The following is a 57,671-nucleotide window of genomic DNA, read 5'->3' as shown; positions in this document are numbered from 1 at the left end:
TCAGGGTTTCTTCGACGGCCCCGTTGACCACCTGATGGCTATCCCCCTGCTTGCTGAGTACGTAGCAAGCAAGGTCGATACCGATAACGTCACCGTGGTTTCACCCGACACCGGCCGTGTACGCGTTGCTGAGCAGTGGGCTGAACTCCTTGGCGGCGCCCCGCTGGCTTTCGTCCACAAGACTCGCGATGTCAACGTGCCCAATCAGGCTGTTTCAAAGACCGTTGTGGGTGACATCGAGGGGCGTACCTGCGTGCTCATCGACGACATGATTGATACCGGTGGCACTATCGCCGGTGCAGTACGTGTGCTTAAGGAGAACGGTGCTAAGGACGTCATCATTGCAGCTACCCATGCTGTTTTCTCTGATCCTGCAGCTGAGCGCCTGGCAAACTGCGGTGCCAGCGAAGTTGTTGTTACCAACACCCTGCCACTGAAGCCCGAGCAGACTTTTGACAACCTGACTGTACTATCGATTGCACCTCTATTGGCTCGTGCGATCAAGGAAGTCTTCGACGAAGGTTCGGTAACAAGCCTGTTCGACGGACGCGCTAACTAACATCATCAATATCACTGGAAGATAGCTTCGTGCCTGGTGGCGCGAAGCTATTTTTCGCTGTAGCGTAGTGGGATAGGGAAATAAAACTTACAGCGTTAACTTTAGAGGAGATTGGGTTGGGCTCAATGATCACAAGACTGAGATATCTCTTTCCAGGAAAAAAATTCTACCTACTGATACTCGCATTATTACTTCTATTTTTTATCTCGCTTCTTGATTTAGTGGGTGTAGCAGTAATTTTGCCTGTAATCCAAGTGGCGACGGGTGGGGATTATACGTCGGGTTACCTAGGGCAAATGTATCGTATATTTGGAAACCCTAGTAAAGAGAAATTTATTCTCTATTTATCTTTCATCCTTGTAGTTTCTTTTGTATTAAAGGGAATCTTTTCATTAGCTATTAAATGGTGGACAACTGGATTTATCGCAAAGCAGCAGGCTGCAAGCTCTGTGTCAATGTTAGGGGCTTATATTCATGAACCTTACACTGCTCACAGGCAGCGTTCAACCGCTGAAATTCTTCAAATAACCGGTTCAGCAAACTCTCAAGTATATACTGGGTACGCTGGTAGTATTATCAACATTGCCGGGGAAGGTCTTTCTATCCTTGTGCTAATGGTTCTTTTGTCTGTTGTAATGCCTGTCGAAACGTTAATCGCATTTGTATATTTTGGCTTGACGTCATTTCTCATACAAACTTTCTTGAAAAAAAGAAATATGAACGCTGGGTATGTTGTGTGGACGAAGGAGCTTAGGGCATCAGAGGCCACTTTATCAGCTGCGGATGGTTTTCGGGAGAATATTATTCACGGTGTAGCTGAACGCGGCTTATATACTTATCAAAAAGCTCGAACTGATGTGGTTGCTGCAGCCAGGCTAAAAGGTTTTTATTATGAGCTTCCCAAATATTTACTTGAAATAGTTTTTATTGGTGGCATTGCGCTAATTATGGCGTTTATGGTTTTTTCAGGAGGATTAGCACAAGCGGCTTATATGGCTGTTTTTGCGGCTGCATGCGTCAGAATTCTTCCAAACTTCGTTCGTGTGATTGCTACTCTTGGCACGCTTCGCGCTTCAATTCCCTATGTAGAAAAGTATGAGGAAGCCATTAAAGAGCTTGAAGTTGGTGAGTTTAAGTTTCTCGAAAGTGAACCAAATATCGGTATCTTTAGCCAGGTTGAATCCTCAATACAGCCTACAAATGTACAGGTGGAGAATTTGAGCTATCGTTACCCCGATGGAAAGAATGATGTTTTAAGCAATCTAAACTTTTCGGTTCCTGTAGGAAGCTCTATTGCTTTTGTGGGTGGGTCCGGTTCTGGAAAAACTACCCTCATTGATCTTATTCTTGGTCTTCTTACTCCTAGTGCGGGGCAAGTCCTTGATAACGGTAAAAATATTAGTGAAGATTTAGAAACTTGGCATAGCAAAATTGGATATGTGCCCCAGGACGTTTTCCTGTCAGGGAAAACTGTACGTGAGGAAATTGCGTACGGTCTAAAAGATTCAGAAATTGATGATAACCGGGTGAAGGAATGTATTAAGCTCGCAGAACTTGAGGACGTCGTGGAGTCTTTGGAGGAAGGCGTTCAAACTAAGTTAGGAGAAAATGGGACCAGACTCTCTGGCGGCCAGCGTCAGCGTATTGGCCTGGCTCGAGCTTTCTACCGAAATCCCAGTATCCTGATTCTTGATGAAGCAACTTCTGCTCTTGATAATGAAACTGAATATAAAATTACCAAGGCAATACATAGGCTTACCGAGGGAAGAACTGTTTTTATTGTCGCCCATAGACTTTCTACAGTTCGCAATGTTGACAAATTGCTATTCATGTCAGAAGGGCGTATTGTATCTCAAGGCACATTTTCCGAAGTGCGTGAAAATAATTCAGATTTTGCCCGTTTGGTGGAGCTTGGGCAATTGCCTGAATAGCTATTAAAAGTATCAATAAAATAATTTTCACTGACTTCAGGAAGGTGTGAAGTATGAATTCAATTTCAGTTGTTATTCCGTTCTATGGGAATCCTGATGATTCTTACTTTTTGGTGCAATCTTTAAAGCAATGTTCGAAAGGCATGGATTTAGAAATAATTGTTTCTGATGATGACTCTCCCATGCCATTCCCTGAAACTGATGGTATTAAAGTTGTTCGTCGAATAAATAACGGGGGGTTTGGTGCTAATGTAAATACCGGTGTTGCCGCAGCAACAGGTGACTGGGTGCTTATCCTTAACAGCGATCTAACCCTCCCCCCTAACTTTCTTGCCGATATGCTCTCTGCAGCAGAAGAAGAAGCTAGCAGAGCGGGTCAAGGAGTTATGCTTAGCCCACAAATTACTGGACACAATAGCGAACCACAGTGGGTTGGCCGAGCCTTCCCTAAAACGCGTCACCATGCTTGGGAATGGTTCACCCCAGCGGCTCGCCTACGACCTACCAGGTTTTGGCATGCACTGGTCGGTCATGATCTAGACTGTGTTACAGGAAACCGGGCAGAACCTGACTGGCTCATGGGGGCCTGTATGATGCTCCGCCGCGAAGATTTCAACACAGTTGGAGGGATGGATGAGCGATTCTTCATGAATAGCGAAGAAACAGACCTGCAACGCCGACTGGCTGCCCACGGCATTAAACGAATCTTCCGCGGCGATATAGTAGTAGGACACGTGGGAGGCGGCTCATCTGGAGCCTCTGCCCAACGCCGCCAATGGGTTCTCGACTCTCGTTTTATCTATAACTCAAAATGGAATGAAGGTAAGCATCTGGCTACTGCCTTGAGAGCCGTATCTATTGCAAACTTTCTCTTTAACTCCCTCCGGGCAACCCGAAATTGCGCTGTTACCCCTTACGCCACACTTCGCGAAGAACTGACCTATATCCAGAAAGCAGAGAATAAACGATAAATGGTAGAGAAACTTCTTATCATCACCCCTGCTTTCCACGGGTATTGCTACTCCATTGCAGATAGCTTCACTCAGCTAGGCTACGACGTGACGGTACATCGCTACGACGCCTTTGATACGGTCAAAGACAAGCTACGCAATAAAGCCTTTTACGAACTGCCCTCAAAAGTTGGTTTCGACGGGCAAAAGGCCGCCGAAAAAGCGGCTACAGTTAAAGCCCTCCAGGTTCTTCGCGAGGTGAATCCTGACAAACTCATCGTTATTAAAGCAGATACCCTAGGCGATAACTTCTGGCAGGCTGTTACTGACCGTAAAATCCCTTATATTCTATGGCTATACGATGATCTAAAGCGCCATCGTTACACCAAAAACTTCTTGCGTGATTTACCTCTTGTAGTTAGTTATGCTCGTGCAGAAGCTGAGGAACTTGCGTCAGATGGCATCAATGCGCATTTTGTTGCCAACGGCTATGATCCATCTCTAGCCGATTTCCCCCAAAAACGGAACAACGAGATTGTATTCGTAGGATCACGCTATAAAAATCGGGAAGAAATGATAGTCAAACTATCAAATTCTGGTATCCCAGTACGAGCCTACGGCCGTGAATGGTCCCATCATCTTTTCGACCGTTTACGTACTTGGGAGTTGAAACGTCCAGATATTCCCTCCGAACGAGACATCACTTTGGCACAGGCTTACGAAGTTCAAGCATCTGCTGCTGCAGCACTTAACATTCACGGTTTACAGGCTGGTTTAGCTATGCGAACCTTTGAGGTGCCTGGTATGAACGGGTTACAACTGATTGACAGGCCTGACGTTGAGGAGTTCTATGACGTTGGCTCTGAAGTGCTTGTCTACCAGAGTACAGAAGAGCTTATTGAACTATGCCAGCGTATTATCGGGGACCCTAGATGGAGCGATTCTATACGCGCTGCCGGCCTTAAACGAAGCCAGGCTGAACATACCTTTTTCCATCGCGCACAGAAAATGGATACCCTATGGGTTTAATCTATCCGGCAGATCTCGAGGCCTGGAGCAGATGGCAGGCAAATGCTCATTTACTCCGGCGAGCTAAAGACGCACTCAAGGACGTTCCCGCACGAGTTCGTGGCGGTAGGGCAACTACCAGTGAGCCTGTTCCTGTTACAGGCTATCTTCATGTTGCTGGTAGCAGCCCCCGCATCCTTATCGCTTTAGATTCTACGTCTCCGACTTCCCTGGGATCCTTGGTGAAGCCTGCCTATTGGTTAGAACCTAGTTCGTACGTTGTATGGGCTCCTGAAGATGTTACCGAGCACCTTCCTGAAGGTAACTGGCAAGTTAGCGCGTTAACAGAAACAGAACTCGATGATGTGGTAGAAGGGGTACAGCAGGTGCTTGCCCTGGGGCACTATATGGCCTGGGGCGCTGCAGCCTATCGGCTGACTCGGCGTATTGGAGCAGGTTTTATTACTGTCCAGCACGGTCTCCATACACCATACGCCCCGCCACTGGCTCCTGATACCCACCTTCTTGCTTTTAGCCAAACTGATGCTGAATTCTGGATTTCAGGGCGTACAGATATTACTTATGATGTGGTTGGTTCACAGCTTTTCTGGGAAGCAGCGCAGCTACCTGCTATGCAGACTTCAGATGAGGCTGTTCAACCTATTTTCTTAGGCCAAATGCACGGAGCTGAACTACCCCGTTATTCCTACGCCCAAGCAGGGTACACATTCTGTAAGGAGACAGGGGCTCGTTACCGACCTCACCCTAACGAAAAGGACAAACTGTCTGTACTTACCCATGCTCTATGGGACAAAATGGGTATAGAGATTGACCGAGGTCGCGAGCCCCTCAATACGCTGACCAACCCTGTAGTATCAATTTTTTCTACAGGAGTACTTGAAGCGGCAATTAGGGGAATCCCTGCTTGGGTTTATCACCCCAACCCGCCTGCGTGGGTTAGAGAGTTTTGGGATAGGTATGGCCTTAGCCAGTGGGGAGAAACCCCCACTCCAGCACCGGCTGTGCCATCAACACCTCCAGCACAGGCAATCGCACAATACCTAGAGGAGAAACTTAAATAGATGCGCGTTCTATGCGTGATACCCGTTCGCGGCGGGTCCAAGGGAATTCCCCGAAAGAACCTTAAGCCCATCGCAGGTAAGCCCCTCGTTGCTTGGACCATCGAGCAGGCCCTTGCCGCAAAGGCCGAGCTGGAAGGCGAACACCTGGTCGATGTGCTGGTCTCAACCGACGACGCGGAGCTAGCTGATATTGCCCGCCAGTACGGGGCAGAGGTGCCCTTCATGCGCCCGGCTCACCTGGCAGAAGATACCACCGCCACCGAACCGGTGATTGAGCACGCTATCGAGTTCTATACAGCGGAGGGCAAACGTCCGGACGCCGTCATGCTCCTGCAGGCGACCTCACCCGTCCGCCTGCCCGGCACCCTGGCCCGCGCTATCCGCCAGTTCGCTGCCTCAGCTTCGGATTCCATGGTGGGCGTTATCCCCATCGGCCCCTTTATCTGGGCCGCCACAGAGCCACCAACTGCCCAATACGAGGTCATGGCCCGTCCTCGCCGTCAGGAGCTCACCCGAGAGACTTTCCGCTACCGCGAAAACGGCTCCATGTACATCACCAAGACCGAGCTCTACGAAACCCTGCACAACCGACTGGGCGGCAACATCGAGCTCTTCATGCTCGATGAAGTTGAGGGCGTAGATATTGACGCTCCCATCGACTTTTCCGTCGCAGAACATCAACTGCTCACCACACTCGCATCAGAAGAAAACGAAGGCTAAAACACTATGATTATCGAACGTAATATCACCCCCTACATCGTTTTCTCTGAGGACCCGGTACTGACCGCCCTACAGAAGATTTCTGCTAACGGGCAGCGCATTATTTTTCTGGTCAACGAATCTGGTGTGCTCAAGGGCTCCTTGTCAGACGGCGACTTCCGCCGCTGGCTGATTGCCAACCCCGCTGCCTCCCTTGAAACTAGCGCCCTTGAGGTGGCTAACCTGGGCGTCAAGACTGCCCCCATCGGTTCGGAACCGGCAGAGCTACAGGGCGAATTCGCCAAGGGCATCAGCCTTCTTCCCCTGGTGGACGAGCGCGGCCACCTGGTTGCTATCGCCATGGACGAGCAGAACGTGCTGCGCATTGGCCGCACCGAAATCACCGAAGACTCACCCTCCTTCATCATTGCCGAAATCGGTAACAACCACCAGGGCGACGTTGACCTGGCCAAGCGCCTGGTTGACCTGGCTGTTGATACCGGGGCTGATGCGGTTAAGTTCCAGCTCCGTGACATGGATGCCCTCTACCGGCAGAAGGGCTCAAAGTCAGCCGGCGAAGACCTGGGTGTTCAGTACACCCTCGACCTGCTCTCCCGCTTCTCCTTTACCGTGGATCAGATGTACGAGGTCTTTGACCATGTCAAACAGCACGACATGGATATCATGTGCACCCCCTGGGACGGCCCCTCGGTACAGGCCCTGGTCGACTACGGTATTCAGGGTCTCAAGGTTGCCTCAGCTGACCTGACCAACCACGACCTTCTACGGGATATGGCCTCCCGTGGCCTGCCCATGCTGGTATCCACCGGTATGAGCCGTGAAGAAGAAATCCGGGAGTCGGTCAATCTGCTACGCTCCCTGGGTGCTTCCTACGCCCTGCTGCAGTGCCAGTCCACTTACCCAGCTCCCTTCAAAGACGTCAACCTGGCCTACATGGACCGCCTGGCTGAAATCGGCCAGTGCCTGGTGGGCTACTCAGGCCACGAACGCGGCTACCACGTACCCATCGCAGCCGTTGCCCGCGGTGCCAAGATTATTGAAAAGCACTTCACCGTCGATAAGACCCTCGAAGGCAACGACCACACCGTCTCTCTGCTGCCTGACGAGTTCAAGGCTATGGTGCAGCAGATTCGTGAGGTAGAGGAATCTATCGGTACCTCAGCCCCCCGCGAGGTCTCCACCGGTGAGCTCATGAACCGCGTCAACCTTGCTAAGTCTCTGGTTGCTACCCGCACCATCGCTAAGGGTGAGGTCGTGACAGAGGCGGACGTCGAGGTCAAGTCACCCGGCCGCGGTCTGCAGCCCAACTACCTGCCCCAGCTCCTGGGCCGCACTATGCAGCGTGAGGTCGAAGCTGGCACCTTCTTCTTCGAGGGCGACCTGAAGGACGACCTCGTGACCCGCCGCGACTTCAAGTTTGACCGACCCTGGGGCCTGCCTGTCCGCTACCACGACTACAAGCCCCTGATTGAGGACGCTGAGCCTGACTTCCTGGAGTTCCACTTCTCCTACAAGGACCTTGAAGTCGATATCGATGAGGTCTTTGACCGTAAGCTCGACATGTCCTTCACCACCCACTTGCCCGACCTCTTCGCCGGTGACTTCTTGGTAGACCTGGCCTCCCGCGACCAGGAAACCTGGGAACGCTCGATTGCAGAAGTCCAGCGCACCATCGACATCACCCGCGATTTGACCCGCTACTTCACCGTGGACGACGACCCGGTCATGGTCGTCACCATGGGTGGATTCACCAAGGACGGCCACATCGCCCCGTCCGCCCGTGCCGACAAGTACGAGCGTATCGGCGAGGCACTTGCCAAGCTTGATACTTCGGGCGTGCGTATCGCGGCCCAGACCCTGCCTCCTTACCCCTGGCTCATGGGTGGTCAGCAGTACCACAACCTCTTCCTTGACCCCAAGGACACCGCTGACTTCTCCGACACCTACAACACCGCCCTCTGCTTGGACATCTCCCACACCATGCTGGCGGCCAACTTCCTCAAGATTCCTCTCTCCGAGGCCGTTGAGCTGCTGGCACCCCGCTCCATCCACCTGCACCTGGTGGACGGCATCGGCGTGGACGGCGAAGGCGTCCAGGTCGGCGAAGGTGACGTAGACTGGGCAGCTCTCGGCAAGCAGCTGCGGGAACTGACCCCCAAGTCCTCCTTTATTCCCGAAATCTGGCAGGGCCACGTCAACAACGGCGAAGGCTTCTTCACCGCACTCGATAGGCTCGAAAAGTGGCTGTAAACTCGACTAATCCCACTGTCCTGCTGTGTATGCCGGTGCCTGACTTTGCAGGTGTGGCCCGGCATCTAGTAGATATCGCCCGCAACGGTATCCCCGGGTACAACCTGGTCTTTTTCTGTCCGGAGGGTGAGCTCTCAGAGTACCTAGAAAATATGGGTGTAGACGTACGAACCGGTGAGTTTGGGCCTGACTTTGGTTTTAAGAAATCATTCGTTGCTCTAGACCGTATTATTGGGGAGATTCAGCCAGCGATAGTTCATACTCATCTCGCGTATGCAGATGTTGTTGCCGTTGCCGTAGTGAATGCTCGTAAAGCGCGACATCTCGCACACCGTACGGTGTGCGCGCCCAAGCTTATTAGCACGGAACATGGAATTGCTGTTGATGACCTTGTGTACCACGAAACTGTGCGTCAGCAGAAACTGATGGAACTAGTGCACCGCATACGTCTATGGTTTACCGATGGCAAGATTGCTGTTTCGCGCTTTAACTCTGTGCAAATGAGCAAGAAATGGGGCGCTAAAAATGTAACTGTAATTCCTAATGGCGTTGACTTAGATATTGTCGCGCAAAAGGTTGAGCAGAAACGAGTGCCAGGGGAGCCTGGCATCTTGCGAGTTGTTTCAATGGCTCGTTTGGCTCCTGAGAAAAAAATTGATGTACTCATCGATGCCTTTGCGCTGGTACTTGAAAAGGATTCCACCGCACAGCTTGAAATCGCTGGTAAGGGCGAATGCCTAGAAGATCTTAAAGAACAGGTTAAGCGACTAGGTATTGATTCGAATGTGTTCTTTTCAGGCTTTAATGACCCTTTTGAAGTCATGGGGCGCAACGACGTGCTGGTGCAGCTCTCTATTGCAGAGAATAACTCTTACACCTTGTTAGAGGCGAAGGCTGGTGGGCTCAAAGTACTTGCGACTGCTATGGGTGGAAACCCAGAGCAGCTAGCTCCTGCCGAGATGGTTCCGGCTTTAACCCCCGAAAATCGCCAGCAGATTGTCGAAGCAGCAGCTGATAAAATTCTTGCTTACCGTGAAAACCTGAGTATAAGGGATACTTCCTTCAGATGGGATTCTACTTCCCAGATGACGAAAAACATTAGCCAAAAATATGGGGAGGTATTAGTGAATGGTTAGTGTAACTCACCAACCAGCTGATTCTCTAGAAAAAAAAATCGATAAAATTCAGAAAGGCTTTTCCAGAGAAGCAAAAATTGTAGCTCATGGAGCAGGGTCGATTGTAGTCTTGGAGTTTATCCTAGGCTTATTAATGGTAGCCGCTGGTGTTCCAATACCAGGTTTGGGGTTTGCTGTAAATATTGCAGTAGCCATATTACTAATTTTTATTAGGTTGTATAAACCCTCAGAATATATTTGCCCTAATCTCGGCTTATTTGCAGCATCATTTATTCTAGCACTTACATATGTTTCGATAATGTCCGCAACTGTCGGTATTTCTACAACTGATGACGTTCTTCGTCGAGCATTTCGTATAGCTATTATTTTTGGGATAGTACTTCTTATTGCTGATAAGAGAATAAATTTTAAATCTTTGATGCTGGGCTTAGGTATAGGCATGGTAATAAATGCAATTGCCTTTTATCTGGGTATTGCTCCTGCTGCGTATGGTGATGCATTAACGGGATGGATGGGAGATAAAAATGTAGCTGGAATGTACTATGGAGTAATTCCTATTATTCTCTTTGGTCTTTTTGAAAAACAGTGGCATCGTCTCTTGATAGTCGCCTTAACTTTGCCCCTCCTCTTTGAAACAGGATCCAGAACCAGTATGGGAGGTTTTATTTTAGGTGTACTATGGATATTATTCGCTAGAAAAGCAAGTCTAGTAGTAAAGATTTTTCTTGGATTTGCTTTTGCCTGGCTTTTTGAATGGATGCAAAGTAACTTTGCAGACAGCTCTGTATTCGGCGACCGCACCGGGACGGACTGGTACCGAGAACAAATTGATATCGCATCTTGGGCAAAAACAGAAGCCGCTCCTTGGCATGGTCTAGGTTTTGGCCAAGCAACAGTTATTCTTCCAAACGGTGAAGGTATGTACTTTCACAACTCTTATTGGACCCTATTAGTAGAGGGCGGATGGCCATGGGCTATAGCGATTCTCGGGGTTACATTCTATGCTGTCTTTGTCTGGAAACAAGCAGGCCAAAGAAATAGGACCGAAAGAAATTTAACTGCAGAAGCTGCAACTGTTTTCCTTGCTGTATGTAGCTGGCGCTTGGGAGAGGTTATGCTAACTATTCCCTGGGCTTTTGCTGTCGGTTGTGCCCTATCATTAACGGCTTTACCGAAGAAAAATATATTATCGTATAATACGACAAAGTATGGTTATGAGACATAAGTTTGAGCAATCTTTAAAAATAAAAGATATCATTCAAGATAAATCTAGATTTACTGCTCTTGATGGGTTGCGTGGGATAGCAGTTCTCGCAGTTGTTATCTTACATTTTGGTTATCCATATAGCACATATTACCCATCGGATCCCTTAGCACCCTATAGTTTTGTTCTTGGAGAACTTGGTGTCCAACTATTCTTTGTTATCAGCGGTTTTGTAATATTGCTTTCAGCATCAACGGGTGGAGGGGCAAAAAATTTCGTTGTTTCTCGATTTACTCGACTGTACCCTACATACTGGTTGGCTCTAATTTTTTCGAGCATACTTATCTTTACTGTTGGTATAGAAACGCGCACTATTACAATTCCACAAGTTCTGGTTAATCTTACAATGTTTCAGCGTTTTTTCTTGGTTGATAATGTTGATCAGGTGTATTGGACTTTGGCTGTTGAAATGCAATTTTATCTTCTTATGCTAGCTTTTATCCTTGCATCTCATGGACGTTTAAGAAAAGATTACCTACTTAACTTCGGCGTTGCGTGGTGTTCGCTCGGAATTTTTCTTATGGCTATGTATCCAGGAGATTCTGCAGCAGGATTTGCCAAGATAATAGTATGGCTTGTTCTTGCACAGCATGCTCCCTTTTTCTGTTTTGGGATGGCGATGTTCATTTTCTTTCATGATAGAAAATTCAACATTTATATTCCATTTTTTGGAATCGTCGCTATTATAAATACATATTTGGCTCATGGCGTGAATCACGCTGTGGGTGTATTTTTGATTTTGACAGTCTTTTCAATAGTTGTTATTTTTAAAAAAATTAAAGTTTTAGATAGCGGCCCATTCCAATTTCTTGGAAAAATATCGTATTCAATCTATCTTTTTCATACAATTACAGGTTTTGTTATAATACATTTGACCCAGGAGTTTCTTGGTCTCTGGGGAAGCCGTTTTTTTGCATTTGTAGTGGTTGTTTTTATTAGTTGGATTTCATATCAGCTGGTTGAAATTAGATTTAGTAAATATTTGAAAAATAAACTAATTTCGAATTAGTGTTAAATTTGGAAGGAATGAGTGTGGGAGAAATTTATATTGCTGCGAATAATGGGGATATAGGTGGGGGAGAAGTAATGCTTCTCAACGTTGCCCGCGCTCTTCGTAACTTGGGTAAATCTGTAACTGTCGTTGGCCCATCATCTCCTAATGAACTCGTTGAAGCAGCTAAGGACGAGGGGTTTTCGATCGTTGTTTTGCCTGCTCATAGTCGTAAAGCGTATATAGCCCAGCTTCGATTATGGCGCCATCGGAATAAACGTGAATTGTTATGGTGTAATGGTTTAGTTCCCGCGTTTGCTACGGCTATGCTAGGTCCTCGTATCGTACACTTCCATCAGCTTCCTCAGAGGTCGCAGAAAATCGCAGCAAAAATAGCCTCCCGTGGAGCTCTTAGAACTTTAGTGCCAAGTGATTTCATGGCACAAAATATGCCAGGAACTACAACTTTATATAATTGGGCTCCTGAAGTCCCGGTAGTAGAGGCCTCAAAGAGTAAAGGTTCTAAAAATATAACTGTTGGATTTCTTGGGCGTGTTTCTCAGATAAAAGGCACAGATTTACTCGCTCAGGCTATTTATCAACTTAACCGAAGTCAAAGCGACTTCAGATTTGAGCTCGTTATCGGAGGCGAGGCCCGTTTCGTCAACGATGGAGTTCAAGATAGAGTGAACAGTGCTTTGGAACTTTTAGGAGATAGCCTTATTACTCTTGGGTGGGTTGAACCGGCAGAGTTCTTTTCACAAGTTGATTGCGTTGCTATGCCATCACAGTGGGATGAGCCCTTCGGGCTAGTTGCAGTAGAAGCGATGAGCGCAAAAGTTCCACTTCTCGTTACTCGTTCAGGTGCACTTCCGTCGATTGTGGGAGAAAACTATCCTTGGATAGTTGAGAGAGACAGTGTTGAGAGTATTGCACATGGGCTCCTAAATTTAGCACAGAATATTAATTCTTCCACTGATTATCTTCAAGGAATTATTACTGATAATTACTGGCGTTGGTATGAGAAATTTTCACCGGAATCGGGTAAAAATGGAGTTAAGAAATTAATAGAGCAGCTGGTCTAACTATGTTATCCCACCGTCAAATAGAAAAATCGCGAGTTTATTGGCTCGATTCCTTGCGGGGACTAGCTATTATTGCTGTTGTAATAGGTCATATTAATATCGGTCTGATGCAGGGGGGGCTAACTAAAGAGAATCCAGAATTTTTTAGGTTTCTTCATACATTACTTTATTTAGTGCATATGCCCCTTTTTGCTTTTCTCTTTGGCCTTAATATTCCATCTGCATGGGAAAAACGACAAAGCTGGGGATATGTATGGCGCCGTATTTTACTATTCTTTTACCTATATCTAGTCTGGACTGGAATCCAGGGAACTTTTGAAGTACTTGGTGCCAGATTTTCTAATGGTGACACTAAATGGTCTGATGTTGTAAATATTGTTTACCCTCTGGCCCATCTTTGGTATCTTCCTTGGATGATAATTGTTTATATATTGCTTATATTTTTTAAACCTTGGGGTTCGCCCTCACAGGCAATATTTATAGTTGGTATATTTTCAATTCTTAGCTGGATATCATGGGGGAATGACTCTCCTGAATTTTATCGTAGAGGAATCTCTATAGCTATTTTCGCTACTCTAGGTGCTATCATCGGAACAAGGAGAATAAGAAATTTAGGGACCTCAAATACAAATATATTGTTACCATTAGCGCTAGTTACTTCAGTATTATTTGTAGTTTTGATTATTAGATCAAACCATCTTACTATTCCTACATTGGAAGACTTCGATATCACTTTGAGCAGTAAAGTTCTTGGTATTTTAGCAAGCTGTATCGGAGTTACGGCTTTATTCCTTTGGGCAGCTCTTCTGGGGAAACATATTCGTATGGTTTTTCTTGAAGTAATAGGTATTTACTCTCTTCAAATTTATCTTATGCATCTTTTATTTACACCAACTCTGAGAATTATCTTAGTGAAGGTAGGAGTCTTTGATCCCTGGATTATTATGATGATAAGTCTTATAGGTGGTGTAGGGGTTCCTTTTATCTGTGCCACCGTATTCTATCGCCAAACTAGCTGGATGTTTGAGCTGCCTGGCAGAAAAAATTACCAAGCAAAACATAGTATCAAGTATAGTAATCATTGATTTAAGAAAGGTTTATTATGAGGTCATATCAATACAAAGCTGCTGTCATTATTCCAACAAGAGGGGGCTCGGCTAAACTTCATTACCCGCTCGACTCTCTCTCTCAGCAAACTGAGAAAAACTTTCAAGTTATTGTAGTAGTCGATGGGGACATTGATGGCTCTGCTGATATTGTTCAGAAATATATTGATTCTGACAAATTAAATATCGAACTTATTGTCTTTGCCGAAAATCAGGGCAGAGTATCAGCGCTTAATGCTGGATATAATTCAGCTGATGCTGAGATTATTATCCGCTGTGACGATGATATTCAAGTTAAGTCCGATTACATTGCTCAGCATATCTCTTACCACGCGGGGGATAGAGAGGTTGGTGTAATGGGGCTTGTGCATAATAAATTCCCTAATACCCCTCATGCTCGCGCCTACGGCTATTACCGAGATAAAAAATTTCGTGAAGAGGCGTATACTGCATCAGCTGATCAAATCTGGCACTATTGGGCAGCCAACTGTTCTATGTCAGCTGCTACTTTTGCGAAAATTGGTGGATACGATCAACGTTATCGTAGGTATGGCTGGGAAGATGTTGACATGGGCTACATGCTGCATAAAGCAGGGATAGAACTTGTTCTCTCACCTGATCTAGAGGTCAACCATTTCATTGCAGCAACAACAACTGCTGGCCGAGCGCGCCGTGCTCTGCATTCTGGTGCTTCACGTCAAATATTTGTAGAAAAACATGGTCAAGGAGTAATTCCTGAACCTAATCCACAAGGAATATGGGGCATTTGTGTCCGCTTCCTAGCTTCTATAAGCACTGAGAAAACAACGCAATGGTTCGGTTCTGCAATTGATTCTGTAGCTGATAAACTACCTCAAAATATTGCAGAAAAATTTATGGCTCTCATAATCGAGAGTGCCAGTTTAGCAGGGATTAAATATCCTAACCGTGCAAAGGTCATTTTTTAATTCGGGGATATCTGATGAATCTATTCAATCGAATACTTGGAAATTCTAAAAAGCAAGAAAAAATACCGGAGATCGCTATTGCGCATGATTATCTTACTCAACGAGGTGGTGCGGAACGTGTAGTGCTTGCCTTGCATCATGCTTTTCCAGAGGCAACGATTTATACTACTCTTTATGATCCGGAGAAGACCTATCCAGATTTTAAAAACTGTAAGGTAATCACGTCGCCACTTAACCGAATTTCGCTCTTTAGAAAAGACCACCGTCTTGCCCTACCATTTCTTCCCCTTTTCTCAAGCTTTTTACATCCTAAAGCGGATATCGTTATAGCTTCTTCCACGGGGTGGGCCCATGGTTTTAATCTACCGAAAAAAACTTTAGTCTATTGTCATTCCCCAGCTCGCTGGATTTATCTTACTGACCAGTATTTAGGAGATTCTGCTAACCCTTTGATCTCAATAGCTCTTAGAACTTTGCGACCTTTTCTGCTTTTTTGGGACCAGCGGGCTGCCGCAAAACAGCCTAATTATGTTGCAAATTCAACAACGATTAAGGACAGAATCCATAATGTTTATGGGAAAACAGTAGATATTGTTTATCCCCCATTTTCGGTCAAAGAAGATGGTGAGCATGCTAAAATAAAAGGTTTAGAAGAATTTATGGATCAGGGGTATTATTTGATTGTATCCCGATTATTGCCATATAAAAATATACAGCATGCGGTTAAAGCGTTTTCTGGGAGTAATAAGCAACTTCTAATCATTGGGGCAGGGCCAATGAAAGAAGATCTTAAAGCCATAAGCGACTCAAATATTGCTTTTGCATCTCATATAAGCGATGCGCAGATGAGGTATGCGTATGCTAATTCTATAGCTTTATTGGCTATTTCTCACGAGGACTTTGGCATTACCCCTCTTGAAGGGGGAGCCTTTGGCAAGCCAACTATTGCTCTAAAGGCCGGAGGATTTCTTGACACTATTGTTGAAGGAGTGAACGGAACTTTTATTGAGGAGCCGACAGCGGAGCTGATCCGTCAGGCAGTAGATAGGTTTACGCCCGAAGATTTTGATCCATTCGCTATTAAAGAGTACGTTCAAAAATTTTCAGAAGAGCGATTTATAGCTGAAATCAAGGGTAAAATTGAATCTCTATAGGACTATTAATTTTTATTAGTCTCTTGGCTATGTAATCGTAAATTGGAGATTAATCATTTATTTTCTCGATAAGTCCTTGATCTATGAGGGTTATGAGAAACGATGAGATACTTTCCTCGATTATTTTTCTGCTTACATCGTATATTTCTGAAATTTCTGTGACTAGAGCCGTAAGGGATAGTGGGGTTTCAAGCAACTCCCAGATTATTAGGCCAACTCCATCTAAGGTATAGATTTGTGATTTTTCTACGTTAGCAACGTAAACAATTTCATTCTCGATCTCTACTGAACTCATGTCAGAGCTGTATAAGAAAGCAGTCGATGTGCTTCGTTGGTACATTTACTTCCCTTTTTTTCTCAGTGTTTTTGTCAATTCTTTGAAGCGGGTAAAAAATTTTTGTCGCACTTCTTGTCGAGTTGGCTGATGCCCAAGTTCCATGGCTAAATGATCTTGGTTTACTAGGAAAATATCAAAAATTGTTTTAATTTTTTGTTGTAAAGATGGTGCGTTTTTAATCCTGGCATACCATCGTGTGATGTTCGATGTTTCTTGTGAAGCTGTTTTCCAAAAAAGATAGTCGGGATGCTTTGAATATTTGTCAATTGTTCCTGTAGCGGCGGCAAATGCTAAATCAGCTTCAATTTCTGCGACTCTTTTTTCTATTTCTTTCTTTTCCTCCCAGGAGAGCATCTCGTTAAGATACTCTACATCTGGTTTATGTTTACTTGTAGATCTAGCAGCATGAACGTAAACAATAATTCGGGAATCAGTAAGCGAGGTAGTTAAACACTCTACATTTGCTATTGTTTTTATTCTGCGTTTTTCCCAAAGCCGGTTAAAAGCTTGTGTCGCATCCAAGCCGATGCCGGGAAAAGCTCTATGGATATCTGCTAGGCCCCAAGTAGGATGATATATAGTCATGGCATGATGATAGTCTGATCCAGTTTCAAAGGTAGTAAGAATCTGCCATCCAGCGCTTACTGTGGATTCTACAAATTTCTCAACATGTTCTGGGCGTACCAATAAGTCAACATCTGAACTTGCTCTTGTCTTTGGGTATGTGTCAGGTCCATAGATATATCCTTTGATATGTAGGATATCGCTAGAAGATACTGTCGCAAGATACTGCAGATGGGCATGACTTAGGCGAATGCGTACATTTAACGGCAAATCGTTATATTGGTGATTTTGTTTTGACGCGTGATGATGTGTTTCTGAGGGTTCTGTCATTGAAAGCTCACTTGTATGTCGAATATGTGTTCTTTAAAAATATTATAAAAGATGGGGAGGAACTATAAGCCCCTCCCCATTTATCAGGTTACCTATACCGGCAGACTATTTGTTAGCCTTTTTACGTTTTTTCTTTGGATTGCCTTTTGACTTTTCCTCGTCAGAGCCGTAGTAGCTACTGTAGGCGTTGTTAGAGGCATAGGCGAATCCGTAGTAGGTATTGCCAAGGCCGGTACGAGGAGCCCGGTTAATGACGATGCCTAGCAGATTAGCGCTAACTTTTCGCAGATTATCAGCTGCTTCAGCAAGGTTTTCTTTACGGGTTTTACCGATGCTACCGACTAGTACTACGCCATCGACAGCAGTCGATAGAAGGGCAGCGTCTGTTACCGGCAGAACAGGGGGGACGTCTACAATGACCGTAAATTCACTTGAAAGTTCCGCGATTAGCTGGCGCATTTTATCAGAACCAAGGAGCTCGGAAGGATTAGGGGGGATACGGCCAGCAGGCAAGATAAAGAGCTGGGTGTCTTCAAACTGGCGAACTGCATCGGCTAGTTCAACTTGACCTGCAAGTACCTGTGTCAGGCCAACCTTTGAATCAATTTTGAATTTCTTTGCAATGGTGGGACGACGCAAATCGGCATCAATAATGATGACGGGAGAACCAGCGTCAGCGAGGGCTCTAGCAATTGAGGTTGAGACTGTTGATTTACCTTCGCCGGGTTCTGCGGAAGTTACAATTAGCGACTTAGGCGGATTATCCACATTAACGAAACGCAAATTAGTGCGCATCTGGCGGATGGCTTCTTGTGAGATATGATCACTATTGGCGTGAAGAATATTCTCTTCAGTAAGCTCGTCCGAAACGGGCAATACACCTAAGACGCCCGCATCTGTTGCTTTGGTTGCATCCTCTCGAGTGCGTAGTTTGGTATCAACGGTACGGCGAAGAAGAATAGCAGCCAGTACTAGAACAAGGCCGGCTGCTGCGCCTATGCCAACCAACTTAATTGTGTCGGGGCTTACCGGGGTGTTGCTGGTGGTCCCGTCTTCAAGGGGAATAACTCGCACGGCGCTACTCCCGTCAAGGTTGTTGGCTACTTTTGCAACAGCTTCTAGGGAGCTGTTGGCCAACGCCTGAGCCGCTTGGGGCGTGTTACCAGTCGCTGAAACACGGATTAGTGCTGAGTTTGCGTCTACAGTTGCAGTCAAGTTGCTCTGCACCTGACTGCGGGTAAGATTCAGCTCAGGATTTGCCGCAACAATTTCATCAGCGACAGGACCACTGTTAACAAAGGCGAGGTAGGCTGATGCCTTCTCCTTTGCCGCAGCTGAGCCTGAGATAACGTCGCCGATGCCGGTGCCGTCACCAACTGTTACATAACCGGTTGCTGTGGAAGCATAGACTTTAGGCTGTAAAAGGGAGTAGCCAAAGCCTAATAATGCACCGATTAAAAGCCCTGCTAAGAGAATTTTGAAGTTTACGCGCAACATGCGCACGACATCAAGTATGGTCATAGGTCACCTAAGGTGTGAGTGAAGGTTGGATAATCTTTGTCAGAGTCTACCACTGGGGTAGGGGCACTTATATGGTTATGTCTACATTGCTGATGCTGGAGTCAAGCTATCAGATTTAGCAGGTAGGTGCCGTATCCACTTTTAACAAGAGGCTGTGCAAGTTCCTCAAGTCGGGCATCATCTATCCAACCCATTCGCCAACTGATTTCTTCTGGGGAGCCAATTGAAAGTCCTTGTCGAGCTTGGACTGTGCGAATAAAACTCGTGGCATCTGCCAAAGAATCAAAAGTTCCGGTATCTAGCCAAGCGGTTCCGCGAGGAAGAACTTCTACCCGGAGCTTTCCCTGCTCAAGATAGACACGGTTAAGGTCAGTAATTTCAAGCTCTCCACGCGCTGAAGGCTTAATGCTCTTTGCATATTCGACTACATTGTTATCGTAGAAATAAAGACCGGGGATTGCGTAATCGCTCTTAGGGACTGCCGGCTTTTCTTCGATAGAGAGAGCTTTGAAATTATCATCGAACTCTACTACGCCGTAGGCCGTGGGATCTGCAACTCGGTAGCCAAAAACTGCGGCTCCATCTACATCATTATATTTACGGAGCTGGTTTCCGAGGCCCGGTCCATAAAAAATATTATCGCCTAATACTAGGGCTGCTGAATCGTTCCCGATATGGTCCTCACCCAAGATAAAGGCTTGAGCTAGCCCGTCGGGGGACGGCTGTATCTGGTAGCTGAAGTTGACTCCGAACTGTGATCCGTCACCAAGAAGGCGCTGGAACTGTTCCTGGTCCTGGGGGGTGGTAATGATTAGAATATCCTGAATCCCCGAGAGCATAAGCGTGGAGATAGGGTAATAAATCATCGGTTTATCGTAAACCGGAGTGAGCTGTTTGCTGATACCGAGCGTGATGGGGTGGAGGCGTGAGCCGGTACCACCTGCGAGTAAAATTCCCTTCATACTCCCATTCTGGCATGAACACCACATTTTTAGGAGCTACCAGAAACCCAAAATAAGGTGATTTGCCACTACTGTTAGAGTTATGGGAAATATTCTTGTTACCGGCGGCGCCGGCTTCATCGGCTCGAACTTTGTCCACTACCTGGTAGATAACACCGACCACAAGGTCGTAGTGCTCGATAAGATGACCTACGCCGCTAATGAAATGTCACTCGCAGGGCTTCCTTCTGATCGTTTTGAACTGGTCAAGAGCGATATCGCTGACACGGACGTCGTCGACCCCCTGGTCGCGCAGGCCGATGCGGTTGTCCACTATGCAGCTGAGTCACACAACGATAACTCACTGAACGACCCTAGCCCCTTTATCCACACCAACCTTATCGGCACCTTCACCCTGCTTGAAGCTGTGCGTAAGCACAAGACCCGCTACCACCACATCTCAACCGATGAGGTCTTTGGTGACCTTGAACTAGACGACCCCGCTAAGTTCACCGAAACTACCCCCTACAACCCGTCCTCCCCCTATTCCTCTACCAAGGCAGGCTCTGACCTGCTAGTCCGCGCCTGGGTACGGTCTTTCGGTATTGAAGCAACTATTTCGAACTGCTCCAACAACTACGGGCCCTACCAGCACATCGAGAAGTTCATTCCCCGCCAGATCACCAATATTCTGGCCGGTATCAAGCCCAAGCTTTACGGCGAGGGGCTGAACGTACGCGACTGGATTCACGCATCCGACCACTCTTCAGCCGTCCACACCATCCTTGAAAAGGGCAAGATTGGTGAAACCTACCTCATCGGCGCTAACGGCGAAGAAAACAACATCACCGTTTTGCGTACCATCCTGCGCCTCATGGGCCAGCCCGAGGACGCTTTTGAGCACGTTGTTGACCGTCCCGGCCACGACCTGCGCTACGCCATCGACGGCACCCGCCTGCGTGAAGAGCTTGGTTGGGAGCCCCAGTTCACCAACTTTGAAGCGGGCCTAGCAGACACTATTGCCTGGTACACCGATAACCGTGCCTGGTGGGAGCCCCTCAAAGCTGAGGTCGAAGCTAAGTACGCAAAGGCAGGCCAGTAATGCCTAAAGAGTTAGCCGTTCACACCACGGATATTCCGGGTCTGCTCGTCATCGATATTCCGCAGCACGGCGATAACCGCGGCTGGTTCAAAGAAAACTGGCAGCGCGAGAAAATGGTTGCCGCTGGTCTACCGGACTTCGGCCCCGTACAGAACAACATTTCCTTTAACGCAACAGCAGGTACCACCCGCGGCATTCACGCGGAACCTTGGGACAAGTATGTCTCGGTAGCTACCGGCCGCATTTTTGGCGCATGGGTTGATCTGCGGGCCGGAGAATCATTCGGTAAGACCGTCACTGTAGAGCTTGGCCCCGATACCGCTGTTTTTGTTCCCCGCGGAGTAGGCAACTCTTTCCAGACTCTGGAAGACAATACTGCCTACACTTACCTGGTAAATGACCACTGGTCAGCAGATGCCCAGGGGGAGTACTCTTTCCTTAACCTTGCAGACGAGACCGTGGCAATTGACTGGCCGATTTCTCTGGACCAGGCAGAGCTCTCTGAGAAGGACAAGAACCACCCCCGGCTTGCTGAGGTAGAGCCCCTTGCTCCTGCTCCCTTGCTCGTCGTAGGTGCTAACGGGCAGCTGGGGCGGGAGCTGGTCAAGCAGCTTGAAGCATCCGGTACCCCCTATATTGCTGCGACTCGTGCGGAACTTGATCTGGCGCGTCCTGATAGCTGGGCTTCCTCCTACCGATGGCGCTCGCTCCGCGGCATTATTAACGCCGCGGCGTATACTGCTGTCGATCAGGCTGAGACTCCTGAAGGACGCGTGGACGCTTGGGCCGCTAACGCAACCGGCGTTGCGGCTTTGGCTAGGGTGGCGGACGAAGCCGGTATCCCGCTGGTACACGTTTCTACCGATTATGTTTTCGATGGTTCTTTGCCCTTAGGCGAAGAATATGCAGAGGACGCCCCGCTGGCCCCCCTCGGAGTTTATGGCCAGTCAAAGGCTGCCGGTGAGATGGCTGTGCGTTCAGTACGACGCCACTACATTGTGCGAACCTCTTGGGTTATGGGCGATGGTAAGAACTTTATTGAAATTATGAAGTCTCTGGCTGAACGCGGAGTGAACCCCACAGTGGTGAACGACCAGTACGGCCGCCCCACTTTCACCGAGGACCTTGCTGGAGCGATTCTGCACCTGGTGGAGAACAGATGCGAGTTTGGTACTTACCATGTTTCCAACTCCGGCGAAGTCGTGACTTGGGCTGACCTTGCTAAAGCGGTATTTGAAGCTACAGGGCATTCTGCAGACCGGGTAACTCCTGTAACAACCACTGAATACTTTGCAAAGGCCGAGGTTTTCTCACCACGCCCTACTAACTCAGCCATGGACCTATCGAAGATTGTTAAGGCAGGGTTCACCCCTCGTAGCCACCAAGAAGCTCTCGCCGCCTATTTCGCGTAGTGCGCATTATCAAGTAGGGACGCTGTGGTGCATAACTACCGTGCACCTCAGCGCCCTTGCTTGTTTAAACCTTCAAACTCAGCCATAATTGAGGGGTTGCGCTGAGCACAGCGTACAAGCCAAGGCAGTGGAATACTGGTGGGAAACCCCGGTAGGTCCGGAACTGACGGTGGCTGGTTAGAAAGCGATTTCTGGCGCCAGTTCACTACACCACTTGGCGCATCGACAACTAACCATAGAAAGGATGGCCCTCATGTCAGAGACCATCAAGATTTCCGCAACCGTCCGCACCGACTTCGGTAAGGGCTATGCCCGCCGCATCCGTATGGCCGGCGACATCCCCGCCGTCATCTACGGCCACGGCGAAGAGCCCAAGCACGTTGTACTGCCCGGCCACGCAACCACCCTGGCAGCCCGCGTACCCAACGCTATCCTCGACCTCGACATCGAAGGTGACTCACACCTGGCCATGATTAAGGACATCCAGCGCCACCCCATCCGCCCCGAACTGCAGCACATCGACCTGCTGACTGTTAAGCGCGGCGAGCGTGTTGAGATCGAGGTTCCCGTACACGTTGAAGGCGAGCCCGCCGTTGGCGCCGTTGCAAACCAGGAAGAAACCGCTCTGCTCGTTGAGGCAGACGCCCTGAAGGCACCCGAAGCTCTCGTTGTTAACATCGAAGGCCGTGAAGCAGGCGCCCACGTTCACGCTTCTGACGTTGAACTGCCCGCCGGTGTAACCCTCGTTGCAGACGCAGAACTGCTGGTTGTTAACATCTCAGAGCCCGAGGAACTCGACGTACCCGAGGTCGGCGAAGAAGGCGAAAACGCTCCCGAGGGCGCAGAAGCTGACGCTCAGGTAGACGAAGCTAAGTAAGCTCTATAGCTATCTCACCTCTTTTGTAAGGCCCGTACCGTAGTTAACGACGGTGCGGGCCTTCTCTTAACTCGATACACTCTTTGTATGCTTACCGCATTCTTGCGCCCTAGGAGAAGCGAAAATATGTCAGATGCATGGCTGATCGTAGGTCTGGGTAATCCCGGCCCCGAGTACGCAGCAACCCGTCACAACATTGGGCAGATGGTGCTCGATGAGCTCGCAAGCGCTGTGGGCGGTAATTTCAAGAAGCACAGTAAGGCCCGTGCCCAGGTTCTCGAAGGACGTCTCGGCGTAGGGGGTGCGAAAGTTGTGTTAGCTAAGCCCCTGACCTACATGAACGTATCGGGCGGTCCTGTATCTGCGCTGGCCCAGTTCTACGGTATTGCCCCTGAAAAGGTCATTGTGGTGCACGATGAGCTCGACATTCCCTTTGATTCCATCAAACTGAAAATTGGTGGGGGAGAGGGCGGCCATAACGGCCTGCGCGATATCACCAAGGCTCTGGGAACTAAGAACTACTACCGGGTTCGCACCGGTATCGGCCGCCCTCCTGGCCAGATGCAGACCGCTGATTTTGTGCTGAAGCCTTTTACAACCGCGGAGAAGAAGGATCTCCCTTTCCTTATTTCCAATGCAGCTGATGCTACGGAGACTCTGATTAAAGAAGGTCTACTTGCAGCCCAGCAGCGTTTTCATAGCAATTAGAAACAGATTATCGACACGAGATCGCAGATAAATGATGGAAGAGACAAAAAAGGCTGGGGAGCTAACCCTTGGAAGTCGGCTGAGCACAAACGATAACGCGTTAAATTTTGTTCGCCTTGTACTGGCTACTCTGGTTATTTTCGGGCATGCATTTCCGCTGGGTGATTTTGAGCCAGTAGTTATTGGCCCCTTTGCGTTGGGAGCGTGGCATGGTACGGCTGTTGAGTGCTTCTTTGTTGCCTCTGGCTACCTTATCCTTGCTTCAGGTATGAGAATGAGGGCTAAACCTTTCTTGTGGAGACGTTTCCTTAGAATCTATCCTGGATATTTTGCAGCACTACTAGCTACAGCTTTTATCTTTTCTCCTCTTGGAAAATTGTTCGGGGCTGAATGGAAACTGTCTGAAGCGCTGTATTTCTTCTTTAAATCATTAACTCTTAAATCGGGTGATTTGCCTGTTAATGCGGACGTTCCCTTCACGACCACTTGGAATGGATCATTGTGGACTCTGTTCTATGAAGCCCTAGCCTATGTGGGAGTATGTCTCTTCACGATGGTTCCCTGGATCCGTAACCATCTGAAATTATCAGTGATAGCAATAGCTACTCTGATGGTTTTGATTTACTTATTTGTTCCTTCCTCTGCCTACACTTTATTTCCGGGATCGCTAGAAGTTATTCTCGCGAATGGTGTGAGACTCTGGACTTTTTTTGCGCTAGGTATGCTGTTCTACGTCTTTGCGGATAAGATTCCCGCAAATTTACCTCTAGCTGCAGTTTCATGTTTGGTTGCGCTTTCCTTAGTATCGACTTCCCTTAATATTTGGGGCAATATCGTTATTTTTGTTGCAATGCCTTACGCCGTTCTTGGATTAGGTGCGGCACTACCAACTCGGATTGGCTCTAGAAACGATATCTCGTATGGGATATACGTTTACGCATTCCCTGTTCAACAGCTACTTGTACTAGCTGGTATTACACAGTATGGGTGGTTTTTTACAGCACTTTCTTGCTTTGCTCTTACCGTGCCACTCGCTTTCTTATCGTGGCATTTGATTGAGAAACCAGCCATGCGGTTTAAGCGATTAGTTCCAACGCGGGTAGAGAGCTATACACAAAAAATCGCATAAGCTGTTGCGCGATGCATCTGCTGCTCACCTGAACGTCCAAGCACACCCTAACTACCAATTCCGCCCGGCAGGGAATAGGCTAGAAAAACATGCCGTTATACCAGGCGTACCCAACGGAAAGGCAAAGACAGTGGCCAGCAGCTACCGCACCCCAGCCGGGGCAGAGCTCACCAACGAACTCGTCACCGACCTACGCAAGGACTACCCCATCCTCAGCCGCCAGGTCAACGGCCACCCCCTGGCCTACCTCGACACCGGAGCCACCAGCCAAAACCCCCTGCAGGTCCTCGACGCCGAACGTAACTACTACCTCGGCGCGAACTCAGCCGTCCACCGCGGCGCCCACACCCTCGCCGTCGACGCCACCGACGCCTTCGAAGATGCCCGCCGCACCGTCGCCTCCTTCATCGGCGCCGCCGAAAACGAGCTGGTCTGGACCTCCAACGCCACCGAAGCCCTCAACCTGCTCACCTACTCCTTCGGCAACGCGTCCGCCGGAATCGGTGGGGACGCCGCCGCCCGCTTTGCGCTAGGGGAAGGCGACGAAATTGTAACCACCGAGCAGGAACACCACGCCAACGTCATTCCCTGGCAGATTCTGGCAGCCCGAACCGGTGCCACCCTACGCTACATCCCCGTCACCGATGAGGGCCTCATCGACTACGAAGCTGCCGAGTCCATCGTCACCGACCGCACCCGCGTCCTCGCCTTTACCCACGTCTCAAACGTGGCAGGCTCTATCACTGACATCGACTTCATGGTCTCACTTGCCAAGAAGGTCGGGGCCCTCACCGTGCTGGACGCCTGCCAGTCGGTACCCCACATGCCCGTTGACGTGAAAAAACTCGGCGTGGACTTCGCAGCTTTCTCTGCTCACAAGATGCTCGCTCCCACCGGTATCGGAGCCCTCTATGGCCGAAACGAGCTGCTTGAAGCTATGCCCCCCTTCCTCACCGGCGGCTCCATGATCACCAAGGTCACCATGACCGAAGCCGAATGGATGCCCGCCCCCATCAAATTTGAGGCAGGAACCCAGCGCGTCTCCCAGGCCGTAGCCTGGGCCGAAGCCGTACGCTACCTCCAGCACCTTGGCATGGAGCAGGTGCATGCCTGGGAATCCAAGCTCGGCCAGCTCCTTGCCGACGGCGTGAGCTCAATCCCCGGCGTCCGCCTCATCGGCCCGGCAGCAGGCCAGCCCCGAGCCGGGCTCACCTCGGTACACGTCGAAGGCGTGCACCCCCACGACGTCGGCCAGCTTCTCGACGAAAAAGGTATCGCCGTGCGCGTAGGCCACCACTGCGCCCAGCCCCTACACCGGGCTCTTGGCATCACAGCCTCAACCCGCGCCAGCGCCTACATCTACAACACCACCGACGACGTAGAACGCTTCATCGAAGAACTCGCTAAGGTGCGCCGCTACTTCGGCTACACCGACTAAAGATAAGCGCAACTAGCCACCACACCGTGAAAGAAGGACACCGACTATGAGCGGCCTTGAACAGCTCTACCAGCAGATCATTCTCGAACACTCCAAACAGCGCTCCGGTGAGGGCCTCATCGACCCCGCCGAGGGAACCCGAGCCGCAACCAACCACCAGTACAACCCCACCTGCGGCGACGAAATCAACCTGCGCGTTACCCTCAAAGACGGTGAGAACACCATCGACACTATCTCCTGGGAAGGCGACGGCTGCTCCATCTCCATGGCGGCTGCCTCCGTACTCTCAGAGATGGCCCCCGGCATGAGCACCCAGGAATTCCAGCAGCTTGTCGACGACTTCCGCGAGATGCTCCGCTCCCGCGGCCAAATCGAACCCGACGAAGAAGTCCTGGGCGACGCCGCCGCCTTCGCCGGTGTCTCCAAGTTCGTAGCCCGCGTGAAATGCGCCATGCTCTCCTGGGTTGCAGCCGAAGAAGCCACCAAGGAAGCAGCAGCGGCAGCCTAACTCCGCATGTGAGCCTAACTCAGCTCAAAGCCCCAGCTCAGCGCACAGAACCCACCCCAAAGCGTCCGCCCCTGTCGGGCTGTAGCGGGGTGGGTTTTGTTACCCCAACCACGCCCTGACCTGGGCTGTCCCCCAAAGTGCCCCCGGTATCGTCCTTACCTTGCTCCCCACCTTAACGTAGGGTTAAGTGGAGAAACACACCTGTACTAGCGCGTTCGCACCGCGCCCACACGCACACTCTGGGGGACCCATGAACATTGGCTATGCCGCCGGCGCCTTCGACCTTTTCCACGTCGGCCACCTCAACATCCTGCGCCAGGCCAAGAAAAACTGCGACTACCTTATCGCCGGGGTAGTCTCCGACGAGATGCTCGAACTTACCAAGGGCCGCAAGCCCATCGTGCCGCTGGCTGAGCGCATGGAAATTGTCTCCCACATCGACTTCGTGGACGAAGTCCGCGCCGAAACCGTGGTCGACAAACTTGAGACCTGGGAACAGGTACGCTTCAACACCTTTTTCAAGGGCGACGACTGGAAGGGCACCCCGCGCGGCATCGATCTGGAAAACCGCTTCGCTGAGGTTGGCGTTCAGGTGGTTTACTTCCCCTATACCGCCCACACCTCCAGCACCAAGCTGCGGGCGGCCCTCGAAGCGCTGAATACCCCGGTAGCAGCAGCGGCCTAAACCGAGTATCACACGATGCAAGGACGCCCCGCCCTCCTTCCCCATGAGAGGGGGAGCGGAGAGCGGGGCGTCCTTAGTATCTAAAAGCTCTTAGTAGTTAGCTTTGATGTACTCTTCAGCGCTGGTGCCCAAGGCTGAGAAAACGCGGCCAATCTGGGGCTCAGCGGCAGCAGCAATCTTCTTACCCACCAGGGGAATGGAGCACTTGACCTCACCGTCGACCTTAACCTCGGTGGTCTCACCGGCGGGGGTCAGAGTCTGGGTTGCGTTACCGGTAACGGGGATACCCTTGACGGTTACCTCAGAAACTACGGTGCGGGAGCCGTCTGCTGCGGGAGCTGAGACGCGGTCAACCTGAGAAACACTCACACCGTTGGATACGCCGGGGAGCTTCTTTGCCATATCGGGAATACGGTCAGCAGGGATAGCACGCACGGTGGTGGCGGTGAAGGCACCGGCGGGGTCGCCATCAACAGAGAAGGACTCGAAGGAGATACGGACCTTTTCGCTGGCAAAGCGAGCGAAGTTCTCATCGGCAAAGGCGCGGATGACGTTGTCGATAGAAGCGTTGATAGTGGTTGAACTCTGAACAGCCATGGGCTCTCTCTTTCAGGGGCGGTGATAAAGGTGTCGTGCCCTATTCTACGGGGTGTGCTTGAGGGCGCGAAAGCGCGGAGCAGCCTTGCTTACTGAGAGCGGAATCCGGCAATAATCTGGGCGGTTCGGCGGATGAAACCGCTGTTATAGGCTGCGCCCAGGGCCTCTAGCTCGGCTGAGAGGTTATCTGAGGCCTGGTCACTACCGGGCACCCGGTAGGTGCCCCGGAATGAACCGGGGTCGGCAAAGGCTGCGTCCAGCTTGTTTCTCAGGTCTTCGGGGCTGGTAACAATGATAGCCTCACCGTGGGTTTCCATAACCCGGGAGAACTCGACCTGGTGGTTATCAACGACTTCATCGAGCTCAGCCACACGCGGCACAGCCAGGGGAATAGCCCCGACCTCACGGGCATCGAGAATTGAGCCCGGGCCGCCCTGAACCAGCACCACCTTGGCAGCCCGGTAAAGATCAAGCAGGTCGGCGCGGGGCATACGTTCGACGGCGTCCGCATGCTGGGGAGGCGCGGTGAAACCGTGCTGCACCAGTGCCGTGACCTCTGGGTGATCTGCCAGGTAGGAATCAACCCACTGAATCAGCCGGTCAAAGTGGTGATGGTCGGTGCCCAGAGACACCACTAGATCGTAAGCCTTAGCCTGGGCGGCGTCGGGGTGCGGGTTTTCTGTCACGACAGCCTCCTAGAGAATATGGCCGATATTGACGGCTTCGGGGAAGGTTTTCTTCTGCTCATCCCACTGCACCACAAAGAGGTCGCTCATGGGGTAGCACATGCGGCCGGTGAGGGTGGGCATGGTGATGCGGTCGTAGGCCTCGATAAAAACGGTCTTGATGCCCAACAGCTTAGCGATGATAAAGAAGGGCACCGCGACCGCGGCTCCGGTGGAGACCACCGCATCGGGCCGCTCCTTACGGAGCACCCGCCAGGCTACCCCGATATTACGAATAGCGTTGGGAATGTTGCGGGTGGTGGGGAAGTGCACCCAGTAGGTGCGCTCGCCCTCTAGAGCAGCTTTGACTTCGGGCAGCTCGAAGGTGGCCCAGGCACGGTCGTGTTCTTTCCAGAATTTATCGAGGGCAATGAGCTGGGCCAGGTGGCCGCCAGCGCTTGCGGTGAGGAGTACTTTCATGGCTGCTTATTTCTGGGTGGGTGCGTCGAAGTAGACGGGGATGACCTTGGTGGAGCTGGCCGGGGTGAGCTCGTCGAAGAGTCGCTGGGCGCTCTTGACGGTGCTCTTTGAGGTAAAGGGCAGCAGCAGCACGCGGGTATGGTCGGCGGCCAACAGGACCTTTGAGGTCGAGGCAGACGCGGGGGCATCGATGATGACGGGGGAGTTCTGCTTGATGTGGTCCTTGAGGTTCTCCAGGCCCAGGGCGTTGAAAGTAGCGGCGTCGGCGATGCTGTAGTTGCTATCGGTGAGGACACCGGTGAGCAGGGAAGTCAGCGAGGCTGCTGCGCGGGGGGTGGGGGAGAAGATGGTGATGCCGCGCAGATCGGCGTTCTTGAGGCGCCCGTCTGCTACGCCGATACGGCGTAACAGCTGGGTTGCTGATTCGGTTTCGGCACCGCGGGCAATGATGGAGACGGGAGCCCCTGAGATTTCTGAGAGGCGCTCTGAGTAGCCCAGGGCGCGGTTGGTGCGGTCTACAACGTAGGCTGCGAAGATACCGATGAGCAGACCCATGGCGCCACCGATGAAGATGGTCTGGGCCAGGCTAAAGTTTGAGGGGGCGTCGGGCACCTGGGCCTCTGAAATGATGGTGCCGCTGTCGGTAGAAGTTGCTTCTAGGGTCAGAATTGCCTGGTCAACGAGGGCCTTATCCATACCGTTAGAGACAGCGTCGATGTTCTCTCGGGTCTCTTCTCGGCTGGCACGCAGGGTATCTGATCGATGGGCCAGGTAGGCGCGGGCAACGGTGTTGGCGATATCTGCTGCCTCGTTGGGGTCCTTGGCATTGACGATGATATCGAGGATAGTGCTATTGGAGTGCCCCGCTGCGGTGACCTGGTCTTTAAGGTCGGCTACGTCCATACCCAGCTCGTCGGCTGCGGCCTGCAGAACCACCCGGGAGGAGGCGATGGCTTCTTCGGTGTCCATGTCGATGGAGTTGAGGGCAGCACGCAGGCCACTGGCACCGGCACTGGGCTGGGTTACGTTGATGACGGCCTTGGACTCATAAGAGTGGGGCAGGGCTAGGCCGGCGACTGCACCCAGGGCAGCGAAGATGAGGGCGCTGATGAGTACAACGATTTTGTGGCGCAGGATGCGGCGGACGGCGGCCCCCAGCGAAATGGGGGTAGCCTGCTGGTCGTTGGCTCTGGCTCGTGAGGAGCGTTCCATGTGTGTTCCTTCCCTAGGAGTGTATGGGCCTAGCGGCGAAGTTTGCGAGTGATTGATGCGACGAGAGTTTCAAGACCGACTGCTCGGCGGAAACGGTAGATCAGGGCTAAGTAGAGGGGGACAAGGAGTAGCGCATAGGCAGCTAAGGCTAGCAGACTTTGCCCCCATAGCAGGATGGTCAGCGCTGCCCCCACACCCGGTGTAAGGGCTGCAAGAGCCATAATTGGCAGGACCTCGGTGAGACGGGGGCGGATGCCCAGCTTGCCGTAGACCTGGGCTGTAGCGAGACCACAGTCAGTGAGGACGGCAGCCGCCCACGCGGTTGCTGCCCCGGCCAGCCCCCAGAGAGGGATGAGCGCCAGGTTCAGCACAAGCGCCACCAGTAAAGCCGAAAGCTTGTTGTAGAGCTGCCAGCGGGCGCGTCCGCTCATCAGGAGAACCGACTGCACACCGCCTGCCGCCATCTGCACCAGCATCGCCGCCCCAATAATAAAGAAGAGCGGGGCACCTGCCGTAAAGCCCTCACCGAAGAAACCCAAGAGAACCGGGCCAAAGGCGGCAAGCGTAATGAAGAAGGGCCAGCCGACAGCAATCAGAATACGGGTAGCCGAGACAAAAATCTGGCGGGCCCGGGGCTGGTCACCGGTAGCGATAGCCGCTGAGATATCGGGGCCGGTAACCACCCGGGCGGTGTGCTCAACCATAGCGCCCACCCGAACATAGCGATTGACGGCACCGTAAATACCGCTAGCAGCGGGCCCCAAGAAGAGACCGATGAGCAGCACATCAACCCACTCCAGCACTGCTTCGACCATAGCCGATACGCCGCGAGCCGAGCTAAAAGCCCAGAAAGAACGGGCCGACTCGGGGGCTGCCACAGCGCTAGTGGGCACCTGCTCAACCGCAAGGTGGCGAGCCGGGTAGCTGGGCACGTCCTCCTGCTGGGGCATATATTTCCGCACCCAGAGCATTGCCACCACAAAAACCACCAGAAGGGGCACAGCCCAGGCAAGTGCCAGGTAGGCAATAGCTCCCGAGAAGGCCACCGCCAGTAACACTGCACCGATACGTAGGGTCGGCAGCAGGGCAGACTGCAAGAAGGTGAACTCAACCGTGTGCCCCAGCCCGCGCAGGGCACCAAAGCACAGGGTCATCCAGGCCGCCACCACCACAAAGGGGGCTGACACGAGAACTGCGGTGCGCGCGTCCGCCCCCAGATTCGGGGTCACAGACGGTAGCGCGCAGAGCAGGGCGGCTACAGCCAGCACCAGGGCAATGACGGTGGCCGGCCCGAACGCAAAACGCATGAGCTGGGGCAGGCTAGAGTAGCGCCCCACGGCACGCTGGGCGCTCATGGTACGCACCAGACCGGTGTCGGCACCGAATACGCAGAGAGAAGTAGCAATCGCGAAGAAAGCCATGACCTGGAAGAAGGCGCCGGCCCCGGCTTCGCCCACCCCGTTAGAAACAATCAGGGTAGCCACGAAAGCCGCAGCAGAACCGTACATCACATAGAGGGAGGAGAAAGCCCCGCTCCGAGCAAGAGAACGAGCCATCACAAACCCTCCCCGTACATACGAGAGCGCATCATCAGCGCCACCGACAGCATCAGGACGGTCAGCTGGATCACGTCAAAAGAGTAGAAGAAAACAACAGCCAGAGCAGACACAATGACCGAGTGCACCCACATGCCGGTAATCGAGGCGATATTCCAGGTGTTAATCAGAACCGAAACCACATAGAGCAGGAAAAGCCCCAAGCCCACGAAACCAAAGCAGAACATCAGCGCCCAGACCTGACCCTGGGTACCCATCGACACACCCACGCTATCGGCCATTTTCGAGGTGCCATAGCCCACCAGGGGAGAGCGCAGGGTGTATTCAAAGGTCAGCTCGTAGAGCGAGGCACGGCCGCCGGTGGAATCAGAATACTCCTGACGGCCCAAAATATCGCCCACAGCGCCAGAAACCAGCAGGTAGGTCACCACACCAACGCCCAGCACCGCACCGATACCCAGCGCCCGCCAGTCACCCTTGAGTAGGAGCCGGAAGAGCACATAGGCAAAAGCTGACCCCAGGCCAATGAACATACCCCGGTTAGAAGTAGCCACAGCGGGCACCAGCGACAGGGCCACCGCAAAACCAAGCCCCAGCTGAATCTTCTTCGAGTGCACACCGGTCATCACCGCAAACACCACAGGGGTCAGCAGCGCATAGGCCAGGCCCCAGGAGTTAGCGTAGGGGAAGGGCGCGGACGGGCGGATATAAGCCACCTCAGCGCCCCAGGGCCACTGCACTTCAGCCATGGGCGGAAGCACATAGTCCTTCACCAGCTCGTTATTAAGCAGGGCCCCCGGCAGAATGAAACTCATCGGGGTCGGCAGACGGAAATCGGGGAAGGCTAGGGCCAGGTACCCCAAAATCACCACCGTGAACCAAATCGTCAGCAGCCCGCCCAGCATGATGTGGTTGGGAATGCGCTCGCGGGCATTGAAGAAGTAGAGCGTGTAGATACCCACGTTAAAGATGTTCATGTAGCGCTGGAACCAGCCCAGGAACTCTGAAGCGGTATCGACCGAGACGATACAGATGAGCCCCCAGAACATGAGGGCAAACCAAATCCACATGGTGGAGTGCACCAGCACATGGCGGCGCATGACCATGAGCACAATCATGGCAGTAGCCAGCAGAGTGGGAGCGAACTGCATCATGCCCATAGCCCACACGAGGGGGAAGCCATAGAGTAGAACCAGAATAGGCCAGGCCGGGAGAGGCGCCCCGGCGGTGGGGGCAACCGCGGTTAAAAACCGGTTGTGGCGGTGAGTGGGGGTAAGAAGGGCCATGGGGTTAGAGGCCTCGACCGGTCTTATTCACAGCAGCCAGCAGGGCAGAAGGGCTCACCAGCCCCAGGGCAACAGGCAGCGCAGCCCAGGCACGTAGCTGGGTCGGGTCACGGCGCAGGGTAGCGCGTACGTAGGCCAGGGCCAGCTTCTTGTTTCCCAGCGCAGCGTGAATAAAAGCAATCTGCCCAGAGACGCGGGCTAGACCCTTGGGGTCGCTTTCAAACTCGGGGAACTTACGCAGCAGATAGGTGAGACCCGCAGCCATGTTTTCCCACTTGCCGGCAAAGAAGGAGGGGCGGTCCCAGAGAATCAGGACCAGCGGCTTTTCGACCGAGTAGATATCCCCGAACTTAGTGGCGCGCAGGAGCAGGTCGTAGTCCTCACCGTAGGCAGCCGGGAGGTCCTCGTCAACGAGCCCCACGCGTCCTAGCAAATCTGAGCGGCGGTAGAGCATCGCCGAGGGGTGAATCTCGGTAATGCGGGAGCGGAGAAAATCTGTGAAGGTAGCTCGGGCCGGGGCCAGACGGTCGATGTCTTTACCGCCGGAACGCACCCTGATACCCGAAGAAATCGCAACTGCCTGCGGGGCGTACTGCCAGAGCTCTAGCTGGTCGGCCAGCTTGGTTGGCAGCCAGTAGTCGTCGTCATCGCAGAACCCCAGTATCTCTCCCGCAGCAGCCTCAATACCAGTGTTGCGGCCACCGGCTAGACCCTGGGGGCGGGTATTGAGGATGGTACGCAGGGAGCGATTTTCCGGGACGGGGACGTCGGTGAGCGGGTCAATCTCAACGTGGTCAAAGACCACCAGCACCTCAACCGGGCCGGTGTAGGTCTGCTCAAAAATTGCAGCTACCGCGGTACGCAGCAGCTCGGGGCGCTTACCGTTGGTCGCGATAATGACGGATACACTCTGCATTAGGCACCTGCCGGCTGAGCAAGAGTAAGGAACTTACGACGCATAGAGAGCAAGACAGTGGCCGCATTGGCCGCAAAGAGCAGGCCGTAGACCAGCACAAAGCCAAGCCCGGTACCCCAGAAAATAAAAATCCAGCAGAAGGTACCGGCGTCCATATGCAGGTTGATGAAAGAACGGAGGGTTCCCCCGGTAGCCGGGGCAGCGGTACCCCGATTATTGCGCAGCTGTTCAGCCAGAATCTGGCTCATAAAATGCCCGGTGACCAGCACCGTAAAAGCAAGAGGGAGCCACCAGAGCTGCCAACCGGTCCAAGGGAAAGCCTGCGGGTACTTGATAAAGCCCACCAGAATCGTCAGATGCATGGCAGGGGTGCGCATAGCATCAACCACATGGTCGAGCCACTCACCGGCAGGGGAGGACGCCCCTGTCACACGAGCAACCTGGCCGTCCGCCGAATCCAGGGCATAGCCCAAGGCAAAGAGCAGAGCCACCCCCAGGCCCAGCAAGGGCGTAGGTGGGAAGAAAATCATCAAGAGCATACCCAGCACAGAAACACTGGCGCTCAGCGCTGTAACCCCGTTGGGTCCAAGGCCAACCTTGACCGCAGCCGCCGCAAAAACACGGGCAACACGGCGGTTGACCCAGCGGGTATAGGCAGGCACTCCTGCACCAGACTTCTGGGCAGAGTTCAGCTGTGTCAGTGTTTCCCTAAACCCACGAGGGGGCAAAGTGCGCGTGCTCGTCATAAACCCTAGTTAATCCTTGAAATACGTGTGTGCAACCGGCAAAGTCCCAGCAGAATAAGCGCTACCTCAACGTGCGATGAAAGAGGTAGCCTCAGCGGGGCGGTAAGTCCGGGTATTTAATTTTAGGTGAACGGGTGAGCTAGTTACAGGTGAAAACCAGCCCACAAAACTATGACCTTCAATATGTTCCAACCCCTAACAGGCCTACCTGGGGGAGCTTAGCGGCTCCCGGCGTCCGCCCTCACTAAGGCCTGTGGCCCGTGCAATGTGCACGGGCCACAGGGCGGTATTCAATAGGTTGCAGTCTTACTTGGTGCGCAGAACTGCTTCCATATCGAAGGTAGCGCTCTCGGAGCGACGGTAAGAGTGAACCTCAACGGCAATCACGTTCTTACCCTGGTTCAGCTGGCTAGCGGGAATAACCACGGTAATCGGGGTTGCCTTAGCCAGGGAGTAGGGAACAGCCTTCCGCGCCGGGGTGTTGGGAGCTGCGTTAGCCATCAGGTTGGTGCGGTTGACCTCGCGGCCGTTGACGTAGATAGCGATACCGTCATCTGCGTAGGTGGTCAGAACCAGCTCCTGGTTAGCCTGCGGGGTCAGCTGCATCTCCTTACGCAGGAACATCGACATAGGCTGATTGTAGTAGGCGAACTGGACGCGGTTTGCCAGCGAGAATTCGCCCCAACCGATGGAGGTCGGTGCAACGTACCACTGACGGGCGGTGTTATAGGCGTAGTTGGTGTTACGCCAGGTCTTGTCGTATTCGTTGGTGAGTACGAAAGCGATATCCCAGTTATCGCCCGAGGCAACAACCTTCTGATCTGCAGGCTTGACCGGTTCAACCGGAGCAACAGGCTCAGCGGGAGCGGGGTTTTCCTCAACTACCGGGGGAACCGGCTCCTCAGTGATTTCTTCAATGGGCTTCACATTCGGGTTATCGGGCTGAGTGGGGGCCTCAGTGGTGGGTTCTGCGGTAGGCTCTGCGGTGGGCTCAGCTGGAGCTTCGGTTGTGGGCTCAGCGGTCGGCTCAACTGGAGCCTCGGTAGTGGGATCTACCGTGGGCTCGGGGGTGGGCTGGGGCTTGGCTGCTACAGCGACCGGGGTAGAAGCAGAGACGTTACCGGCTGCATCTGCAACGCGAACGAAGTAGCGGGCGTCCTCAGAAGTGGGCAGCTTGTAGCTGGTCTCTGAAGTGGAGGCGATGACTCGGTTGTCGCGCAGAATCTGGTAGGTGACGCCGCGTTCTGAGACACCGGTCCAGGTGAGGGTATCGGTGGTGCCGTCGGTGGTGACGGAGAGGTTAGAGGCGGTAGCCGGAGCTGTGGAGTCGGCAGGGGCGTAACGGGCAAAGCCTACAGTCTGCTGGACCCCGTTGTAGCCCAGGGAGCGGGTGATGTCGCCGCCTACCCAGAGGGTGCCGGTGGAGTCAGTGAAGGAGGCCCAGATACCGTGACCGTTTGCACCCTGCAGGCTGGGGTTGAACTGGGGCAGAATCTCGCCGGTCTGAGCGTCAAAAGCCGCAATCAGGCGGATAGTGTTCACACCGCTGTAAGTGGGTGCGTTCCACGGATTGTCGTGGGTGGTTGCACCGTAGTAGATCCAGTCACCACAGTGGCAGGCTGCATAGAGCACGCCGTTGTTCATTGACAGGTCCTGGAAGTCGCCGCCGCTCTTGGTGATAGCAGTGGTCAGGCGGTTCTTCAGATTGGCCTTGTCGTACTGGGCTACCAGGTGTTCTGCACCTGCGGTCCAGACGGTCGCACCGGCGTCCTGCACATCGAACTGGAAGCCGTCACGGGGGTTGGGGTTAGAAGCACGGTGGGATAGAGTCCACTCCCACTGCTGGGCCAGGGCACCATCGGTGGTGTTCAGGTAGGCCAGCTTCCAGGAGCGCTGGTCGTTGACGGTAGAGAAGTAACCGGCCAGGGCAACACCCTGGTCGCTTGCAGCAATACCGTTGACGGTGCCGTTGGTGGTGGGGCGCCAGGACCAGTCCACAGAGTTGTCGTTCAGGCGGAAGCGGGCTACGTTCTTTGAATAGGCGTAGGTACCAGAGGTGGCACCCTTAACGTGGGTGAAGTTGCCGCCGATGTAGACGTAGTCGCCCTGGACCATGATGGACTTGACGAAGGAAACACCGCTGGCGTTGCGGTTAACAACGTCCCAGCCCAGCGAGGTGTCGGTAGCGCCGGTGACGGGGTCCAGAATGACAAAACCGTTAGAGGGCTGACCGTTGACCCGGGTAAACTCACCGCCTACGGCAAGCTTGCCGTTAGGCAGGGGCTCGATGTCCTTGACCTGGCCGTTGAGCTGGGGGGTGAAGGTTCGTACCAGTTCGCCGGTATTGACGTTGTAACCCGCGATGAACTTCTGCTGTACCTTCTCGCCGGTGGTGGCGTTTTCAACGAAGGCAAAGTCGCCGCCGGTGTAGACGGTGTCGCCCAGCTGGTTGATGGCCTGTACACGGGTGTTGAGCTCGCCGGTATTGCCGGTGCCGCTGTTAGCGCTGGTACGCCAAGTGACGCGGGAAGAGAAGCTGGCGGGCAGGGCGCGCTCGGTTGCTGCTGCGGTACCGCTATCTGCGATGTCGGTTAGGTTCAGGTCTGCCTGGGTGAGCTTGGGGCGCACGAAGACCTGGGTGAAGGGGATAGCGTAACCTGCCAGGCGGGGGGACCAGAGGTAGGAGGTTGCGGTATCGGTACCCTGGATGAAGCGGCCGTAAGCGAAGCCAATCTTCCAGGACTGGTTGCTACGACCGTAGAAGTTGTTGGCGTAGTAGTAGTCGTTGTTGTTGGCGATACGGTTGACCGAGGTCGCGTAGCTACGGTCAGCGCCCAGGGCGGGGTCGTTGTCGTAGCGGATGTTTTCCCAGGGGTGGTAGGCCGAGAGGGTCCAGGACCAGTTTTCGGTCTTGGTGCGGCTGGCGTACATGTTCTGCCAGGTGGTGCCAGCGGCATTGCCAGCACGATAGAAGCGGACGCCGTCCTCAAGGTCCTGCACCTTGGTGTCGCCCAGCAGGGCGTCCACGGTGGCTGAGGGGAGCTGGACGGGGGAGAAAGCGTCCGTGCCGTCGGGGTTGGTGGCCAGCTCGCGGGGGTCGCCCTTACCGGCGTAGTCCTCGCTCCAGCCTTCGCGGCCGCGGCCAATCATGACCCAGCCGCCACCGTTGGTTTCCTGGTCGCAGTAGAACTGGGCGGGGGCGTCCATCTCGTCGGTCCAGAGCCAGTAGGCACCTGACTTGGATTCGGGGTCGTTCTGCTTGATTTCCCAGCAGGACGCCGCTGCGGTTTCGCTGGTGAGACCGTTGGCTACGTACTCGTTGGTGGCGATAGCGCCGGGGATGACGGAGACGCCAACGCCCAGGGCGACCGCGCCAACAGCGATCTTAGTAAATAGTGAGGGTTTCTTCATGTGTATTTAGCAATCTGCGTTATTGGGGAAGTCATGGGAAGCGATTTTCCATGCCCCGTTTTCTTCTACCAGAGTGAAAATGTTGAGTGAGCGGGTGAACTGATCGGAGCTGACGGTGTTGCCCGTAGCATCTACAACCTTGACTCCCGAGGAATCTAGGCAGACTTCCATAATCTTGGCTGCCTGGCCGTTGTACTCACCATCGGCGATGCGGGGGGTACCGACTACGGTGGAGGTTCCCTCTACATGCCAGCCAGCGAGTGCATATTCGGTGGCTGTGGCGAGGTACTGGTCGAGGGCGGTGCCGGTGGCTGCTGCTTCAAGCTGTGAGGTGGTTTCGGCTGATACGTAGCTTTCGACCGCGTTCTCGTTGGCTTGTACGCTTTCGGTGTCGCCGGCGATGTCGCTTGAGGTATCTTCTTGCGATACTGAGGTGCTAGCCGGCTGGATGCCTGCCAAAGCTCCCTGGACGTCGCTGTAGAGCTGTTCTGTGGTCTGAACTTCTTCGGTGTCTACGGCGGCTTCGCTGGCCTGGGCTAGAGCTTCGGAGCCTGCGAAGTTTTCGGTGAGGGTCTCACCGGCGCTATTGGTGCTTGCTGCTGCGCTAGCTGAGCTGGATGCGCTACTGGAACTGGCGCTTCCGCTGTCTGATGAACCGCAGGCCGCCAGGGCCAGGGTTGCACTGGCGCACAGGGCAAGGACGCCGGTGCGCAGGCTGGGTGCGCGCAGGGCAGCAGAGAGGGGTGTCCCTAATCGTTTCATTAAGTCCCTAAAAGTTGTGGTGCGTGGGGTGGGGCCAAGCCTCTTGGTTCTCCGTGCGAAAGGAGTGGGGTTCTACCAGAGGGCTTTGCCGGTCATCTCATACTACCGGTTGGGCCTCGGCTGGGTTAATAGCTTTAGAGCGAAATTACCGGGTTACTCGGTAGTAACTTATGGGGACAAGAAAAGTTTTATATGAAAATAGTATTGGTGTTTATCACACCTGTATTAGTGGTTATTTTTATGCGTATTATTTCGGCCCCTCATGTTCCTACTAGCCATGAAGCTACGGGGGTGTAGGGCCTATGGGATAATAGAGCCTGCACCAGTCGGCCTTACCCCAGGGGAGTGAAGATGTCACTGAGCGGCCTTGCCCAAGCCCTCACCCATGAGCCCAGCTATACCGCAATCATCACCCAGGCAGGTGCAGACCCCAAAGCCCGCCTCGATGAATTTCTGATTGGTTCTCCTGACGGGGCTAGGCCCTTTCTGCTTGCCGGCATAGCCCAGCAACTTGCCGCCCAGAACGAGCCGACCCCGCCCGTCCTGCTAGCTGTCACTGCTACCGACCGCGAAGCCGAAGACACCGTCACTGCCCTAGAAGCGGTGCTAGAGCCTGGGCAGGCCCAGCTCTTCCCGGCCTGGGAAACCCTGCCCCATGAGCGCCTCTCCCCGCGAAGTGATACCGTGGGCCAGCGCCTAGCGGTCTTGCGTGCCCTTGCCGAGGGGGGTGCGTCCGCTCCCCGGGTGCTCGTTGCCCCTATCCGCTCGGTGCTGCAGCCCCTGGTCGCAGGTCTCGAAAAAATGCAGCCGGTGACCCTGCGGGTCGGCGAAGAACAAGACTTTGATGCCCTGACTAAATCTCTCGCATCGGCCGCCTATTCCCGCGTTGACCTGGTGTCAAAGCGCGGAGAATTTGCCGTGCGCGGCGGCATTATCGATATTTTCTCACCGACCGCAGCCCACCCCGCCCGTATCGAATTCTTTGGGGACGAGGTCGAGAATATCCGCTGGTTCTCGGTCGCTGACCAGCGCACCCTGCCCGGCAAAGACCACCCCACTGAGCTGCTCGCCCCTCCCTGCCGCGAACTCCTGATCACCCCCAGCGTGATGAGCCGGGCAGCCAGGCTCAAAGAGTCCTTCCCAGGCGCTGCCGCCATGCTCGAAAAAATTGCCGGTGGTATTTATGTTGAGGGCATGGAGTCTCTGATTCCCCTGCTGGTTGACGATATGGTGACCCTGCTCGACCACCTGCCTCCGGGGTCCTTGCCTCTCATCATCGAGCCGGAAAAGGTGCGCTCCCGCGCAACCGACCTGGTTGCTACCAACGAGGAGTTTCTGCTGGCTGCCTGGGATTCTGTCACCGACACAACGGACGCCCCCATCGACCTGGGCGCCAACGGCCCCGATGGGCTGAGTGCTGGTAGCTTCCGCACCATTGCAGCCCTGCGAGAAACCGCCCTCGCGAAAGGCTTTGGCTGGTGGGCTATGACGGCCCTCGGCGTCGATGATGCTATCGATGACGGGATTGACTCGGTCCAGCTGGCTGCCCGCGCCCCCCACACCTACTCGGGCAACGTGACTGAGTTGCTGACCGAAGTTGGGAAAAAGGTGAAGGACGGCTGGCGCATCACCGTGGTCACCGACGGCCCCGGTCCGCTCACCCGCCTGCTCGACCTCTTCCAGGAAGCTGAGATACCGGCCTCCCGCGTGGACAGCCTAACGAACCTGCCTGAGCCGGGCATCATCGAGATGACTACCGCCTCCATGGGTCGCGGCTTCATGATGGACGGCGAAAAGCTGGGTCTGCTGACCGAAGCCGATATTCTGGGCCGCACCAGCCCCTACGCCACCCGTGACCTGCGTAGCGGCAAGCTGCCCGTACGCCGCCGCAAGAACGCGGTCGACCCCATGAGCCTGTCAGCCGGTGACTACGTGGTGCACGAGCAACACGGTATCGGCCAGTTCGTTGAGCTGATCCAGCGCCCTATTGCCGGGGCCACTGTGACTCCGAGCCAGCCCAAGCCCATGAAGGAATATCTGGTTCTGGAATACGCCCCCTCCAAGCGGGGCGGGCCCAAGGACCGTCTCTTCGTGCCCTCCGACCAGCTAGACCAGGTCTCTAACTACGTGGGCGGCGACGCCCCAGTGCTCTCAAAGATGGGTGGCTCCGACTGGGCTAAAACCAAGTCAAAGGCCCGCAAGGCCGTCAAGGAAATTGCTGCTGACCTGATTAAACTCTACTCAGCCCGCCAGGCCTCCCGCGGTCATGCCTTCGGGCCCGACACCCCCTGGCAACGGGAACTCGAAGAGGCCTTCCCCTATAACGAGACTCCCGACCAGCTCTCCGCCATCAACGAGGTCAAAGCCGACATGGAGAAGGAAATCCCCATGGACCGCCTCATCTCAGGCGATGTGGGCTACGGCAAGACCGAAATCGCTGTGCGTGCAGCGTTCAAGGCTGTGCAGGACGGCAAGCAGGTGGCCGTCCTTGTTCCCACCACTCTGCTCGCCCAGCAGCACTACGAAACCTTCACCGAGCGCTTCTCGGGTTTCCCCGTCTCTATCAAGGTGCTCTCCCGCTTCCAAAAAGCCAAGGAATCAGCCGAAATTGCCGAGGGCATTAAGAACGGGTCGGTGGACGTAGTTGTGGGAACCCACCGCATCCTTTCCGAGTCGGTGGACTGGAAGGACCTGGGCCTGGTCATTATCGACGAGGAACAGCGCTTCGGCGTAGAGCACAAGGAAAAGCTCAAGACCATGCGCACCAACGTGGATGTTCTAGCCATGAGCGCCACCCCCATCCCACGAACCCTGGAGATGTCGCTGACCGGTATCCGGGAGACGTCCACCCTGGCTACACCGCCCGAGGAACGCCACCCCGTCCTCACCTTCGTCGGCCCCCGCACCGACAAGCAAATCACCGCCGCAATCCGCCGCGAGCTCATGCGCGAGGGCCAGGTCTTCGTGGTCCATAACCGGGTTTCTAGCATTGAAGAGACCGCCAACGAGATCCAGAAGCTGGTCCCCGAGGCCCGCATCGCGGTGGCCCACGGGCGCATGAGCGAATCCCGCCTGGAAAAAATTATCGTGGACTTCTGGGAACGCAAGTTCGATGTGCTGGTATCGACCACCATCGTTGAAACCGGCCTGGACATCTCCAACGCCAACACCCTAATCGTTGATCAGGCCCAGAACTATGGTCTGTCCCAGCTTCACCAGCTGCGCGGACGCGTGGGGCGCGGCCGCGAGCGCGCCTACGCCTACTTCCTCTACCCGGCTGAGAAGGTACTGACCGAGGTCGCCCACGAGCGTCTGAAGGCGGTAGCAACCCACAATGAGCTGGGTGCCGGTATGCGCCTGGCCATGAAAGACCTGGAAATTCGCGGTGCCGGTAACCTGCTGGGTGGCGAACAGTCCGGCCATATCGCCGGTGTTGGTTTTGACCTCTACCTGCGTCTGGTGGGTGAGGCGGTGGCTAACTTCCAGCACGGTGAGAAGGAAGAGGCACCTGCCGAGATTAAGGTGGATCTGCCGGTCAACGCCCACATGCCGCATGACTATGTGAGTTCAGAGCGTCTGCGTCTATCGGCCTACCGCCAGATTGCCCAGGCCCAGACTGCCGAGGAGCTGGCTGAGGCTCGCGAAGAACTGGTAGACCGGTACGGCACCCCACCTGCTCCGGTTGAGAACCTTTTCAAGGTCGCAGCTCTTCGCCACCGCGCTCGCGCTGTGGGTCTGACCGAGATTGTGGCTATGGGCCCCAAGGTTCGTTTCTTCCCGGTCAATGATCTGCCAGAATCGCGCCAGATGCGACTAGACCGCATGTATCCGGGTGCCCAGTACCGTCAGATTCCGGGTACCGAGAACTGGCAGATTCTGGTGCCCCGCCCTAAGACCTCCGCTGTTGGTGGTAAGGACCTGGTGGATGACGCCATGGTGGAGTGGACCGAGCAATTCATCCACGCTATCTTCGAGGCCGGTGTCGCCGCTTCATAGGGCAAAAGGTACCACCTAAGTGAGAAAAACCCACCTAGTTCGTGGGTTTTTCTCGTTTAGATGGTACCTACCGTATCGGTGCCTCTGCAGGCAGATACAAGGGGCGGCCCACCTGAAAAGGTGGGCCGCCCCTTGCTATGAGCAGCGTGCGTCTCTTTACTTGAGTGAGAGCTCAGTGCCGCTGGTGCGAGCCTTCTCGTTAGTCTTCGAAGGCAGGAACCACAGGGGGATGATGAAGGTGACGCCGTAGAGCAGTACAGCTACGGTCCACCAGCCCCAGCCGCCCTCGGGGTACATGCCCAGGGTGTAGAGGCAGCCCAGCAGGAGTACGAAGCAGAGAACGAAGAGGGCGATGTTTGAGCCCAGCTCCTTAGTGCCTGAGTACTGGGGGGTGCCGTTGCGCTCGGGGGCGCCGTTGGCCTGAGTCTGTGACATGGGGAAGTCCTTTTCGTGTGTGTACTTTATTACTCAGTATAGGTGCTGCCTCAGCGGTTCGCACCATATGACGGAGAAGAACCTGGCTTAGTAGCCGCCCTCTGCTGCTTCGCCGGCGCCGATGATGGCGATGCCCTTTGAGGCACCGATGCGGGTGGCACCTGCTTCGATCATGGCGAGGGCTTCTTCGCGGGTGCGGACGCCGCCCGAGGCCTTCACGCCCAGGTTAGGTCCAACGGTGGCGCGCATCAGGGCGATGTCTTCGACGGTTGCACCGGAGGACGAGTAGCCGGTGGAGGTCTTGACGAAGTCGGCCCCGGCTTCAACGGAGGCCTGGCAGGCCAGAACCTTCTGGTCGTCGGTCAGCTCGGAGGTTTCAATGATGACCTTGAGCAGGGCTCCACCGGCGTGGGTAGCCTCGGCGACGGCCTTGATATCTGCCACCAGGGCGTCCTTCTTACTTGCGCGGGCGTCGGCGATGTTGATAACCATATCGACCTCGCGGGCACCGGCCTCAACGGCGGTCTTGGCTTCAAAAGCCTTGACCTCGGTGGCGGAAGCGCCGAAGGGGAAGCCCACAACCACGCAGGGGACGGACGCAGACCCGGCCAGCTCCTCAGCCAGCACGGGGGCCCAGACGGGGTTGGCACAGACGGAGGCGAAGCCGTACTGCTTGGCCTCGGCACAGAGGCGGCGGACGTCAGCCTCTGAGGCGGAAGGGGCCAGGATGGTGTGGTCAATCATGGCAGCCAGTTCGGCTGCTGACAGTTTGAGAGTCATAGTGTTCTTCCTTGAAATCTTGGTTTATTTAGAGGCCCAGGGCCGCGGTCATATCTGTCTTGAGCAGGGCCAGTTTGGTGCTAGCAACCTGGCGGGCATCGGCTACGGAACCGCTGACCGGTACGACCACTTCGAGGTAGCACTTGAGCTTGGGCTCGGTGCCGGAGGGGCGCACAATCACGCGGGTGGAGTCCTCGGTGTAGTAGCGCATACCGTCGGTGGGCGGCAGGGTTTCGGTGCCCTCGGTGAGGTCTTCGACCGATACCACGGGGGATTCGGCGAGCTCTGCGGGCGGGTTAGCGCGCAGGCGCTTCATCATCGCGGGGATCTGGGCGAGGTCGTCAACGCGGACGGAGAGCTGGTCGGTGGCGTAGAGGCCGTGCTCGGTGGCAATCTCATCGAGAAGCGCGGGGAAGGAGGAACCGGCGTCCTTGAGCTCCTGGGCGTAGTCGGCCATGACCAGGGCGGCTGAGATGCCGTCCTTGTCGCGCACCTGGGCGTGGTCTACACAGTAGCCCAGCGCTTCTTCGTAGCCGAAAGTCAGGTTATCGACGCGGGCAATCCACTTGAAGCCGGTTAGAGTTTCGTAGTGGGCTACCCCCGCAGCCTTGGCGATGGCCCCTGCCAGGCGGGAGGAGACGATCGAGTTGGCGAAGGTTGCGCTTTCGGCGTCGGTGACGGACGCCAGCACCCGGGTAGCTAGGATTGCACCGGTTTCGTCGCCGCGCAGCATCGCCCAGGCACCGTCTCGCTTGACGGCGAAAGCTGCGCGGTCGGCGTCCGGGTCGTTGGCGATAATCAGGTCGGCATCAACCTTCTCGGCCAGGGCCATGGCAAGATCAAGGGCACCGGGCTCTTCGGGGTTGGGGAAGGCCACGGTGGAGAAGTTCGGGTCGGGATCTGCCTGCTCGGGCACCAGGGTGACGTTGGTGAAGCCGGCCTGATGCAGCACAGCCTCAGCGGTCTTACCGCCCACTCCGTGCATGGGGGTCAGCACGATTTTGAGGTTGCGTTCCTTCTGTTCGACCAGGGGAGTGACGCGGGCGATGTAGTCGGTAGCCACGCTCTCGGGCAGCACTTTCCAACCGTCAGCAGCCAGTACCGGGGTTTCAACAGCTGCGATTGCGGCTGCGATATCCCCGTCGTAGGGAGGAATGATCTGGGCGCCGCGTGCACCGGGCTCAACGGCGGCTCCACCCAGGTAGACCTTGTAGCCGTTGTCGTTGGGCGGGTTGTGGGAGGCGGTGACCATGACGCCAATTTCGGCGCTATATTCGCGGGTCGCCCAGGCGGTTACGGGAGTGGGCAGGGCAGAAGGCATGAGGTGAACCTCGATACCGGCGGCGGTGAAAATGGCTGCGGTGTCGAGGGCGAAGATATCTGAATTCTTGCGGGCATCAAAACCCACCACAGCAGAAATCTTCTCCCAGCCCTCGGCGGACGCGCGCGCGGTGGCGTAGTCTGCCAGGCCCTGGGCAGCACGCTGAACGACGACGCGGTTCATGCGCATGGGGCCAGCGCCCAGTTCGGCTCGCAGACCCGCGGTGCCGAATTGCAGGGTGCCAGAAAAACGGTCGGCCAAATTGGCGGTTGCTCCCTCATCGCCGGCCTCAACCTGGGCAATGATGCCCTCAAGCTGGGCTTTGGTTTCAGCGTCGGGGTCGATAGCGGCCCAGGCGCGGGCCTGTTCAAGAAGCTGTTGAGTATCTAGTGACATGGGGTTTCCTTGTGTGCTTAGAGGGCCGCAATAATATCTGCGAGCAGACGGGAAATGCGGGGGCCAGCAGCTTCGCCAGCTTCGATGACCTCGGCGTGGGACAGCGGGGTCTCCTGGATACCGGCAGCCAGGTTGGTGACCAGTGAAATGCCGAAGACCTCAAGACCCGCAGCGCGGGCAGCGATGGCTTCAAGAGCGGTGGACATGCCCACCAGGTCAGCACCCAGTACACCTGCCATTTTGACCTCGGCCGGGGTTTCGTAGTGGGGGCCGGGGAACTGCATGTAGACACCCTCCTGCAGGGAGGGATCAATGCCGCGGGCAATCTCGCGGATGCGCGGGGAGTACAGGTCGGTCAGGTCAACGAAGTGGGCACCGGTGAGCGGGGAGGCTGAAGTGAAGTTCAGGTGGTCAGAAATCAGGACGGGCTCACCGGCTGAGTAGGCGGGGTTCAGGCCGCCGCAGCCGTTGGTGAGAATCATGGTATCAGCGCCAGCTGCGGCTGCGGTGCGCACACCGTGGACGACGGCTTCAACGCCACGACCCTCGTAGTAGTGGGTGCGGGAGCCAATAACCAGGGCTCGCTTACCGTTCTCGGTCAGAATAGAGGTCAGGGTACCGGGGTGGCCCACGACAGCAGCCTTGTGGAAACCGGGGACCTCGTCAGCAGAGAGCACGTGGGTGGCTTCGCCAATGAGGGAGGCAGCTTCGCCCCAGCCCGACCCCAGCGTCAGCGCTAGGTCGTGCTTCTCGACGCCGGTTTTCTCGGCAATGAACTCCGCGGCCTCACGGGCACGAACCAGTGCCGGGTGGTGAGGGTCAGCGGTGGAAACAGCGGAAATATTTGAATCATTCAACACCCTTCTACGGTACCAAACCTGCCCAGAGTTGAGCGTGCGTGCGATGTGCGACACAATAAAGGGGTGACTCTCAAAACAGACTACGCATCGCACAAAATTGTCATTCTCGGCGGTGGCCCCGGCGGTTATGAAGCCGCCCTGGTCGCTGCAAGCCACGGCGCCGACGTCACTATCATCGAAGATAAGGGCATGGGCGGCTCGGCCGTCCTCACCGACGTCGTGCCTTCCAAAACCCTGATTGCCAGTGCGGACGCCCGCAACCGCTTCGGCAAGGCCCAGGAGCTCGCTATTTCGGTGGGCGATAATGACGCGCCGCCGCCCATTTCGGTTGACCTGGCCAAGGTCAATAAGCGTCTGATTGACCTGGCTCATCAGCAGTCCCACGATATTAAACGCACCCTTGAACGTAGCGGCGTCAAAGTGATTGATGGCCGCGGCAAGCTGGTGGACCGCCACACCGTGCAGGTGACCGATTCCAGCGGGCTGACCTATGACCTGACCACCGAGTTCATTATTCTGGCGGTGGGTACCCACCCCCGCGAGCTGCCCACCGCTAAGCCGGACGGTAAGCGCATTCTCAACTGGACGCAGCTCTACTCACTTGAAGAACTCCCCGAAGACCTGATTGTGGTCGGGTCCGGTGTGACCGGTGCAGAGTTCGCCTCAGCTTACAACGGTTTGGGCTCGCGGGTTACCCTGATTTCCTCCCGCGACCGGGTGCTGCCCGGTGAGGACGAGGACGCCGCGACCGTCCTTGAAAATGTTTTCGAACGCAAGGGCGTGCGCGTTATGCCCCGCTCCCGCGCCGAAGCCGCCTGCTACAACGAGGCCGGCGACGGCGTCATTGTCACCCTGGGGGACGGACGCAAGGTGGCTGGCTCCCACGTACTGATTGCTGTTGGTTCGATTCCCAACACCGAAAATCTGGGTCTTGAGGACGCCGGGGTTGAGGTCAGCGAGTCAGGGCACATTAACGTGGATCGCGTCTCCCGCACTAACATCCCCAATATTTATGCGGCCGGTGACTGTACCGGGGTTTACCCGCTGGCCTCCGTGGCCGCGATGCAGGGCCGTGTCGCTGTGTCGCACATGCTGGGTGACATCGTCAAGCCCCTGCGCACCCACCAGGTTGCCGCCAATATCTTTACGGCTCCTGAAATTGCAACCGTTGGCGTGAGCCAGAGCGAAATTGAGTCGGGGAAGTACCAGGCCGATATGGTCATGCTGCCGCTGGCGACCAACCCGCGCGCCAAGATGATGGCCGTAGAGGACGGCTTCATCAAAATCTTCGCCCGCAAGCACTCTGGCACCGTTATTGGCGGCGTGGTGGTGGGTCCCCGCGCCTCAGAGCTGATTTTCCCGCTCTCGCTAGCAGTCGATAAGAAACTGCACGTGGACGATATTGCCGAAACCTTCACGGTCTACCCATCGCTGACCGGCTCAATCTCAGAAGCCGCGCGGCAGTTGCACACCATGCAGTAAGTGCGCCGCCCATCATAAAACCGCCCGTCCCTCTTGAAGGAGCGGGCGGTTTTTGCGGTGCCTTGGACCTATATGCGTATGGGGGCTACAGGCACGGGTGGGGCGGGCTCGCGGCGAAGCTGCTGGCTCGGGGCTGGCGTGAATCGCTTGTGAGCGCTAGCGAACCGGCGAGAGGGTCGGCAGCGAGCGCGAGCCTGGCCTACTCTTGGTCTAAATCCTTAAACCTACTTAGTGCGGGCCATAGTGGTCAGGTCCACGTCACGGGTTTCGTGGGTGATGGCCATGAAGATCAGGGTGAGCAGACCTGCGCCGGCCAGGTAGAGGCCGACTGCACCTACACCACCGTTGGCGTTCAGCCACACCGCTGCGTAGGGGGTCAGCGCTGCGCCCAGGATGGATGCGACGTTGTAGCTGATACCTGAGGCGGTGTAGCGGACGTTGGTGGGGAAGAGTTCGGGCAGGTAGGCGCTCATGGAGCCGAAGGTCAGGCCCATGAGGGTCATGCCGATGGCCATGAAGAGCACGATCCGGCCGGTGTTGGCGTCCTCACCGGTACCAACGACGGAGGGGTCCATGAGGAAGCCGAAGGAGAGGCCGAAGACGATGATGGCACCGGTGATGACGAGCTGGGATGAGCGGCGTCCGTACTTGTCGGCTAGCCAGCCGGAGACCGGGACCATGGCTGCGAAGAAGAGAATGGTGATGAGCTGGATGATGAGGAATTCGCGGTAGGCGATGCCCAGGCCGCCCTTTTCTACCTTGCCGATGCCGAAGGAGAGGATCCAGGCGGTCATGAGGTAGAAGAGTACGTAGGTGGCGAGCATGATGAAGGTGCCCTGAATCATGGGCCACCAGGCTACCTTGAAGGCTTCTGCGAGCGGGGTCTTGACCTTTTCGTCTTTTTCGAGGGCCTGTTTGAAGACGGGGGTTTCTTCGAGCTTGAAGCGCACGTAGAGGCCGACTGCGACCATGACGATGGAGGCGATGAAGGGGATGCGCCAGCCCCAGACGAGGAAGTTGTGGTCGATGGTGTCGCCGGCGGCGAGAGAGGTAAAGCCCATGGCGACGGTGAGCAGGAGCATGAAGCCGTTGGCGAGGATGAAGCCGAACGGTGCGCCGAGCTGGGGCCACATGGCGGCGCGGGCGCGCTTACCTTCTTCGGCGTATTCGGTGGCCAGTAGGGCTGCGCCTGACCATTCGCCGCCGAGGCCTAGGCCCTGGCAGAAGCGCAGGATGGTCAGCATGGCTGGTGCCCACAGGCCGATCTGGTAGTAGGTGGGGAGCATGCCGATGAGGAAGGTGGCGATGCCCATGGTTAGGAGCGCGCCGACCAGGGTTGCCTTGCGGCCTACCTTATCGCCAAAGTGGCCAAAGACGATGGAGCCGATGGGGCGGGCGATGAAGGCTGCGCCGAAGGTCGCCATGGAGGCGAGGAGCTTGGCGGTGTCGTCCTCGCCGGTGAAGAAGAGGGCGGGGAAGACTGCCACGGCGGCGGTGGCGTAGATGTAGAAGTCGTAGAACTCGATGGTGGTGCCGATGAGCGATGCCAGGATGACGCGGCTGCGGGGCACGGTCTGCTCGGTGGCAGAAGAGGCCGGGGCGGTGACTGTTGTGCTCACGTGAACTCTCTAGTGGTGTATGGATTGTGCTGTATGGTTTTACTCTAAAACCGGCGTCCTCTATGTGAAACTTAGATTCCACTATGTGAGCATAGGAGTATGGGGTAAAGATATAGCCCCTCTGCCTGGCGGCAAAGGGGCCTATCTGAGCTTGTATGCGTAGGTTTACTTGATGGTTGCGATTATCGCCCCGGCGGAGACGGTATCGCCTGCCTTGAGCTTCAGCCCTGTGACCTTACCGGCCTTGTGGGCGGTGATGGGCTGTTCCATCTTCATGGCTTCTAGCACCACAATCAGGTCGCCTTCAGCTACCTTGGCGCCGTCCTTGACCGCTACCTTGACGATAGTGCCCTGCATGGGGCTGGTGAGCTCGTTGCTGTTGGCAGAGCCGGACGCCCCGCCGCGGCTCGAACGGGACTTGCGGGCTTTAGAAGCGGCAGCAGGCTTGGCTGAGGTGCCGCCGATAGCGGGCAAGACAACTTCCATGCGCTTGCCGTTGACCTCAACAGTGATTTTCTGCCGTTCCTCGTCAGCCTCGGGCAGGGTGAGTGCGCCGTCGTAGGCGGGCAGGGTGTTCTTAAATTCGGTTTCAATCCAGCGGGTGTGAACGGCGAAATCACCGCCGGGGGCAGGGGCAAAGGCAGGCTCATCGAGCACCGCGCGGTGGAAGTTGGCGACGGTGGGCATGCCCTCAATGACTAGCTCACCCAGGGCCCGCTTGGCCCGCTGCAGGGCCTGCTCACGGGTTGCGCCGGTGACAATGAGCTTGGCAATCATGGAGTCAAAGTTGCCGCTGACGGTATCACCGGCAACCACACCGGAGTCCCAGCGCACGCCCGGGCCAGAAGGTACAACCAGCTTCTCTATGGTGCCGGGGGAGGGCATGAAGCTGCGGCCGGCGTCCTCACCGTTGATGCGGAATTCAAAGGAGTGGCCGCGCACCGCGGGATCGGTAGGCTCGATGGCCTCACCGCGGGCAATACGGAACTGCTCGCGCACCAGGTCAATGCCGGTGACCTCTTCGGATACCGGGTGCTCCACCTGCAGTCGGGTATTGACCTCAAGGAAAGAGATGGTACCGTCGGTGCCCACCAGGAATTCGCAGGTGCCAGCACCCTGGTAGCCGGCCTCGCGCAAGATAGCCTTGGACGCCTCGTAGAGGCGCTCGTTCTGCTCCTTGGTCAGGTAGGGGGCAGGGGCTTCTTCTACCAGCTTCTGATTGCGGCGCTGCAGGGAGCAGTCACGGGTGGATACCACCACAACGTTGCCGTGGGCATCGGCCAAGCACTGGGTTTCCACATGGCGGGGGGAGTCCAGGAAACGCTCGATGAAGCACTCGCCGCGACCAAAGGCAGCAATAGCCTCACGGACTGCTGATTCGTAAAGCTCACCGATGCCTTCGCGCTCACGGGCGACCTTGATGCCGCGTCCGCCGCCACCGAAGGCTGCCTTGATGGCAACGGGTAGGCCGTACTCGTCCGCAAAAGCCTCAACCTCTGCTGCACTTTTAACCGGGTCTTTGGTGCCGGGCACCAGCGGGGCGCCAACCTTCTCAGCGATATGGCGGGCAGCTACCTTATCCCCCAGGCGGTTGATAGATTCAGGTGAAGGGCCGATCCAGGTGAGCCCGGCATCAATGACCTGCTGGGCGAACTGGGCGTTCTCAGACAGGAAGCCATAGCCGGGGTGTACGGCATCAGCACCGGAACGCTTAGCAACCTCAAGCAGCTTATCCATGACCAGGTAGGACTCAGCCGCAGTGGTGCCACCTAGCGCGTAGGACTCATCGGCTAACAGTACGTGCTGGGCCTCGCGGTCGGGGTCGGCGTAGACAGCGACGGTTGCTAGCCCCTCGTCCTGGGCGGCACGAATAACGCGAACAGCAATTTCACCGCGGTTAGCAATCAGTACCTTGCTGACGGGGCCGGTGTGGCGCCCCTTCACCGGGGTAAAGGCCTGGGCCAGGTCGTTATGTGCAGTCACTGTGAAAGCTCCTCGGGTTATCGTGCCGTGCTGGCGTGCCGTTACTGGCTATGACGCATTATGAGCAGGCGCCGGGTGGTGGCGCCTCACAAAAGTCGTATCTTGAAATTTATCGCGAATTTTTCCAAATGTCGCTGATTGAAACACCAAAGTTAGCCAGCATTGTGCGTAGGGCATGCACCGAAAGCCCTACCACGGTGTGGTATTCGCCCTCAATTCCCTTAATGAAGGCCGCACCGAAACCGTCGATTGTGAAGGAGCCAGCCACCCACAGGGGTTCTCCGGTGGCCACGTAGCGCCGGGCTTCTTCGTCGCTGAAGGTATCGAAGTGGACGGTTGCTGTGCGCAACTCGCTGGCCTCGGGGTGCTTACTATTTGCTGTGTTCTGGGTAGCCTCTCGGGTATCGACCAGCCAATGCCCGGTGTGGAGCTGTCCGCTGCGTCCGCTCATAGAGGTGATGCGTTCTAAGGCTTTCTCGGCGCTACCGGGCTTGCCGTAAGCAACACCGTCGAGCTCGAAAACAGAGTCGCAGCCCAGGACCAGGGCACCGGCTGCCTCGGGGAGGGCGGCAACAGCCTGTGCCTTAGCCTTGGCTAGGAGCTGAGCTGTTTGTGCAGGTGTGATGTCGCCCAGCCCAGCCTTATAGGCGGCCTGTTGGGCTTCGTGCAGGGCGGCGTCCTCATCGACATCGCTGACTATAACGGTGAAGCGGACGCCGGCGTCCTCCAGGAGCTTTTTGCGGGCAGGGGACGATGAGGCAAGGACGAGCCGCACCGGCTGTTCGCCCGCTAGGGCTGCGGTTTCAGTAGGGTTGTGCATGGGTAACAGTCTAACGAGACTAGCGAATCTACAACCTAAAGAGGTGGCGTCAGGCGAAATGTATAAAACGAGGCTTATTCAAAAGTCCCACCCGCAGCCAAAAACACCAACCCCCGCACCACCGCAAACACCCGCCCATACAACCCCAACGGCCGCCTAAACCCCGTATGAAGAATCCGCCAAGTCTTGATGTGAGCGATAACCCGCTCCACCACCGACCGCAGCCGATTCAGCACTCGATTATTCCGCCTCTGCTCCCGACTCAGCCGCTGACCCGGCTTGCGCCTGGCCGGGGTAGCCAACCCCAACCCGATATAGCCCTTATCAGCCACAGTGCTCTCATCAAGATATCTTTCCAAGCCATGATGTTTGAAGGCGTAAGCATCATGCCTGGCCCCGGGCACCGGGTCTGTGATAGCCAGCAACTTTCCATCCAAGGTGCAAATGACTTGGTGGTTGAATCCGGCTCGTTTGTGCTTTCCAGAGAAATTTGTTTTACCAAGTGAACGCCAATTCCACGTGGGTATCAGAGTCCCGTCAACTACTAAGGACCCGGGTGCTTTGAGGCTTTCTTTCAAAGGCTGAGTCAGCGGAGTGAGAATCTTCTCCAGGGCCTTTTCGATGGTGTTGATAGCTCGTGAGACTGTCGATTGAGAGACAGCAAAAAGTTCTGCGAGGAGTTCTTCGGTGAGGTTGTGGCGGTGGTAGAGCAGGGTGATTTTGAGGGCTTGGGTGAGGGTTAGCGCTGGTGGTCTTCCGCCTGGTTTTGACCAGGTGAGGTGATGGGTGAGGGCTGTGTGTAGTGTGGCGAATTGCGTGGCTGTGAGGCCGGTTGTACGCTGGTGTAGCAACGGTCTTGTCCGGTATGGCTTGAGGTTATTTGTAGAGATTTAACGCTCATATTTTTGCCGCGGGTGGGGCCGTTGTCTAGTTGGTGGGTGTGGGGTGCGTGTCTACTTTTGAATAAGCCTCATAGTTCCCCTCAATCTCACGAACAGTAGTACTCGCGTTACCTGCGGTAAACGCTGATAGGAACATACCAAACGCCACTACGAAAACTAGCAGTGGTCGAAAAATACCTGTTAACCTCAACATTGAAGTCCCTCCAGATTCCTACAGAATGTAATGTAATATATATTACATCAATAACCGCATGTGAAGAATACCTGTAGGGTTAAAATATGAGGATTTTACTGTTACTAATATCGGCAACTTGCCTGATTTCCGGGTGCGTGCTTTGGTTCATCGGTTTTCAAACTGCTGGGACCGCACTGGCAATCTCCAGTGGAGTCCTGGTTCTGATTTTTTCAGTAGTGCAACCTCCACAAGAGGAAAGTAATCCTACACAGCTAGAGACCATCCTTGACTGGAGCCTGGTCGCAATAGGACTAGGAGCATTCGCCATAACAAAGGATATGTTCTTCTTAGTCTCGATTGCTGTTGTAATAACAACCAGCCCTGGAATCAAAAAGATGATCAATCAGCGAACGGCGAAGAAGGAAATCCAGTCAACCAAACATCCTCAATAAGCAAAATTACAGGAGCCGCCCCTGAGAAGATTTCTATCCAATAGAACGCTTTGCGGGGCGCAAGACGAGGCCTTTGAAGCCGTTTTGTTTGCCTTGGCCTTGGCCTTCTTCGGTGACGTTAGCGTTAGGCAGGTGGCTCATTGCAGTGGCAAAGGCCGGACGGAAGACCTCTCGGAATTTATCTAAATTATGCGTTTGAGAGCCAAACTGAGCCTGTAGCTGTTCCCAGTTGATATACACCGGGGTCTGGAGCTTGAGCAGACGGCTAGAGAGCCAGAGGTAAATGTCCAGCGCCAGGGGTGATTTGGACTCACTGAGCAGTTCGCGCCAGGTTTCAGTTTTAACCGGGACGGCGTTGCTCTGAATGACGGACTCGAAGAAGTCGTCTGAGAGCAGGAGGTAGGACTCGCGTTCTTTGATGTCGGCGTTGGCGTCGAAGACGATTTCGCGACCTCGACCGACCATCAGGTCATATTCGGTGATTTTGGTGTCGCCGTTTTCGCGGTGTTCGGTGATGGAGACGTTGATGGTCATGGAGAGCACGGCGCGCAGTTGCTTCTCAGCTTCACGGGCGTTGCGGGAATTCCACGGCAACCCTAAATCTTTGAGGAAACCACGGTATGACTTGGATAAATCAATTCGAGGTGAGCCGGTTTTTTTGGCTTCAGTGGTCAGATATAGCAGGGCTGCACGAGCGAGTTTTCCTGAGGGGATGAAGCTCTCGACGGTGCCGTCGGGGTTGGTGATAGCACCGGCGGTAATGGCGGTGCGGTTACGGCCGTTCTCGCGTACCCAGAGGTTGCTCTCGATGGGGCGATAAGGCAGGGAGCCGTAGATAAGGGTTGCCGGGTAGAAGCTCTTGTGAAGCTTTTCTACTTCCTCGCTAGAGGCGGGGGTGGCAACGTTCGAGATGGTATTATTTTCCATGTCATTCCTTCGTTTTTTAGCTGTGTAAGGACTGGCAAGCCCTCAACCTGTTAGCGCAGGTATGGGGGCATTTTTTATGCCGTTGTGCTACCCGCTTAGCCTACGCTGCACTTGGTCTTGTTCGCAGCTCTACACGCGGGTAAGTCAGTTTTTCTTTCACTTGTCAGATGGGGGATTTACGGGGAAGGGTAGGCGAGTGGGACATTTAGCCCGAAGTGGCTGGGACATTTAGGGGGAAGTAGTGGGACATTTAGGGGGAAGTAGTGGGACATTTAGGGGGAAGTAGTGGGACATTTAGGGGGAAGTAGTGGGACATTTAGGGGGAAAGCTTTATTGAGAACGACTGAGAACGCACTAGTGAACAAACGACTTGTCTAACGAAATTAGACGTTCACCAAAAGGCTATTAACAAAAGGCTTTTAACAAAAGAAAAGGAATGCTACGCATACTCTCCCTTTTCTTGAGTGCTCAATCGCCGCACTCAAACTCTGGCTTTGGCGCCGTTGGCGCATTCTGCATTCGCTCGTGCCTCGCTCATGCTCTTGTGGGGGGGACGCTCCCGCTCCCCCCGCACCCCCCCCTAGCGCTGGCGCGCAAGCTACCGCTCGCTCACCCTGCGCCTGCTCCCTCGCAAGCTCGGTGCGCTGGCTCCGGGTAAGTGCTCGCTCTCGCTTGCGCGCCTGGAATCGGCATTTTCGGCTTTTCGTGTGGTTGAGATGGGGTTGAGTTAAAAAGTCTTGTTAAGTACGCGCGCGAAAATTTTTTTTTGGCAAAGACAGTCGCAAATATCGCTAAAACGCCCAAAAACCCACTTCTAAGAGCCCGAAACCCCAAAAACGCTCGGAAACCCGTCCGCAAATTTTTAGGCCCTTAGAAAGGCTTACAAGGCTTTTGAGGGTGGGGGGTGTAGGCCCTGGGGGCAACAGGGGCCAGAAAAATTTTTTTACATGTACAGCTGCATGTACCCAAAACCCCCGGATAACTAGCGCAAAAACCCTTTTTGCAGACCCTCTTTAGAGCCATAAAAAGCCCCTCTGACTAGCGGGGACGCAGACGTACAAGCACTTTGTGGTCTATGGTTTTTGGTAAGCCCCCTCTTCACGGCTCCCCGGTACCGACACTTTGCTGAATGCGCCGTGAGGAAGACCGAAGAGGAAGGTGAGTACTGTGAAGCGGAAGAAGGCCGAAAAGAAGGCCCGCGAAGCTCGCAAATGGGTGGATTCCATTGCGAAACTTCTACGGGCCATTGCTGAATTCTGGAATGCCATCGACGGTTAGTTAGGCCTGTCGTAAGCATTCCCCAGTACAGGGTGCCCTTCATCTGATTTAGCGGTCGGTGAAGGGCATCTGCTTTTGTCCCTCAAGTCTAACACTGCGGTGTTTTGTTGTCTCTAGTGCGTATCCAGGTAGAAAAAATACCGCTACGACCACCCCGCCCCGAGGGAACTCTCCTACTTACCCAAGGCGAGCTACGGAATAAGAATCACGTGTAAGACACTGCCGTCTGCACCGTCCATCCATCCGTCTCCCCGTAAGGAAAAACCGTGCGCCCCAGCAACCGCATTTGCCCTGTCTGCCGAGCAACCTACACCGGAACCACAGCCACCTGCTCCAATGCCTGCCGAGCCAAAGCATCCCGCCGAAAGCGCGCCGGCCAACCCATCGCCAACCCCTACAGCGAGCAAGAAGTCGAAGAAATCCTGACCGAACTGCACCAGCTGCAAGTGGAAAATCAGCGTCTACGCACCGGGCAAAAGCGCACCAAAGACTGGAAAGCAGAAGCAACCAAGACGCAGGCAAAACTTGTCACTGCCCAAAACCGGCTAGCCCCCCTACAGCGAGCAAAACCAGATCCTGAAAGAAGAGAACCGCCAGCTCATCCGCAAGCTCAAAAACGCTGGCCGACTCATCTACCGACTCCAAACATCACTAGGAGCACCAAGCACCCTCATCTCTGACTACATGCACTTCGCCCGCTGGTACTACAACCACAAACCCCACCGCGAATGGGACGAGCACGACTACACCCGGTGATATGTACTGGGTTTAGTTCCGACCCCGTACATTGGAAACAAACAAAAAAGAGCAAAGGAACTTCACCCATGCCCACCAAATACCCCCAAGAACTCAAAACAAGAGCCCTACGCCTACTGGCCG

The 57,671-nt window shown here is 54.6% G+C and carries 47 protein-coding genes (1 of these 47 running past the window's edge); 24 read left to right on the top strand and 23 right to left on the bottom strand.

Annotation, left to right across the window (positions count from 1 at the left end; all coding sequences use genetic code 11):
• The 14 genes from L6762_RS10140 to L6762_RS10075 all read left to right on the top strand — a co-directional run.
• On the top strand, positions 1 to 559 hold the 3' portion of the coding sequence (locus L6762_RS10140; protein ID WP_237187121.1) for a ribose-phosphate diphosphokinase. 425 nt of this gene lie to the left of the window's left edge; only the last 559 of its 984 coding nucleotides appear in the window; the start codon falls outside the window, past its left edge; it ends in the stop codon at positions 557 to 559.
• 125 nt (positions 560 to 684) lie between these two features.
• On the top strand, positions 685 to 2,490 hold the full coding sequence (locus L6762_RS10135) for an ABC transporter ATP-binding protein (RefSeq protein WP_237187120.1): 1,806 nt from the start codon (positions 685 to 687) through the stop codon (positions 2,488 to 2,490).
• A 53-nt stretch (positions 2,491 to 2,543) separates the two neighbouring features.
• The gene (locus L6762_RS10130) at positions 2,544 to 3,461 is read left to right on the top strand and encodes a glycosyltransferase family 2 protein (protein ID WP_237187119.1); all 918 of its coding nucleotides are present in this window, start codon (positions 2,544 to 2,546) and stop codon (positions 3,459 to 3,461) included.
• Positions 3,462 to 4,469: a CgeB family protein gene (locus L6762_RS10125; protein ID WP_237187118.1), complete on the top strand. Its 1,008-nt coding sequence runs from the start codon at positions 3,462 to 3,464 to the stop codon at positions 4,467 to 4,469.
• Positions 4,460 to 5,530, top strand: coding sequence for an RNA-binding protein (locus tag L6762_RS10120; RefSeq protein ID WP_237187117.1), 1,071 nt, complete (start codon positions 4,460 to 4,462; stop codon positions 5,528 to 5,530). Before L6762_RS10125 ends, L6762_RS10120 begins: the two co-directional genes overlap by 10 nt.
• A complete protein-coding gene (locus L6762_RS10115) occupies positions 5,531 to 6,250 on the top strand; it encodes a cytidylyltransferase domain-containing protein (protein ID WP_237187116.1) in 720 nt (239 codons plus the stop codon).
• 6 nt (positions 6,251 to 6,256) lie between these two features.
• Complete coding sequence (locus L6762_RS10110) at positions 6,257 to 8,500, top strand: N-acetylneuraminate synthase family protein (protein ID WP_237187115.1); 2,244 nt, start codon at positions 6,257 to 6,259, stop codon at positions 8,498 to 8,500.
• Positions 8,491 to 9,636 (top strand): glycosyltransferase, encoded by a 1,146-nt coding sequence (locus L6762_RS10105; protein ID WP_237187114.1) that lies wholly within the window; start codon positions 8,491 to 8,493, stop codon positions 9,634 to 9,636. Before L6762_RS10110 ends, L6762_RS10105 begins: the two co-directional genes overlap by 10 nt.
• Positions 9,629 to 10,861 carry an O-antigen ligase family protein gene (locus L6762_RS10100; protein WP_237187113.1) on the top strand — a complete coding sequence of 411 codons (1,233 nt, stop codon included), beginning with the start codon at positions 9,629 to 9,631 and terminating at the stop codon, positions 10,859 to 10,861. The genes L6762_RS10105 and L6762_RS10100 overlap by 8 nt, the downstream gene beginning before the upstream one ends.
• Positions 10,851 to 11,909, top strand: coding sequence for an acyltransferase family protein (locus L6762_RS10095; RefSeq protein ID WP_237187112.1), 1,059 nt, complete (start codon positions 10,851 to 10,853; stop codon positions 11,907 to 11,909). The genes L6762_RS10100 and L6762_RS10095 overlap by 11 nt, the downstream gene beginning before the upstream one ends.
• Positions 11,910 to 11,932: 23 nt before the next feature.
• Complete coding sequence (locus L6762_RS10090) at positions 11,933 to 12,976, top strand: glycosyltransferase family 4 protein (RefSeq protein WP_237187111.1); 1,044 nt, start codon at positions 11,933 to 11,935, stop codon at positions 12,974 to 12,976.
• A gap of 2 nt (positions 12,977 to 12,978) precedes the next feature.
• Positions 12,979 to 14,061 (top strand): acyltransferase family protein, encoded by a 1,083-nt coding sequence (locus tag L6762_RS10085; protein WP_237187110.1) that lies wholly within the window; start codon positions 12,979 to 12,981, stop codon positions 14,059 to 14,061.
• Positions 14,062 to 14,078: 17 nt separating this feature from the next.
• Complete coding sequence (locus L6762_RS10080; protein ID WP_237187109.1) at positions 14,079 to 15,029, top strand: glycosyltransferase family 2 protein; 951 nt, start codon at positions 14,079 to 14,081, stop codon at positions 15,027 to 15,029.
• 14 nt (positions 15,030 to 15,043) lie between these two features.
• Positions 15,044 to 16,183: a glycosyltransferase gene (locus L6762_RS10075; protein WP_237187108.1), complete on the top strand. Its 1,140-nt coding sequence runs from the start codon at positions 15,044 to 15,046 to the stop codon at positions 16,181 to 16,183.
• Between the two features lie 49 nt (positions 16,184 to 16,232).
• Here the strand turns inward: L6762_RS10075 and L6762_RS10070 are convergent, their stop codons facing one another.
• The 4 genes from L6762_RS10070 to rfbA all read right to left on the bottom strand — a co-directional run bounded on the left by L6762_RS10070 (position 16,233) and on the right by rfbA (position 19,897).
• On the bottom strand, positions 16,233 to 16,478 hold the full coding sequence (locus tag L6762_RS10070; RefSeq protein ID WP_237187107.1) for a PqqD family protein: 246 nt from the start codon (positions 16,476 to 16,478) through the stop codon (positions 16,233 to 16,235).
• A gap of 45 nt (positions 16,479 to 16,523) precedes the next feature.
• Positions 16,524 to 17,414, bottom strand: coding sequence for a nucleotidyltransferase family protein (locus tag L6762_RS10065; RefSeq protein ID WP_237187106.1), 891 nt, complete (start codon positions 17,412 to 17,414; stop codon positions 16,524 to 16,526).
• Between the two features lie 105 nt (positions 17,415 to 17,519).
• Positions 17,520 to 18,935, bottom strand: coding sequence for a polysaccharide biosynthesis tyrosine autokinase (locus tag L6762_RS10060; protein WP_237187105.1), 1,416 nt, complete (start codon positions 18,933 to 18,935; stop codon positions 17,520 to 17,522).
• 101 nt (positions 18,936 to 19,036) lie between these two features.
• Positions 19,037 to 19,897: a glucose-1-phosphate thymidylyltransferase RfbA gene (gene rfbA / locus L6762_RS10055; protein ID WP_237187104.1), complete on the bottom strand. Its 861-nt coding sequence runs from the start codon at positions 19,895 to 19,897 to the stop codon at positions 19,037 to 19,039.
• A gap of 82 nt (positions 19,898 to 19,979) precedes the next feature.
• On the opposite strand from rfbA, the gene rfbB reads away from it, so the two are divergent.
• From rfbB to L6762_RS10015, 8 genes are all read left to right on the top strand, one after another.
• Entirely contained in the window at positions 19,980 to 20,978 is a 999-nt protein-coding gene (gene rfbB, locus L6762_RS10050) for a dTDP-glucose 4,6-dehydratase (RefSeq protein ID WP_237187103.1), read from the top strand.
• Positions 20,978 to 22,390, top strand: coding sequence for a dTDP-4-dehydrorhamnose reductase (gene rfbD / locus L6762_RS10045; protein ID WP_237187102.1), 1,413 nt, complete (start codon positions 20,978 to 20,980; stop codon positions 22,388 to 22,390). The genes rfbB and rfbD overlap by 1 nt, the downstream gene beginning before the upstream one ends.
• Positions 22,391 to 22,643: 253 nt before the next feature.
• Positions 22,644 to 23,267 (top strand): 50S ribosomal protein L25/general stress protein Ctc, encoded by a 624-nt coding sequence (locus L6762_RS10040; RefSeq protein WP_237187101.1) that lies wholly within the window; start codon positions 22,644 to 22,646, stop codon positions 23,265 to 23,267.
• 126 nt (positions 23,268 to 23,393) lie between these two features.
• Positions 23,394 to 23,975 (top strand): aminoacyl-tRNA hydrolase, encoded by a 582-nt coding sequence (gene pth, locus L6762_RS10035; protein ID WP_237187100.1) that lies wholly within the window; start codon positions 23,394 to 23,396, stop codon positions 23,973 to 23,975.
• Between the two features lie 31 nt (positions 23,976 to 24,006).
• Positions 24,007 to 25,104, top strand: a complete 1,098-nt coding sequence (locus tag L6762_RS10030) for an acyltransferase family protein (RefSeq protein WP_237187099.1) — start codon at positions 24,007 to 24,009, stop codon at positions 25,102 to 25,104.
• 130 nt (positions 25,105 to 25,234) lie between these two features.
• Positions 25,235 to 26,542, top strand: a complete 1,308-nt coding sequence (locus L6762_RS10025; protein ID WP_237187098.1) for a SufS family cysteine desulfurase — start codon at positions 25,235 to 25,237, stop codon at positions 26,540 to 26,542.
• A 46-nt stretch (positions 26,543 to 26,588) separates the two neighbouring features.
• Positions 26,589 to 27,050, top strand: coding sequence for a Fe-S cluster assembly sulfur transfer protein SufU (gene sufU / locus L6762_RS10020; RefSeq protein WP_237187097.1), 462 nt, complete (start codon positions 26,589 to 26,591; stop codon positions 27,048 to 27,050).
• A 250-nt stretch (positions 27,051 to 27,300) separates the two neighbouring features.
• Positions 27,301 to 27,735, top strand: a complete 435-nt coding sequence (locus L6762_RS10015) for an adenylyltransferase/cytidyltransferase family protein (protein WP_237187096.1) — start codon at positions 27,301 to 27,303, stop codon at positions 27,733 to 27,735.
• A gap of 90 nt (positions 27,736 to 27,825) precedes the next feature.
• Here the strand turns inward: L6762_RS10015 and L6762_RS10010 are convergent, their stop codons facing one another.
• The 10 genes from L6762_RS10010 to L6762_RS09965 form a co-directional block, all read right to left on the bottom strand.
• Positions 27,826 to 28,332, bottom strand: a complete 507-nt coding sequence (locus L6762_RS10010; protein WP_237187095.1) for a DUF2505 domain-containing protein — start codon at positions 28,330 to 28,332, stop codon at positions 27,826 to 27,828.
• Between the two features lie 89 nt (positions 28,333 to 28,421).
• Positions 28,422 to 29,018 carry a glycosyltransferase gene (locus L6762_RS10005; protein ID WP_237187094.1) on the bottom strand — a complete coding sequence of 199 codons (597 nt, stop codon included), beginning with the start codon at positions 29,016 to 29,018 and terminating at the stop codon, positions 28,422 to 28,424.
• 9 nt (positions 29,019 to 29,027) lie between these two features.
• Entirely contained in the window at positions 29,028 to 29,477 is a 450-nt protein-coding gene (pssD, locus tag L6762_RS10000; protein ID WP_237187093.1) for a PssD/Cps14F family polysaccharide biosynthesis glycosyltransferase, read from the bottom strand.
• Positions 29,478 to 29,483: 6 nt separating this feature from the next.
• Positions 29,484 to 30,689, bottom strand: a complete 1,206-nt coding sequence (locus tag L6762_RS09995) for a YveK family protein (protein WP_237187092.1) — start codon at positions 30,687 to 30,689, stop codon at positions 29,484 to 29,486.
• Positions 30,690 to 30,718: 29 nt separating this feature from the next.
• On the bottom strand, positions 30,719 to 32,245 hold the full coding sequence (locus L6762_RS09990; RefSeq protein ID WP_237187091.1) for a lipopolysaccharide biosynthesis protein: 1,527 nt from the start codon (positions 32,243 to 32,245) through the stop codon (positions 30,719 to 30,721).
• Entirely contained in the window at positions 32,245 to 33,531 is a 1,287-nt protein-coding gene (locus L6762_RS09985) for an O-antigen ligase domain-containing protein (RefSeq protein ID WP_237187090.1), read from the bottom strand. Before L6762_RS09985 ends, L6762_RS09990 begins: the two co-directional genes overlap by 1 nt.
• 4 nt (positions 33,532 to 33,535) lie before the next feature.
• The gene (locus tag L6762_RS09980) at positions 33,536 to 34,447 is read right to left on the bottom strand and encodes a glycosyltransferase family 2 protein (RefSeq protein WP_237187089.1); all 912 of its coding nucleotides are present in this window, start codon (positions 34,445 to 34,447) and stop codon (positions 33,536 to 33,538) included.
• Positions 34,447 to 35,109 carry a CDP-alcohol phosphatidyltransferase family protein gene (locus L6762_RS09975; RefSeq protein WP_237187088.1) on the bottom strand — a complete coding sequence of 221 codons (663 nt, stop codon included), beginning with the start codon at positions 35,107 to 35,109 and terminating at the stop codon, positions 34,447 to 34,449. Before L6762_RS09975 ends, L6762_RS09980 begins: the two co-directional genes overlap by 1 nt.
• A 390-nt stretch (positions 35,110 to 35,499) precedes the next feature.
• Positions 35,500 to 38,604: a fibrinogen-like YCDxxxxGGGW domain-containing protein gene (locus tag L6762_RS09970; RefSeq protein WP_237187087.1), complete on the bottom strand. Its 3,105-nt coding sequence runs from the start codon at positions 38,602 to 38,604 to the stop codon at positions 35,500 to 35,502.
• Between the two features lie 6 nt (positions 38,605 to 38,610).
• Complete coding sequence (locus L6762_RS09965) at positions 38,611 to 39,366, bottom strand: hypothetical protein (RefSeq protein WP_237187086.1); 756 nt, start codon at positions 39,364 to 39,366, stop codon at positions 38,611 to 38,613.
• 351 nt (positions 39,367 to 39,717) lie between these two features.
• On the opposite strand from L6762_RS09965, the gene mfd reads away from it, so the two are divergent.
• Positions 39,718 to 43,362, top strand: coding sequence for a transcription-repair coupling factor (gene mfd / locus L6762_RS09960; protein WP_237187085.1), 3,645 nt, complete (start codon positions 39,718 to 39,720; stop codon positions 43,360 to 43,362).
• Positions 43,363 to 43,518: 156 nt separating this feature from the next.
• On the opposite strand, the gene L6762_RS09955 is transcribed toward mfd, so the two are convergent.
• The 4 genes from L6762_RS09955 to L6762_RS09940 all read right to left on the bottom strand — a co-directional run bounded on the left by L6762_RS09955 (position 43,519) and on the right by L6762_RS09940 (position 47,097).
• Positions 43,519 to 43,797 carry a hypothetical protein gene (locus L6762_RS09955; RefSeq protein WP_237187084.1) on the bottom strand — a complete coding sequence of 93 codons (279 nt, stop codon included), beginning with the start codon at positions 43,795 to 43,797 and terminating at the stop codon, positions 43,519 to 43,521.
• An 87-nt stretch (positions 43,798 to 43,884) separates the two neighbouring features.
• Positions 43,885 to 44,577: a deoxyribose-phosphate aldolase gene (gene deoC / locus L6762_RS09950; protein ID WP_237187083.1), complete on the bottom strand. Its 693-nt coding sequence runs from the start codon at positions 44,575 to 44,577 to the stop codon at positions 43,885 to 43,887.
• A gap of 28 nt (positions 44,578 to 44,605) precedes the next feature.
• Positions 44,606 to 46,294 carry a phospho-sugar mutase gene (locus L6762_RS09945; protein ID WP_237187082.1) on the bottom strand — a complete coding sequence of 563 codons (1,689 nt, stop codon included), beginning with the start codon at positions 46,292 to 46,294 and terminating at the stop codon, positions 44,606 to 44,608.
• A 17-nt stretch (positions 46,295 to 46,311) separates the two neighbouring features.
• Positions 46,312 to 47,097 (bottom strand): purine-nucleoside phosphorylase, encoded by a 786-nt coding sequence (locus L6762_RS09940; protein WP_185174835.1) that lies wholly within the window; start codon positions 47,095 to 47,097, stop codon positions 46,312 to 46,314.
• A 120-nt stretch (positions 47,098 to 47,217) separates the two neighbouring features.
• Between L6762_RS09940 and L6762_RS09935 the strand changes: the two genes are divergently transcribed.
• Positions 47,218 to 48,636, top strand: coding sequence for an NAD(P)H-quinone dehydrogenase (locus L6762_RS09935; RefSeq protein ID WP_237187081.1), 1,419 nt, complete (start codon positions 47,218 to 47,220; stop codon positions 48,634 to 48,636).
• Between the two features lie 224 nt (positions 48,637 to 48,860).
• Here L6762_RS09935 and L6762_RS09930 read toward each other — a convergent pair whose 3' ends face one another.
• From L6762_RS09930 to L6762_RS09910, 5 genes are all read right to left on the bottom strand, one after another.
• Positions 48,861 to 50,255, bottom strand: coding sequence for an MFS transporter (locus L6762_RS09930; RefSeq protein ID WP_237187080.1), 1,395 nt, complete (start codon positions 50,253 to 50,255; stop codon positions 48,861 to 48,863).
• A 165-nt stretch (positions 50,256 to 50,420) separates the two neighbouring features.
• Complete coding sequence (locus L6762_RS09925; RefSeq protein ID WP_237187079.1) at positions 50,421 to 52,238, bottom strand: acetyl/propionyl/methylcrotonyl-CoA carboxylase subunit alpha; 1,818 nt, start codon at positions 52,236 to 52,238, stop codon at positions 50,421 to 50,423.
• Positions 52,239 to 52,347: 109 nt separating this feature from the next.
• Entirely contained in the window at positions 52,348 to 53,058 is a 711-nt protein-coding gene (locus L6762_RS09920) for a Maf family protein (protein ID WP_237187078.1), read from the bottom strand.
• 74 nt (positions 53,059 to 53,132) lie between these two features.
• On the bottom strand, positions 53,133 to 53,909 hold the full coding sequence (locus L6762_RS09915; RefSeq protein WP_237187077.1) for a transposase: 777 nt from the start codon (positions 53,907 to 53,909) through the stop codon (positions 53,133 to 53,135).
• 711 nt (positions 53,910 to 54,620) lie between these two features.
• On the bottom strand, positions 54,621 to 55,514 hold the full coding sequence (locus L6762_RS09910; protein WP_237187076.1) for a replication protein RepA: 894 nt from the start codon (positions 55,512 to 55,514) through the stop codon (positions 54,621 to 54,623).
• Positions 55,515 to 57,671: the final 2,157 nt, after the last annotated feature.

The organism is Rothia nasimurium (assembly GCF_928381705.1).
Classification (GTDB): Bacteria; Actinomycetota; Actinomycetes; order Actinomycetales; family Micrococcaceae; genus Rothia; species Rothia nasimurium_G.
The sequence above is the reverse complement of the archived record's forward strand: the minus strand, read 5'-3'. Positions and strand labels throughout refer to the sequence as shown.

Excerpts from the sequence above, each read along its gene's own strand:
- L6762_RS10080 (WP_237187109.1), top strand. The coding sequence starts at position 14,079 with ATGAGGTCATATCAATACAAAGCTGCTGTCATTATTCCAACAAGAGGG.
- L6762_RS10130 (WP_237187119.1), top strand. The coding sequence starts at position 2,544 with ATGAATTCAATTTCAGTTGTTATTCCGTTCTATGGGAATCCTGATGAT.
- L6762_RS09980 (WP_237187089.1), bottom strand. The coding sequence starts at position 34,447 with ATGCAGAGTGTATCCGTCATTATCGCGACCAACGGTAAGCGCCCCGAG.
- L6762_RS10100 (WP_237187113.1), top strand. The coding sequence starts at position 9,629 with ATGGTTAGTGTAACTCACCAACCAGCTGATTCTCTAGAAAAAAAAATC.
- L6762_RS10060 (WP_237187105.1), bottom strand. The coding sequence starts at position 18,935 with ATGACCATACTTGATGTCGTGCGCATGTTGCGCGTAAACTTCAAAATT.
- L6762_RS09965 (WP_237187086.1), bottom strand. The coding sequence starts at position 39,366 with ATGAAACGATTAGGGACACCCCTCTCTGCTGCCCTGCGCGCACCCAGC.
- L6762_RS10115 (WP_237187116.1), top strand. The coding sequence starts at position 5,531 with ATGCGCGTTCTATGCGTGATACCCGTTCGCGGCGGGTCCAAGGGAATT.
- L6762_RS10110 (WP_237187115.1), top strand. The coding sequence starts at position 6,257 with ATGATTATCGAACGTAATATCACCCCCTACATCGTTTTCTCTGAGGAC.
- L6762_RS10085 (WP_237187110.1), top strand. The coding sequence starts at position 12,979 with ATGTTATCCCACCGTCAAATAGAAAAATCGCGAGTTTATTGGCTCGAT.
- L6762_RS10070 (WP_237187107.1), bottom strand. The coding sequence starts at position 16,478 with ATGAGTTCAGTAGAGATCGAGAATGAAATTGTTTACGTTGCTAACGTA.
- L6762_RS10030 (WP_237187099.1), top strand. The coding sequence starts at position 24,007 with ATGATGGAAGAGACAAAAAAGGCTGGGGAGCTAACCCTTGGAAGTCGG.
- L6762_RS10095 (WP_237187112.1), top strand. The coding sequence starts at position 10,851 with ATGAGACATAAGTTTGAGCAATCTTTAAAAATAAAAGATATCATTCAA.
- L6762_RS10040 (WP_237187101.1), top strand. The coding sequence starts at position 22,644 with ATGTCAGAGACCATCAAGATTTCCGCAACCGTCCGCACCGACTTCGGT.
- L6762_RS09970 (WP_237187087.1), bottom strand. The coding sequence starts at position 38,604 with ATGAAGAAACCCTCACTATTTACTAAGATCGCTGTTGGCGCGGTCGCC.
- L6762_RS10065 (WP_237187106.1), bottom strand. The coding sequence starts at position 17,414 with ATGACAGAACCCTCAGAAACACATCATCACGCGTCAAAACAAAATCAC.
- L6762_RS10135 (WP_237187120.1), top strand. The coding sequence starts at position 685 with ATGATCACAAGACTGAGATATCTCTTTCCAGGAAAAAAATTCTACCTA.
- L6762_RS09995 (WP_237187092.1), bottom strand. The coding sequence starts at position 30,689 with ATGGAACGCTCCTCACGAGCCAGAGCCAACGACCAGCAGGCTACCCCC.
- L6762_RS09990 (WP_237187091.1), bottom strand. The coding sequence starts at position 32,245 with ATGGCTCGTTCTCTTGCTCGGAGCGGGGCTTTCTCCTCCCTCTATGTG.
- rfbA (WP_237187104.1), bottom strand. The coding sequence starts at position 19,897 with ATGAAGGGAATTTTACTCGCAGGTGGTACCGGCTCACGCCTCCACCCC.
- L6762_RS09985 (WP_237187090.1), bottom strand. The coding sequence starts at position 33,531 with ATGGCCCTTCTTACCCCCACTCACCGCCACAACCGGTTTTTAACCGCG.
- L6762_RS09945 (WP_237187082.1), bottom strand. The coding sequence starts at position 46,294 with ATGTCACTAGATACTCAACAGCTTCTTGAACAGGCCCGCGCCTGGGCC.
- mfd (WP_237187085.1), top strand. The coding sequence starts at position 39,718 with ATGTCACTGAGCGGCCTTGCCCAAGCCCTCACCCATGAGCCCAGCTAT.
- L6762_RS10125 (WP_237187118.1), top strand. The coding sequence starts at position 3,462 with ATGGTAGAGAAACTTCTTATCATCACCCCTGCTTTCCACGGGTATTGC.
- L6762_RS09920 (WP_237187078.1), bottom strand. The coding sequence starts at position 53,058 with ATGCACAACCCTACTGAAACCGCAGCCCTAGCGGGCGAACAGCCGGTG.
- sufU (WP_237187097.1), top strand. The coding sequence starts at position 26,589 with ATGAGCGGCCTTGAACAGCTCTACCAGCAGATCATTCTCGAACACTCC.
- L6762_RS10015 (WP_237187096.1), top strand. The coding sequence starts at position 27,301 with ATGAACATTGGCTATGCCGCCGGCGCCTTCGACCTTTTCCACGTCGGC.
- L6762_RS09955 (WP_237187084.1), bottom strand. The coding sequence starts at position 43,797 with ATGTCACAGACTCAGGCCAACGGCGCCCCCGAGCGCAACGGCACCCCC.
- L6762_RS10075 (WP_237187108.1), top strand. The coding sequence starts at position 15,044 with ATGAATCTATTCAATCGAATACTTGGAAATTCTAAAAAGCAAGAAAAA.
- deoC (WP_237187083.1), bottom strand. The coding sequence starts at position 44,577 with ATGACTCTCAAACTGTCAGCAGCCGAACTGGCTGCCATGATTGACCAC.
- pssD (WP_237187093.1), bottom strand. The coding sequence starts at position 29,477 with ATGAAAGTACTCCTCACCGCAAGCGCTGGCGGCCACCTGGCCCAGCTC.
- L6762_RS10120 (WP_237187117.1), top strand. The coding sequence starts at position 4,460 with ATGGGTTTAATCTATCCGGCAGATCTCGAGGCCTGGAGCAGATGGCAG.
- pth (WP_237187100.1), top strand. The coding sequence starts at position 23,394 with ATGTCAGATGCATGGCTGATCGTAGGTCTGGGTAATCCCGGCCCCGAG.
- L6762_RS10010 (WP_237187095.1), bottom strand. The coding sequence starts at position 28,332 with ATGGCTGTTCAGAGTTCAACCACTATCAACGCTTCTATCGACAACGTC.
- L6762_RS09910 (WP_237187076.1), bottom strand. The coding sequence starts at position 55,514 with ATGGAAAATAATACCATCTCGAACGTTGCCACCCCCGCCTCTAGCGAG.
- rfbD (WP_237187102.1), top strand. The coding sequence starts at position 20,978 with ATGCCTAAAGAGTTAGCCGTTCACACCACGGATATTCCGGGTCTGCTC.
- rfbB (WP_237187103.1), top strand. The coding sequence starts at position 19,980 with ATGGGAAATATTCTTGTTACCGGCGGCGCCGGCTTCATCGGCTCGAAC.